Origin of the sequence: Pseudomonas sp. ANT_H12B (assembly GCF_008369325.1) — a bacterium.
In the GTDB taxonomy this organism is placed as follows: domain Bacteria; phylum Pseudomonadota; class Gammaproteobacteria; order Pseudomonadales; family Pseudomonadaceae; genus Aquipseudomonas.
This window is the reverse complement of record NZ_VOBI01000006.1, coordinates 1-57,671: the sequence shown is the minus strand read 5'-3', so window position 1 is coordinate 57,671 and position 57,671 is coordinate 1. Positions and strand designations below refer to the sequence as shown.

The following is a 57,671-nucleotide window of genomic DNA, read 5'->3' as shown; positions in this document are numbered from 1 at the left end:
GGCGCGCACGCCTGCTCTGATCAGAGAGTGGTCATCTACCAGAAGTAAGTTACAAGTCAATGCATAACCTTATTCGAACTGGCCCGTTCGAGCGCACGAGGTGCCCAGGGGAAAATAGCTTCGATTTGAGTGCCTTTGCCCGGCTCACTGGTAACGCACAGTGTGCCGCCCAGTTGATCGATCCGTTCGGACATCCCGGCCATTCCGCGTTGCCCCTCACGACCCGGATCTGTCGCGGGTGCGAACCCCAGGCCATCGTCACTGATCAGCAGCGAGAGACCCTGAGGCAGCCGTCGCACGCGGACCAACAGATTTTTCGCTTCGGCATGACGCAGTATATTGGTCACCGCTTCCTGGATGATTCTGAAGGCGGCTACTGCCGTTTCCTCTGGAATACCGGTCAAGCGCTGATGACATTCCAGGCTCCAGTGCACCGACGTATTGGCCAGCGTCTTGAGCAGATGCGCACGCAGGCTCGCTTCCAGCCCAAGGCTGGCCAGCTGGCGGGGGTTGAGAATGGCCGATACATCACGAACTCTGGCCAGGGTTTCTTCCAGCGTTTCGCAGAGCACCGTGCATTGCCCCTGAAGTTCTTCGGGCATTCGGCGTTTGAGCCAGTCGCTTTGAAGTTTTGCCGCTGTCAGCAACTGGCCGATATCGTCATGCAGTTCCCGACTGAGCCGGTGACGTTCATTTTCCTGAACCTCCAACAACCGGTCGGCCAGCTCTTGAGGTTGAAACTTTATCGATTTGCGTGACAGGCAATATTGCGCCCAGACGCAGGACATGGCCGCAATACTGAGCACCAGCAGACTCAGCGGCAGGCGAGTGGACAGGCAATAAATCAGAAGGCTGCCCAGCGCCGAGCAGGTGCACAGCAACAGCGTGAACCGGCGCGCATTTGTTGGGGAGGGTGGCCATCGGGTAATTGACTTGAGGCTGGCGTACATAGCGGATGGAGCCAATGGATGTTCGCTGCGGGAAGACCGGTCATAGTGAATGAAGGGTCTGAGTCTGGAGTTACTCTGCCATTAATTGACGTCAACTAATGGGCGGCATAGTACCACTTAAGATACCGTTGGTCGCGTTTGGTATATATGTCCACGGCGTCAGGAAACTAGAATCTCTGGAAGGTATTTTCCACAATGGAAAAAGTTCGGCGGCAGGAATGAATTATTTGTTTCGAGTTGTCGTTGGCAGGTATGAAAATATTCAATTGCGACCCGAATGCGCGCAAGTTGTCGTGTCGAACATGACAATGAAAATACCTGGCGCGGCTTGGTTGTGATGAATTTAAGCTGGCCGTCCTGAATAGGAAACGAGCGTGAACGGCTTGGAATTAGCAGGCAGCTGAAATTGACTTTGCCCGACCTGGAAGGCGAAGGCTTCGATCAGGGAAGTCTGTTCACTGTCATCAAGGCTGAGTTGGCCAGTCTTCTGGTCAATGAGTTCGAGTTGCCAGGCGATCAACGTCAGGCAGTCTTTCAGCGCACCCAATGCCTGGTCGTGCAGGTCCATGTGGTTTTGTGCATGGTTGAGCAAGCCATGAATGTGCAAGGTGAACTCGGAAACTGCTTCCAGGGCGAGGGCATCAGCCTTGCTGGCCAGTTTGAGGAGGGTGCTGAGCATGCAATCGATTGCGTCCTTGTCATTGCTGATCAGCTGCAAGTGACTGAGGCATTCCTCGGTTTTGGCCAAGAGTGTTTCCGCCTCGACGAGAAACTCCGAGAATCGCTGAGTCCACTCTTTACGTTCGTTCGGCATGCTTATCTCCACAACGTCATGTCAAATGAGGGAATGTCGTGTGTGTCGACGAGGACGATCAGAGTCCCGGCATTGCCGTGCCGTCGTGAGATCGCGCTCCGTCCTGCCTGACTGCCGGTTGGGGAACTCGATAGGGTGGATGGCCACTTACCTGCGATCGCACACAAAAGCCTGACTCCGTTCATGCAATGAGAATGGCGTCACATTAATGGCTATTGGATATTGCGAATATCAGGTTGGGCCTGATTGTTACTAGGGGAATCCCTTACACAGGGGAACCAAACGCACGAACCGAGGTCGCGTTGGCGAGAATGAAGCAGATGAAATCACCTAGCCAGTAAAGCATGATGTTAATGTGACATCAATGCTCGGGGGTGGCATTTTGTCGGGGGTCAAGGTCCGGCAAACGCAGCCGATAACCCTCTTTAAGTGAATTCATCAGAAAAAGCCCAGGAGTCATTGATGGCCGGCATTCTCGACACGGTAGACCAACGCACGCAACTGGTGGGTGAGAATCGCCTGGAACTTCTCATGTTCCGGCTGGCCGGGCGGCAATTGTTCGCGATCAACGTCTTCAAAGTGCAGGAAGTGCTGCAACTGCCGAAGCTGACCCTGATGCCCCAGCGCCATCCATTTGTGTGCGGTGTGGTCAATCTGCGCGGCCAGACCCTGCCGGTGATTGACCTGTCCCAGGCCATCGGCATGCGGCCGTTGGTGCCAAGCCCTACCAGCACAATCATCGTCACCGAGTACAACCGTTCGGTGCAGGCGTTCCTGGTCGGTGGCGTAGACCGCATCGTCAATATGAACTGGGAAGCCATCTTGCCGCCTCCTGCCAGCGCCGGTCGCCAGCATTATTTGACCGCCATCAGCAAGGTCGACGACCAGTTGGTGGAAATCATCGACGTCGAAAAAGTCTTGGCCGAAATCGTCCCCTACAACGCCAAGGTGTCTCGCGACAAACTCGACGATCCGGTGCTGGAGCGCGCTCGCGGCCGTGAAGTGCTGCTGGTGGACGACTCGAACGTGGCTTTGTCGCAATTGCGCGACACGCTCGGCCAGTTAGGGGTGAAGATGCACATCGCCAGCGATGGCTTGAAAGCATTGAACATGCTCAAGGCGTGGGCGGATACCGGTGTTTCCATGACCGACAAGCTGTTGATGGTCTTCACCGACGCGGAAATGCCGGAAATGGACGGCTATCGTCTCACCACCGAGATCCGTAACGACCCGCGTCTGCGTGGCCTTTACGTGGTGCTGCACACCTCGTTGTCCGGTAGCTTCAACGACTCGATGGTCAAGAAGGTCGGCTGCGACAACTTCCTGTCCAAATTCCAGCCGGACAAACTCGTCGACGTGGTGCGCCAGCGCCTGATGCTCGATGAAGTGCCTGCCTGACCAGGACGCAATCCTGTGGGAGCGAGCTTGCTCGCTCCCACAGGTTTTGGCCTTTGATTCGGCGATCAAGCTCGTATAGGGTGGCGTTTTTGCCCACCAGGGAGCTGGCCATGCTGCGTCTGAGCGCGCTTTATCGTTATCCATTGAAATCCGGCAAGGGCGAGCCCCTGCAACAGGTCAGCCTCGACAAACTGGGTCTGGATGGGGATCGACGCTGGATGCTGGTGGACGAGGCCAGCGGACGTTTCCTCACTCAGCGCGTAATGGGCCAGATGAGTCAGCTGTCGGCGTTATGGAATGCCGAAGGTGGCTTGACCCTTGGCGCTCCGGGCCGCTCATCAATTGATATCGCCTTGCCAGGCAGTGACGCTGAACTGCGCGGCGTGACCATCTTTCGAGACAGTCTGCGAGTTCCCGATGCCGGTGATGAGGCGGGTGCCTGGGTCAGCGAATTCATTGGCAAGCCGACTCGCCTTGTGCAAATACCACTTGATCGCGCGCGGATCACTCAGGCTGGCTATGGCAAGGATGACGATCGAGTGGCCTTCGCCGATGGCTTCCCGCTGTTGCTGATCGGGCAGGCCTCTCTGGAGGATCTTTCGCAGAAAGTCGGGCGCCCGCTGGAGATGTTGCGCTTTCGACCAAATCTGGTGATTGAGGGCACCCAAGCGTTTGCCGAAGATAACTGGAAGCGTATCCGTATCGGTGATGTGGAGTTTCGCGTGGTCAAGCCTTGCTCACGCTGCATTATGACCACCGTCGATCCGCAAACCGGTTTACGCAGCGATGATCGTGAGCCTCTGGCCACCTTGCAGAAATACCGTGCCCAGGAAGATGGCGCGATGTTCGGGCAGAACCTGGTCAATGACGGCGCTGGCCAGCTCGAAGTCGGTATGCCGGTAACGATCCTTGAATAAACACCTGGCCCTTGAATGAAAAATGCCCGTGTCCAAAGACGCGGGCATTTTTTTTCGCTGTGAAACCCCAGGGGTTTAGCCGTGGTATTCGCACAGGTAAGCGGTGTCGACGGCCACTTTCAGCTGGAACTTGCTGTTGGCGGGCACATTGAACTGGCTGCCGGCTTCGAAGGTTTCCCAGTCGCTGCTGTCCGGCAGTTTGACGGTCAGGGCGCCGGTCACCACGTGCATGATTTCACGCTGGCTGGTGCCGAATTCGTATTCGCCCGGTGCCATGACGCCGATGGTCGCAGGACCTTCAGCGGTGCCAAAGGCGATCGACTTGACGGTGCCGTCGAAGTACTCGTTGACTTTAAACATGGGCGGTTCCTCGAAAAGGGCTTAAAAGGGCCGGCCAGTATGCACAAGGCCCCCCGCGCCGTCACCTCTCCAAAGGAGGGAAAATATGCGGTAACAGACGCGCCGTATTGCGCGCGTCTTCCAGCGCCCGGTGTTGCTGGCCGTTGAATTGCAAGCCCGCCAGTTGCAGGGCGCCGTTGAGCCCCAACGGACGCTCCAGTCGATGGGCCTTGGCAAAGCGCTGTTTGAGATTCATGTGCGGCACGCGGCTCAGGGCGCTGTCGAGTTGCAGGCGCTGCCATTCCTGAAGCAGTTGTTTGCGATCGTAATCTCCCCAACTGGCCCAGCCTTCCATATGCGAATGATGTGGTCCGAGCCACTGCTCGAAGGACGGCCAGACCTCGCTCAACAGCTCGGCCGTATCGACGTTGGCCTGAGTAATGTGCGTCAGCTCCCGGCAGAACGGCGTCAGCAGGGGCCGCCGCAATGGCCGCACGAAGCGCTGGAAATGATCCACTTCACGCCCTTTGCGATCCACCAGAGTGGCTCCTATTTCGATGATTTCCATTTCCGTTACTGGCCAACCACCCTCATCGGTGGTGGCTTCCAGATCAATGACCAGCCAGTGAGGCATCGCAGGGTTCCTGGTATCCGCGTCCTGATAGGGCTTGAGCGTAGCCAAACACTGCGGATCCGCCTAGCGGCTTATTCGACCTCCAGCAAAATCTGCCGATTTTTAACCTGATCGCCGACCCTGACCTGCAAGCGTTTGAGCACGCCGTCGATGCCCGACTTCAACGGATGCTCCATTTTCATGGCCTCCAGCACCACCAGCAACTGACCTTTACTGACCGTGCTGCCCTCACTGACCAGCACGTCGACGATCGCGCCGTCCATCGGGGCTTTGAGGGTGCCGGTGCTGACGCTGGCCTGGCTGTTGACCGAAGCCTGGGTCCGATCCTCCAGCCGCGGGCTGCCGGGGCGGGTGAATAACCAGAGTTGTCCGGCTTCGAGACGATAGGCACGGCGCTGACGGATGCCGTCGATTTCCAGAGTGGCCCAGCGCCCGTCGCACTGGATGACCTTCAGTTCAACGGGCTGTGTGGCGACTTGAATCCGATACGGTTCGCCCGGTACGGCGTTCAATTCCACCGACCAATCCTGGTCATCCAGACCGATGCGATAGTGCAGCGGCACGCTTGCGTTGTTGCGCCAGCCGGCCAGGGGCGCGCGATGAACCTGCGCTGAGGCCTGATAGAACAGTGCGGTGGCGATGGCCAGCTCTTCTGCATTCGGGACATGGGCATGCAGGCAAGAATGCTCGGCGAAATGGGCCGGGATGAATCCGGTACTGAACTCGCCACTGATGAATTGCGGGTGTTCCAGCAGGCTGGCGAGCAGGCGCTGATTGCTCTGCACGCCCAGCAGCACACTGTCTTGTACCGCCCGCAGCAACTTGCGCCGGGCTTCTTCGCGGGTGGCGCCGTGGGCGATGATCTTGCCCAGCAGCGGATCATAGAAGGGACTGACATTCTGACCTTCGATCAGACCATGATCGATCCGCGCACCGTCCTGCAACGCTGGCTCCCAGGTCGCGATACGCCCGGTCTGCGGCAGAAAATCCTGAGCCGGGTCTTCGGCATACAGGCGCACTTCCATGGCATGCCCGTTCAGCTGCACTTGCTCTTGTCGCAGCGGCAGCGGTCGGCCTTCGGCGATGTTCAGCTGCCAGGCCACCAGGTCCAGCCCGGTGATCAGCTCCGTCACCGGGTGTTCCACTTGCAGTCGGGTGTTCATCTCCAGAAAGTAGAACTGTCCGCGCGTATCCAGCAGGAATTCAACCGTCCCCGCGCCAACGTAATTCACCGCGCGACCGGCCTTGAGCGCCGCCTCGCCCATGGCCAGGCGCAATTGGGCGGTCATCACCGGGCAGGGCGCTTCCTCGATGACTTTCTGGTGGCGGCGCTGGATCGAACAATCGCGCTCGCCAAGGTAGATCAGGTTGCCGTGCTGGTCGCCGAACAGCTGGATTTCGACATGACGTGGATCGATCAGTGCCTGTTCGAGGATCAGCTCGTCGCTGCCAAATCCGTGCACCGCTTCGGAGCGTGCGGTGCGGATCTGTTCGAGCAAATCACTGGCCCCATGCACCAGCCGCATGCCGCGCCCGCCACCGCCGGCACTGGCCTTGATCATCAGCGGGTAGCCGATGCGTTCGGCTTCGCGGCTCAGGGTTGCATCGTCCTGTTCGGCGCCTTGATAGCCATTGATGCACGGCACACCGGCTTTGAGCATGGCGATTTTCGACAGGCGTTTGCTGCCCATCAGCTCGATGGCTTCGGGGCTTGGGCCGATGAAGGTGATGCCTGCGTGTTGGCAGGCGAGGGCGAAACCGGTGTTTTCAGAGAGAAAACCGTAGCCGGGGTGGATCGCATCAGCAGCAGTGCGCCGAGCGGCGTCGATGATGGCCGCAATGTTCAGGTAGGACTGCTGCACCGCTGCCGGGCCGATGTTCACGGCTTCATCGGCCATGCGCACATGCAGCGCATCGGCGTCGGCATCGCTGAACACGGCGACCGTGCGATAGCCCAGCGCCTGGGCGGTGCGCTGGATGCGGCAGGCGATTTCACCGCGGTTGGCGATCAGGATTTTGCTGAATCCGGGCATGGGTTTTTCCCTTGGTTTTTGCGGTGAGTTTTCAGGGCCTCTTTGCGGGCAAGCCCGCTCCCACAGGATTTTGTGAACGACACAGAACCAATGTGGGAGCGAGCCTGCTCGCGAAGCTTTTAAGGCGCCCACCCCGGTTTACGCTTCTGCACAAAGGCCATGGTTCCCTCAATACCTTCAGCGCCAGTCACCGCTTCGCTGAACCACTCGGCCGCCTCATCCAGCAATGCGTCGGACGGCTGCCCGGCACTGGCCAGCAACAATTTTTTGGTCAGCGCATTCGCCTCAGGCGCACAGCACAGCACATGCGCCAATACCTCATCGAGGCGCTCGGCCAGCGCTTGCGCGTCGTGCTCGACAAAATGCACCAGGCCCATTCGCCGCGCGTGGGTGCCGTCGAATCGCGCTGCCGTCAGTGCCAGTCTTCGAGCCTGGGTCAGGCCGATGCGCTGGACCACGAACGGCGCGATTTGCGCTGGCAGCAGACCAAGACTGGTTTCCGGCAAACCGAACTGCGCCTGGTGATCGGCCAGCGCGACGTCGCTGACACAGGCCAGACCGAAACCACCGCCAAGCACCGCACCTTGCAACACCGTGATCACCACTTGCGGCGCATGTTGCACTTCTTGCAGCAGTGCACCGAACGCGCGGTTCAAGTCGCGATAGGCGCTCGGCCCCTGAGCGCGGGCAGTGGCCATGTCCTTGATGTCGCCGCCGGCGCAAAAGTGCCCGCCGGCACCGCCGATCACCAGGGCACGAATCCCTCGGTCATCGCGCACCGCCGCCAGTACGGCGCGCAGTTCAGCGACCATCTGCAAGCTCATTGCGTTGCGGCTTTCGGGGCGGTTGAGGGTGATGTGCAGAACGCCGTTATGCGGTTCGAGCAACAAGGTCTGGCAAACGGGCAGGGTACTCATTTCTTTTTCCCCGGCAGGATGCCCATGAGTTTGCAGATGATCCCCAGCATGATTTCGTCGGCACCGCCGCCGATCGACACCAAGCGCACATCGCGGTAGGCCCGGGCTACCGGGTTGTCCCACATGAAGCCCATGCCGCCCCAGTATTGCAGGCAGCTGTCGCTGACTTCGCGGCCCAGGCGCCCGGCCTTGAGTTTGGCCATCGACGCCAGACGGGTGACGTCCTGGCCTTTGATGTATTGCTCGGTGGCTTGATAGACCAGCGCCCGCAGGCATTCGATTTCGGTTTGCAGTTCAGCCAGGCGAAAGTGAATGACCTGGTTATCGATCAGCGCATTGCCGAAGGTTTTGCGCTCCTTGCAGTATTCGATGGTGCTGTCGACGCAGTACTCCAGGCCCTTGATCATGTTCGCCGCGCCGAACAAGCGCTCCTCCTGGAACTGCAGCATCTGCATCATGAACCCCGCGCCTTCATGGCCGATGCGGTTGCGTTGCGGAACGCGTACGTTGTCGAAAAACACCTGGGCGGTTTCCGAACTGCGCATGCCAAGCTTGTCCAGGTGCGAGCTGAGGCTGATGCCAGGTGTGTTCATTGGCACCATGATCAGCGATTTGTTGACGTGGGGTTTGTCGTCCGATGTGTTGGCCAGCAGGCAGATGAAATCAGCGCTCGGCGAGTTGGTGATCCACATCTTGCTGCCGTTGATCACGTAGTCATCGCCGTCCTTGCGCGCCATGGTTTTCAAGCCTGCCACATCGGAACCGGCGCCGACTTCCGAGACGCCGATGCAGCCGACCTGCTCACCCGTGATCGCCGGACGCAAAAATTCTTCGCGCAGCTCATCGGAGCCAAACCGTGCCAGTGCCGGGGTGCACATATCGGTCTGCACGCCGATGGACATCGGAATGCCGCCGCAATGAATGGTGCCGAACTCTTCGGCGGCGACGACGGAATAGCTGTAGTCGAGCCCCATGCCACCGAATTTTTCCGGTTTGGAAATCCCCAGCAGGCCAAGCTCGCCGGCCTTGCGGAAAATCTCGTGAATCGGAAAGCGCCCGGCCTTTTCCCATTCATCGACGTGAGGATTGATCTCGTGATCGACGAACTGGCGGACGGTGCGGCGCAGTGCTTCGTGTTCCTGGGTGAAGATCATTTTTATTGTTCTCCTTTGATCCATGATCGTTCCCACGCGGAGCGTGGGAACGATCAAAACCTCGCGATTCCGAAGCTGTTGGCTTGCAGCGGTCGCACTTGGGCTTCATGACAAATGTCCAGCAAATACCCGAGCAAGGTCCGGGTATCCCGCGGATCGATCAGCCCGTCGTCCCACAGGCTGGCGCTGCCATACAGCGCCGTGGACTGGCTGTCGAGTTTCTGCGCGGTGACCTGTTCCAGCATGTCGAGCATTTTCGGGTCGGGCACCAGACCGTCCTTGATCTGTTTGGCCTCGGTGACGATCCGCAGCACCTTGCCGGCCTGGGCGCCGCCCATCACTGCAGTGCGGCTGTTGGGCCAGGCGAAAATGAATCGCGGGTCGAGACCGCGTCCGCACATGGCGTAGTTGCCGGCGCCGTAGGAGCCGCCGACGACGATTGTCAGTTTAGGTACCCCGGCGTTGGCCACTGCTTGAATCATTTTCGCGCCGTGCTTGATCACGCCTTGCTGTTCCGATTCGGTGCCGACCATAAACCCGGTGGTGTTGTGGAAAAACAGCAGCGGCGTCTGGCTCTGGTCGCAGAGCTGAATGAACTGTGCGGCTTTGCTCGCACCCTTGGGCGTGATCGGGCCGTTGTTGCCGATGAACCCGCAAGCGCGGCCCTGAATCTGCAAGTGGCCGCAGACGGTTTGCTGGTCGAACTCGCCTTTGAATTCGAGAAAATTCGAAGCGTCGGCGATCCGCGCGATGATTTCACGCACGTCGTAAGGCTTTTTCGCGTCATCGGGAATCAGCCCGAGCAATTCGTCGATGGGGTAGAGCGGTTCTTCCCAGCGACGTTCGGGTACCCAAGGCAACTGATCATTCCATGGCAACAGGCTGACAATCTCGCGCACCTGCCGCACGCCGTCAGCATCGTTTTCGGCCAGGTATTCGGCGGTGCCGGCGGTTTGCGCGTGCATCTCGGCGCCGCCCAGTTCTTCATCGGTGGCGACTTCACCGGTCGCAGCCTTGAGCAGCGGCGGGCCGGCCAGAAACAGTTTGGCTTTGCCACGCACCACCACCACGTAATCCGACAACCCCGGCTGATAAGCCCCGCCCGCCGTGGCCGAACCATGGACCACGGTGATCTGCGGCAGACCCATTGCCGACATCCGCGCCTGATTGGCAAAACTGCGCGCGCCCTCGACGAAAATCTCCGCCGCGTAATTGAGGTTGGCGCCGCCGCTTTCGGCGAGGGTGATCACCGGCAGTTTGTTCTCCATGGCGATCTGTTGCAGGCGCAGGGACTTTTTCAAACCGCTGGGAGAAATGGTCCCGCCCTTGATCGCACTGTTATTCGCCACCACCAGCACCCGCACACCGGACACGTAACCGATCCCGGCAATCAAGCCGCCACCGGCCGAGCTGCCGTCCTTGTCGTCGTGCAGTTTGTAGCCGGCCAAACTCGCCAGTTCGAGGAACGGCGCACCGGGGTCCAGCAGCAGATTGAGGCGTTCGCGGGGCAGCAGTTGCCCGCGCTTGTCGAATTTCGGTTTGGCCTCGGCAGCTTTGTTCAGCAGGTTTTGCTCAAGCTGGCGGACCTGCTCGATGCCGACCAACATCGCCGCGCGATTACGGGCGAACTGTTCGCTGAACGGGTCCACGTGCGACTGAATCACCGGCATGACTTATTCCTTGTCCTTGAGCACATCCGGAAGATAGGCGCGGTGAAAACCGTTATACGACTCGCTGACCTGCGCCTTGTGAATCGGCCAGGCACGTCCGCCCAGACTGGCGGCGCCGTCGATGCGCAAGGTGCTGCCGCTGACAAACGCCGCCGCCGGGCTGAGCAGAAAAACGATTGCCGCGCTGACCTCCGATTCGGTGCCGATGCGTTTGAGCGGCACGTGCTCGCGCAAGGTTGGGATCACTGCTTTGAACGCGCCTTCGTAAGTGTCCATGCCGCTCGATGCGATCCAGCCCGGCGCCACGGCGTTGACCCGTACCCCGGCGTAACCCCATTCGAACGCGGCGGTCTTGGTGAGGTTGTCCATGCCCGAACGTGCCGCGCCCGAGTGACCCATGCCGGGCATGCCACCCCACATGTCGGCGAGCATGTTGACGATGGCGCCGCCGTGCTTGCTCATGGATTGGTTGAACACTTCCCGGGCCATCAGGAAACCGCCCATCAGATTGGTGCGCAACACCGTTTCGAAGCCTTTTTGATTGATCGACGCCAGCGGCGACGGGTATTGCCCGCCGGCATTGTTGACCAAACCGTGAATGGGGCCGTGCTTGCGGATCAACTCGCTGACCACATGCGTGACCGCTTCTTCTTCACGAATATCGCAGACCATCCAGTCAGCCTTGCCGCCGTCTTCGGCAATCTCGGCAACCACGCTTTTCAGCTTGTCGGCCTTGCGCCCGAGCAGCAGCACATGGGCGCCGAGAGCCGCCAGTTCGTGTGCGGTGCAACGGCCAATGCCGCTGCCGCCGCCAGTGACAATAATGTTTTGGCCGGCAAACAAATCGGCTTTGAAAATCGAATCGTAGGCCACGGCGGCAGTCCTCTAGTTGACCTGGTCGGCGATGCTTTGAGGCACCGGAATCTGAATGTCCAGCAGTTGCTGGGCGAAGGCTTTGCCTTGCGGATCGATGCGCAGGCTGGCGATGCCTCCGCCACCGAGCGCGTTTTCCAACAGAAAATTAAGGCTGTGGGTGGCGGGTAAATACCAGCGCTCGACACGTCCGTGGACGGGGTCGAGGACATGACTCATCCAGTCGACAATCACTGCCGGCGTCAAGGCTTCGGCGATCCACGGCAGGTACTCGGGCGCGCGAGCCATGACGCCGATGTTGCTGTGATTGCCTTTGTCGCCGGAGCGCGCCACCGCGAGTTTGACCAGGGCCACGCTGGCGTCGGCAAGGCCGGTGGGTTTGGGTGGCTCGAACGGCACCGGCAAGTCGGCGGTGTCGAGCACATCGACGGCGGGCAGGGCGCATGGATGGCGCAGACCTGCGAGATCGATATCCAGTGTGCAGGCGCTTTTGTCGATGAGGAACGAAAACAGCCGGATCAGCGGATACACCGTCGGCCGCCCACCGACAATCCCGGTCAGCCCCGGCGCCATACCGGTGGCAGCCTGGGCGATTTCCCGGGAGAACACGATCAAGGCCTGTTTGTCGGGATGGCGCACGGCAAGTTTGATCACCACTTCGCGGCTGTCCTGGCGCTGGCCGTGTGGGCCGTAAGTGGCTTCGCTGCCGAGCAGTTCGATGTCCACTTCGCTGTAGGGCGCCCAGCCGCGCTGGCTGAAAATCTGCGAGGTCTTGTTGATGATCGCTTCGCTGACGCGCCGTGCCTTGTCCACCGCATCGATCCCGGCGATCAGGCAACTGGCGGTGCAGCGGAAACCGTCCGGGTGGGTGGCGCTGACCTTGTATTGATCGCTGGGCGGCAAACCCTTTGCGCCATGCACCTGAACGGCGTTTTTGCCTTGCTGGTGGAGTTTGACCTGACTGAAATCGCAGATGACATCGGGCAGCAAATAGGCCCGCGGGTCACCTATTTCATAGAGCATCTGCTCGCCGACTGTCAGTGGCGTGATCAGGCCGCCCGAGCCTTCGGGTTTGCTGACAATGAACTGGCTGTCGGCGCTGACTTCGACGATGGGGAAACCAATGTGTTCGTAATCGGGCACATCGCGCCAGTCGGTGAAGTTGCCGCCAGTGCACTGGGCGCCACATTCGATGATGTGACCGGCCAGCGCCGCTTGGGCGAGTTTGTCGTAGTCGTGCCACGACCAGCCGAATTCATGCACCAGCGCCGCGCTGACGACGGCGGAGTCGACCACGCGGCCAGTGATCACAATGTCCGCGCCCAGGCGCAGTGCTTCGACGATGCCCGGCGCGCCGAGGTAGGCGTTGGTCGAGACGCACATTGGCGGCAGGGGGGCGCCGCTGAACATTTCATGCAGGCCAAGGCTGCTCAGCTGTTTGAATTGCGGTTGCAGATCATCACCCAGCAACACGGCGATCTTCAGTGACACCCCGGCTTTGTCGCAGGCCGCTTGCAACGCGGCAGCACAGGCTTGCGGGTTGACCCCGCCGGCGTTGCTGATAACACGGATTTTTTGCCCGGCGAGCTGAGCGAGCAGGGGACTGAGGACCTCGATGAAGTCGCTGGCATAACCGGCCTGGGGATCTTTCATCCGCGCGCCGGCCATGATCGACATCGTTATCTCAGCCAGATAGTCGAACACCAGATAGTCCAGTCGCCCGCCTTCCACCAGTTGCGCGGCGGCGGTCGAGGTGTCGCCCCAGAAGGCGCTGGCGCATCCGATGCGAATTGTTTTTGGCACAGTCAACTCCATAGCCACCTCCGACAGAAGTGAATCGAGACTACCAAGCAAGCGCTTGGTTTGTAAACGGCTTAAATATCATCTTCCCGAGCGCTTGCTTGGTCGCCCCGGCCAGCTTAAATTGCCCGGCAACCCCGCTGTTTTAGCGGCGAACGGCGCATTTGATTGATCGACTGTAGGAGAGAACGGGTGGACGAGCAAAAAGCCCTGAGGGTGATGCGCGAATTGGTCGACAACGGCCAATTGACCGATCCGGACAGCGCCCGCGGCAAACTGCTGCAAGTGGCGGCTCACCTGTTCCGCAACAAAGGTTATGAACGCACCACCGTACGCGATCTGGCCGGCGCGGTGGGCATTCAGTCGGGCAGCATTTTTCATCACTTCAAAAGCAAGGACGAGATCCTGCGGGCCGTGATGGAGGAAACCATTCGTTACAACACTGCCCTGATGCGTTCAGCCCTCGCCGAGGCAGGCAGTGTGCGCGAGCGGGTTCTGGCGCTGATCCGCTGCGAATTGCAGTCGATTATGGGCGGCAGCGGCGAGGCTATGGCGGTGTTGGTGTATGAATGGCGTTCACTGTCTGAAGGCGGGCAGGCGCAGGTGTTGGCGCTGCGCGACATTTATGAAGCCCTCTGGCTACAGGTGCTGGGAGAAGCGAAGGACGCCGGTTTCATCCGCGGGGATGTGTTTGTTACCCGCCGCTTTCTGACCGGAGCACTGTCCTGGACCACTACTTGGTTTCGCACGGGCGGCAGCATGAGCCTTGATCAATTGGCTGATGAGGCGTTGATTCTGGTGCTGGAAGAGAAACAATAGCTTTCCAAGTCAGAAGGAAACTGGCTAAGTGGCCGAATCCACCTAGCTTGAATGCATTGATGCGTATTTTCTCGGGGAGTAGGTTGTTTTGATGTCTTCGCCAATTCGGATGGCTTCGCAGCTTTTACTGGCGACGCTCGCGGCGTTATGGCTGGTGCCGTCCCAGGGTTCGCAACTGGTGCGGATCGGTGCCGCACACTTCCCGCCTTATACCGTGCGCCCGGAAACCGGTGCCGACACCGGCCTGTTGCCGCAACTGGTCGAGGCGCTCAATGCCCTGCAAAGCGACTATCGGTTTGTGCTGGTACCCACCTCCATTCCACGGCGCTTTGGTGACTTCAAACAAGGCCGGGTGGACATGGCGATTTTCGAGAATCCGAATTGGGGATGGAAGGACATCCCTCACACCACCGTCGACATGGGGCTGGAGGACGTCGAGATATTTGTCGCGCAACGCCAAACCGATGGCCAACCGGTTCGCCAGCAAAACTACTTTTCCGACCTCACCAACAAACGTCTGGCGCTGTTCAGCGGTTATCACTACGAATTCGCCAACTTCAATGCCGATCCAAAATATCTCGCGCAAAACTACAACGCCACGCTGACCTATTCCCATGACAGCAACCTGTTGATGGTGTTGCGCGGGCGTGCAGACGTTGCTCTGGTGACGCGCTCTTACCTGAGCGATTACCTGCTGCGTAACGAGAAAGTCGGCGAACAGTTGCTGGTGTCCCAGCGCATCGATCAGGTCTATCACCACTACGCCATCCTCCGTCCTGTCGCACCGATCAGCGGCGTGGCATTCGGCAAGTTGCTGCAAGGGTTGCGCGACAATGGCCAGATGCTGAAGATTTTCGACCCGTACAAAATCGCCGTGGTGCCGGTCCTGGGCAACTGAGATCGCGCCACAGGTCGCGTATTTACCGACTTCTCTTAAATTTCCCGCACGGGCTCACGTCACATCGTTGAACTGTCGACGATTAACGTGAGCCCGACCCATGTCCAATCTGAATGACCTGACTGCCCTGGCCTTGCCGACAGGAAACAGTCTTGTAGCTGATGAAACCGCAAGCCGACTGAGTCTCAGCCTAAAAGGGCTGCCGCTGATCCAGCTGCGCCTGACTCGCGAGCCGCAATTGCAGGTGCGGGTAGAGGCACGCTTCGGCCGCCCTGACGGTCAGGCATTCTGGGCGGCTTGTTATTGGTTGTTTGCCCGCGATCCCGCCTGCCACCACCTGACCTGGCAACTTGATGAAGTCCCTACTGAAGCACTGCTCAGTGGTTTGCTGATCTCCACCGAAATCGTCGGCCACTATCGTTGCGAGCGCACGCTGTTCTGGCAGTTGCCTCAGCCTTGGCTGGGCGCCTCACTGACACCGAGTTATCCGCAGCAAATGGTCATCAGTGGCGGCAAGCGTCATCCGCTGCGACCGGTGAAGCCGCAGGGTGAGGTCTATCGGCGTTTCGATGCGCGACTGGGTGCCTGGATTTCCCTGCGCACCGTTGACATCAATTTGGACCTGGCGCGTTTCAATCGCTGGCAAAACAGCCCGCGCGTGGCGAGTTTCTGGCAGGAGGAGGGCAGTCTTGATCAGCATCGAGAGTACCTGAGCAAACTCGACGTCGATCCTCACGCCCTGACGCTGATCGGTTGTTTCGACGATCAACCGTTTGCCTACTTTGAAGCCTACTGGGCCAAGGAAGATCGCATCGCACCGTTCTACGAGGCGGGCGATTACGACCGGGGTATTCACATGTTGGTGGGGGAAGAAAATCACCGCGGCCCGCACAAGGTGGCGAGCTGGTTATCGGCGCTGGTGCATTACCTGTTTCTGGACGATCCGCGCACCCAACGAGTGGTTGCCGAGCCTCGCGCCGACAACGCGAAGATGATCGGGCATATGCAGAGCCAGGGTTTTCACTGCGAGAAAGAATTCGACTTTCCGCACAAGCGCGCGGCGTTGATGGGGCTGGGGCGTGAGCGGTTTTTTGATCGGTGCAAGTTGGCTTGAGGTGTAAGGCTCAAGATCTGTTGCGGTCTTGAGTCAGCCTTCGCGAGCAGGCTCGCTCCCACAGTTGATCTCTGGTGCTCACAAATTGTGTGTTCACTGAAGATCCAATGTGGGAGTGAGCCTGCTCGCGAAAGGGGCGATGCAGATTTCAGATCTTAGCGGCGAGCATAGGTATCCACACGACTGCCCGACACCTTTCGGCAGTGCACCAGTGCATCGCGAATCATGAAGTTCACCAGAGTCGGCGATACACCAAGCTCCTTGGCGATGTCCTTTTGCGGCACGCCGTGCAGGCGGTACATCTCGAAGGCATATCGGGTGCGACTGGGTAGCTCGGTCAGCGCGTCGGCGATGTGTTCCAGCGTCGAGAAGTTGATGTGCGAGGTTTCCGGCGAGGCGCCTTGAATCACCACATTCAGGCCTTCTTCTTCAGGGCCCGAATACTTTTGCTCCAGCGCCTGTTTGCGGTAGTGATCGATCGCCAGGTTGCGCACGATCTGGAACAGGTAACTGAGCTGGGCCTTGAACGAGGACGTGATCTGCGGCGCTGATTGCAACCTGAAGAACGCATCCTGCACCACATCTTCAGCGCGCGAACGGCACCCGGTAATACGGGCTGCAATCTTGACCAGAATCAGTCGATTGTCGACGAATGCCTGAAGTAGCGGTGAATCGCACCTGCTCGTGGATACTTGTTCCGTCATGGAATCACCTTGCTGCAAATAGGTTAGCGGGACGACAAGCAACCTGCGCCGTCCTCCACTTCGAGCGACAAATTATGTTGAATGATAATTATTGTCAATTGAGAAATAGAATTAATGCTCCTCAAAGGTGCAGAGTGAGAACTGCGACACGCTGCCGCACCGCAGCCCCGTTGGCGATCACGCCCGCGGACTAATTATTTCAAGACGTCATCCGTTCTCATTGGTGAATGGTCCGGGCAGCAGTCCCGGTCGCAGCAGCACTCCCAATGCCTTGCGCGGTCGGCGAAGACCGCGTCCTGCATGCCCTCGACTGGGCGTGACGTAAGAAACCCGATTCCACTTGCAAGCCGAATTCAGGCAGGAAACCTCATGACCGACGCGTTCGAACTCCCCAGCACACTGGTCCAAGCCCTTCAGCGCCGCGCGGCCCTGACGCCGGACCGGGTGGCCTTGCGTTTTCTCGCCGAAACCCAGGATCAGGCTGTGGTGCTCAGCTATCGAGAGCTGGATCAGCGCGCACGCACCATTGCCGGCGCGTTGCAGGCAGAGGCTGAATTGGGTGATCGCGCGGTGTTGCTGTTTCCGAGCGGCCCGGATTATGTCGCGGCGTTTTTTGGCTGCCTGTACGCCGGTGTGATCGCGGTGCCTGCCTATCCACCGGAGTCGGCTAAACGTCATCACCAGGACCGTCTGCTGTCGATCATCAGCGATGCAGAGCCGCGTCTGTTGCTGACCAGCTCCGGACTGCGCGATGCGTTGCAACAAATTGAAGGCGCGCCGCCGCTGCTGTGTGTCGACACCCTCGACAGCGTTCTGGCCGAACGTTGGGTTGCGCCGGATCTGCAAGACGATCACATCGCCTTTTTGCAGTACACCTCCGGTTCCACCGCGTTGCCTAAAGGTGTGCAAGTCAGCCACGGCAACCTGGTGGCCAACGAACTGCTGATTCGTCACGGCTTCGGCATCGATCTGAACCCTGACGACGTGATCGTCAGCTGGCTGCCGCTGTACCACGACATGGGGTTGATCGGCGGTCTGTTACAGCCGATTTTCAGCGGCGTGCCGTGCGTGTTGATGTCGCCCGCTTACTTCCTCGGCCGGCCGTTGCGCTGGCTGGAAGCGATCAGCGAGTACGGTGGCACCATCAGCGGCGGGCCGGACTTTGCCTATCGCCTGTGCAGTGAGCGGGTCAGCGAGTCGGCTCTGGAGCGACTCGACCTGAGCGGTTGGCGCGTGGCGTATTCCGGCTCCGAACCGATCCGCCTCGATACGCTGGAACGTTTCGCCGAGAAGTTCGCAGTGTGCGGTTTCACCCCGGACAGTTTCATGGCCTCCTACGGTCTGGCCGAAGCGACACTGTTCGTGGCCGGCAGCCCTCGTGGTCAAGGCATTGGCAACCTGCGCGTGGATGATCAAGCCCTGGCGCAGAACCGTGCCGAGCCCGGCGAGGGCAGCGCGATCATGAGCTGCGGCATCAGCCAGCCGGATCACGCGGTGCTGATTGTCGATCCGTTAGCGCTCAACGAATTGGCCGACAACGCTGTCGGCGAAGTCTGGGCAAGCGGGCCGAGCATCGCCCACGGCTACTGGCGTAACCCTGAGGCCAGCGCCAAAACCTTCGTTCAGCACGCTGGCCGTACCTGGCTGCGCACCGGCGACCTGGGCTTTTTGCGCAAGGGTGAGTTGTTCATCACCGGGCGCCTGAAAGACATGCTGATTGTTCGCGGTCACAACCTCTATCCGCAGGACATCGAGCAGACCATCGAGCGTGAAGTGGAGGTGGTGCGCAAAGGTCGTGTCGCTGCGTTCGCCGTTAACATCGAGGGTCAGGAAGGCATCGGCATCGCGGCGGAAATCAGCCGCAGCATGCAAAAAATCCTCCCGCCCGACGCGTTGATCAAAGCCATCCGCCAAGCTGTCGCCGAGGCGTACCAGGAAGCGCCGAGTGTCGTGGTGCTGCTCAATCCGGGCGCACTGCCCAAGACCTCCAGCGGCAAACTGCAACGTTCGGCGTGCCGCAATCGCCTGGTGGACGGTAGCCTCGACAGCTATGCGCTGTTCCCTTCGGCGGTCGCCGAAAGCGAGGCAAACACTGAATCGGGATCTGAGCTGCACACCTTGATCGGCCAGATCTGGTGCGAGCAATTGCAGGTCAAGCAGATCAACGCCGACGATCACTTCTTCCTGCTCGGCGGCAACTCCATCGCCGCGACTCAAGTGGTTGCGCGGCTGCGCGAAGAACTCGCTCTGGAGCTGAACCTGCGCCTGTTGTTCGAAGCGCCAACCCTTGACGCGTTCACCGCCGCTGTTGCTCAGTTGCAACAAGATGGCGGCCTGGCGCAAGGCGCGATCACCCCGCTGTCGCGCAACGAACCGATGCCGCAATCCCTGGCACAAAACCGTTTGTGGATCACCTGGCAACTTGACCCGCAAAGCAGCGCCTACAACATTCCCGGTGCCTTGCGCCTGCGCGGTGAACTGGATGAAGACGCCTTGCGCAGCAGTTTCCAGCACCTGATCGAGCGGCACGAATCCCTACGAACGCGGTTCTTCGAGCGTGACGGCGTGGCGCTGCAACAGGTCGATGCCGCCGCCGAATTCAATCTGCAATTGATCGACATCAGCGATTTGCCTGTCGCCGAACGTGAACCGCGAGCGCTGCAAATCCGTGAGGACGAGGCGCGCACTCAATTCGATCTGGAAAAAGGCCCGCTGCTGTGGGTCACCCTGGTACGCCTCGACGATGAAGATCACCAACTGCTGGTGACGCTGCACCACATCATCGCCGACGGCTGGTCGCTGAATGTGCTGATCGACGAGTTCTCGCGCTTGTACGCCGCCGCTTCCCAAGGACAAAAAGCGACGCTCGCGGCATTGCCAACCCAGTACGCCGATTACGGCAGCTGGCAGCGCCAATGGCTGGCGCAAGGCGAGGGCGAGCGGCAGCTGGCTTACTGGAAAGCACAGCTGGGCGATGAACACCCGACCCTCAGTCTGACCACTGACCATCCGCGCTCGGCGCACCATGCTCACAGTGCCGCCCGCCATTCCATACAACTGGGCGCGACCCTGAGCGATGCCATTCGCCAGACTGCCCAGGCCCATGAATCCACATCGTTCATGCTGCTGCTCGCCGCATTCCAGAGCCTGCTGCACCGCTACAGCGGTCAGCGCGACATCCGCATCGGCGTACCGAACGCCAACCGTCCGTGCCTGGAAACCCAAGGGCTGATTGGCTTCTTCATCAACACCCAAGTGCTGCGCGCCGAGGTGGATCCACGGCTGCCATTTGTTGAACTGTTGGCGCAAACCCGTTCGGCCGCGTTGGGTGCGCAAGCCCATCAGGACCTGCCGTTCGAACAACTGCTCGAAGCCTTTCCGCAAGCTCGTGAACAAGGTCTGTTCCAGGTCATGCTCAACCACCAGCAACGGGATCTGAGCGCACTGCGCCGCTTGCCGGGGCTGTTGGTCGAAGAGTTGCCGTGGCACAGCCGTGAAGCCAAGTTCGACCTGCAACTGCACAGCGAAGAAGATCGTAACGGTCGCCTCAGTCTGTCCTTCGACTACGCCAGCAAACTGTTCGACACCGCGACCATCGAGCGTCTGGCCGAGCACTTCGCCAACCTGCTGCGGGCCATCTGCGAACAACCGGAAACCACGGTCGGCGACCTTCAATTGCTGACCCCGAGCGAACACGATCAGCAAGCGCTGTGGAGCGCCGCACCGTGCACACCCGCCAGCCAATGGTTGCCGGAACTGCTCAACGAGCAGGCGCGCCAGACCCCGGAACGCACCGCATTGATATGGGACGGCGGCAGCCTGGACTTCGCTGAACTGCACACCCATGCCAACCGCCTGGCCCATTACCTGCGCGACAAAGGCGTCGGCCCCGACGTGCGCGTGGCCATCGCGGCCGAGCGTTCGCCGCAGTTGCTGATCGGCCTGCTGGCGATCATCAAGGCCGGTGGCGCCTACGTGCCGCTGGACCCGGATTACCCGACCGAGCGTCTGGCCTACATGCTCAGTGACAGCGGCGTCGAGTTGTTGCTGACCCAAACTCAATTGCTTGACCGTTTACCGGCCACCGACGGCGTCAGCGTGATCGCCATGGACGCCCTGCATCTGGAGAGCTGGCCGAGCCAGGCGCCGGGCCTGCACCTGCACGGTGACAACCTCGCGTACGTGATTTACACCTCCGGCTCCACCGGCCAACCGAAGGGCGTCGGCAACACCCACGCAGCCCTCGTCGAGCGCTTGCAATGGATGCAGAGCACCTATCGCTTGAACGAAACCGACGTGCTGATGCAAAAGGCCCCGATCAGTTTCGACGTGTCGGTGTGGGAGTGCTTCTGGCCGCTGATCACAGGTAGCCGCTTGCTGCTCGCCGGCCCCGGCGAGCACCGCGATCCACACCGCATCGCGCAGCTGGTTCAGCAATACGGCGTGACCACGCTGCACTTCGTGCCGCCATTGCTGGCGTTGTTCATCGACGAGCCGCTATCCAGCGAATGCACCAGCCTGCGCCGTGTGTTCTCCGGTGGTGAAGCCTTGCCCGCTGAACTGCGAAACCGTGTGCTGGAACAATTGCCTGCCGTTCAATTGCACAACCGTTACGGCCCGACCGAAACCGCAATCAACGTCACCCATTGGCACTGCACGGCGGCCGATGGCGAACGCTCGCCGATTGGCCAGCCTTTGGGCAATGTGATCTGCCGCGTGCTCGACAGCGAACTGAATCCAGTGCCGGCCGGCGTGCCGGGTGAACTGTGCATCAGCGGCATCGGCCTGGCCCGAGGTTATCTCGGTCGTCCTTCGCTGACCGCGGAACGTTTTGTCGTCGATCCATTGGGTGAGCAGGGCGCGCGTCTGTACCGCACTGGCGACTGCGCGCGCTGGACCGCCGACGGCGTGATCGAATACCTCGGCCGGCTCGATCAGCAGGTCAAACTGCGGGGCTTTCGCGTCGAACCGGAAGAAATCGAAGCGCGATTGCTGGCCCAGGACGGCGTCGCTCAAGCCGTGGTGCTGGTGCGCGAAACAGCGGCCGGTGGACAGTTGATCGGCTACTACACCGCCACTGAAACCAGCGAAACCGAAGACGCTCAAACCACCCGCCTGAAAACCGCGCTGGCGGCAGAATTGCCGGAATACATGGTCCCGGCGCAGCTCATGCGACTGGACGAAATGCCCCTGAGCCCAAGCGGTAAACTCGATCGTCGTGCCTTGCCGGAACCGCAGTGGCAAGTGCGCGAGCACGTCGAACCGGTCACTGCACTGGAACAGCAAATCGCCGGCATCTGGCGCGAAGTATTGGGGCTGGCAACACTCGGCCTGAGTGACGATTTCTTCGCCCTCGGCGGCCATTCTTTGCTGGCCACGCAAATCATCTCCCGCACCCGTCAGGCCTGCGACGTCGAGTTACCGCTGCGAGCGTTGTTCGAGAACAGTGAACTGGGTGTGTTTGCCGAACAAGTGCGGCTGATTCAAGTCAGCGGCAAAACCAACAAACAGCCACCGATCGAAAAGGTCGACCGCAGCCAACCGGTGCCGCTGTCCTATTCCCAACAGCGCATGTGGTTCCTCTGGCAGATGGAGCCGGACAGTCCGGCCTACAACGTGGGCGGCATGGCGCGGCTGCGCGGGGGGCTCGATGTCGGGCGTTTCGAAGCGGCGCTGCAAGCGCTGATCATGCGCCACGAAACCCTGCGCACCACCTTCCCGAGCATTGACGGCGTGGCCCGGCAACAGGTTCACCCGCACACCGGGATGCGCATGGACTGGAAGGATTTCTCTGCGCTGGATGCCGACAGCCGTGAACAACGGGTTCAGCAACTGGCCGACAGCGAGGCCCACACGCAGTTCGATCTGGAAACGGGACCGCTGCTGCGCGCCTGCATGGTCAAGACCGCCGAGCAGGAACATTACCTGGTACTGACCCTGCACCACATCGTCACCGAAGGCTGGGCGATGGACATCTTCGCCCGGGAACTGAGCGCACTCTACGAAGCCTTCGTCGATGACCGCCAATCGCCGCTGGCACCGCTGCCGGTGCAATACCTGGATTACAGCGTCTGGCAGCGTCAGTGGCTGGAGTCCGGGGAGCGCCAACGCCAGCTCGATTACTGGACCGCGCAACTGGGCCGCGAACATCCGCTGCTGGAATTGCCGGGTGATCGCCCGCGTCCGCCGGTGCAAAGTCACCAGGGTGAATTGTTCCGTTTCGACCTCAGCGATGACCTCGCCGCACGGGTCCGCGCCTTCAACGCGCAACACGGTCTGACCCTGTTCATGACCATGACCGCCGCGCTGGCGGTGCTGCTTTACCGCTACAGCGGCCAGACCGACTTGCGCATCGGCGCGCCAGTGGCCAACCGGATTCGCCCGGAAAGCGAAGGCCTGATCGGCGCGTTCCTTAACACTCAAGTATTGCGTTGCCAGCTCGACGGGCAGATGTCCGTCGGTGAATTGTTCGAGCAGGTTCGCCACACGGTGATCGAAGGTCAGTCCCATCAGGACCTGCCGTTCGATCATCTGGTGGAAGCCTTGCAGCCACCGCGCAGCGCTGCGTACAACCCGCTGTTCCAGGTGATGTGCAACGTTCAGCGCTGGGAATTCCAACAGAGCCGCACCCTCGCCGGGATGACGGTCGAGTACCTGGCCAACGATGCCCGGGCGACCAAATTCGACCTCAACCTCGAAGTCACCGACCTTGACCAACGCCTCGGTTGCTGCCTGACGTACAGCACCGATCTGTTCGACGAGCCGCGCATTGCACGGATGGCCGGGCACTGGCGCAATCTGTTGGAAGCGCTGCTGACCGATCCGCAACAGCGCCTCAGTGAGCTGCCGTTGCTGGAAGCGAGCGAACAGAAAAACCTGCTCGACAGCCTTGGCGTCGAACCGGGCGAACATCGACTGGATCAGTGCATCCATCACCTGTTCAGTGAACAGGCGCTGGTGCGCAAGGATGCACCGGCGTTGACCTTCGCCGGGCAAACCCTGAGCTACGCCGAACTCGACAGCCGTGCCAATCGCCTGGCATGGATGCTCCGCGAGCGTGGCGTTGGCCCGCAGGTTCGCGTCGGTTTGGCGTTGGAGCGTTCGTTGGAGATGGTCGTCGGCTTGCTGGCGATTCTCAAGGCGGGTGGCGCTTATGTGCCGCTGGACCCGGAATACCCGCTGGATCGTCTGCATTACATGATCGAAGACAGCGGTATCGGCCTGCTGCTCAGCGATGCGGCAATGTTCGAAGCGCTCGGCGAACTGCCGCCCACCGTGGCCCGTTGGTGCCTGGAAGAAGACGCCGCAGAACTGGCCAACTACCCGGCCACTGAGCTGCCGTTTATCAGCCTGCCGCAGCATCAGGCGTACCTGATTTACACCTCGGGCTCCACCGGTAAACCGAAAGGTGTGGTGGTGTCCCACGGTGAAATCGCCATGCACTGCCAAGCAGTAATCGAACGTTTCGGCATGCGCCCGGACGACTGCGAACTGCATTTTTATTCGATCAACTTCGACGCCGCCACCGAGCGTCTGTTGGTGCCGCTATTGAGTGGTGCTCAGGTTGTGTTGCGTGCCCAGGGCCAATGGGACGCCGAAGAAATCTGCGGACTGATTCGTCGGCACAACATCAACATTCTCGGTTTCACCCCAAGCTATGGCAGCCAACTGGCGCAGTGGCTGGCGACCCAAGGCGAGGCCCTGCCGGTGCGCATGTGCATCACCGGCGGCGAGGCCCTGACCGGCGAACACTTGCAACGGATTCGCGCGGCGTTCAAACCGAGCCTGTTCTTCAACGCTTACGGCCCGACCGAAACCGTGGTCATGCCGCTGGCGAGCCTGGCGCCTGAGCAACTGGAAGAAGGCCTGGGCAGCGTGCCGATCGGCAGTGTGATTGGCGCTCGCGTGGCGTACATCCTCGATGCCGATCTGGCGTTGGTGCCGCAAGGCGCGACCGGCGAGTTGTACGTCGGTGGCGCCGGTCTGGCGCAGGGTTATCACGAACGTCCGGGCATGACGGCCGAGCGTTTTGTGGCTGATCCGTTTGCGGCCAATGGCGGGCGTCTGTATCGCACCGGCGACCTGGTGCGCCAGCGCGCCGATGGTCGGGTGGAGTACCTCGGACGCATCGACCATCAAGTGAAAATTCGTGGTTTCCGCATCGAGCTGGGCGAGATTGAAACTCGATTGCTGGAACATGAATCCGTGCGTGAGGCCGTGGTTTTGGCACTCGATGCACCGAGTGGAAAACAACTCGTCGGCTATCTGGTGACCGACGTTGTCGAGCAGGACGAAGCCCGGCAAGCCTCCCTGCGCGAAGCGCTGAAGAATCACCTCAAATCCCAGTTGCCGGATTACATGGTGCCCACGCACTTGATCCTGCTGGCAAGCATGCCACTGACCGCCAACGGTAAACTCGACCGCCGCGCACTGCCGGCGCCGGACCCGGAGCTGAACCGTCAGGATTATGTGGCGCCAAGCAACGAGCTTGAGCTGACGTTGGCCGGCATCTGGTGCGAAGTGCTGAACGTCGAACAAGTCGGCCTCAACGACAACTTCTTCGAACTGGGCGGCGATTCGATTCTGTCGATCCAGGTGGTCAGCCGCGCGCGGCAGCAGGGCATTCACTTCAGCCCTCGCGATCTGTTCCAGCACCAGACCGTGCAAACGCTGGCCGCCGTAGCGACCCGCAGCGAGCAGGTCACGGCCGAACAAGGTTTGTTGACCGGTGAATCGCGCCTGACGCCGATCCAGCACTGGTTCTTCGACACGGATATTCCTGAGCGTCAGCACTGGAACCAGGCGTTGTTGCTGGAGCCGACCGTAACGCTGGAACCTCATCGCCTGGAGCAAGCGCTGCTGGCGGTGATCGAGCAGCACGATGCCTTGCGTTTGCGCTTCAGCAAAATCGACGCTCAATGGCATGCCGAGCACCAGGTGACCTCCGATATCCCGGTGCTGTGGCAGGTGCGCGTCTCATCTATGGACAAGTGCACCGCGCTGTTCGCCGATGCCCAGCGCAGCCTCGATCTGGAACAAGGGCCGTTGATGCGTGCCTTGTTGGTCGATGGACCCGAAGGGCAACAACGGCTGTTCATCGCCATTCACCACTTGGTGGTGGACGGTGTTTCGTGGCGGGTGTTGCTGGACGATTTGCAAACGGTGTATCGCCAACTGGACGCGGGGCAGCCGGCAAAACTGCCAGCGAAAACCAGTGCCTTCAAGGACTGGGCTGCGCGTTTGCAAGCGTATGCCGGCAGCGAATCCCTGCGCGAAGAGCTGAGCTGGTGGCAGTCGCAACTGGCCGGTCAAAGCGTTGAATTGCCGTGTGATCGCCCCGAGGGTGGCGGGCAGAACGGTCATGCGCACACTGTCAGCGTGCGCCTCGACAGCGAGCGTACCCGTCAATTGCTGCAACAGGCGCCGAGCGCTTATCGCACTCAGGTCAATGACTTGTTGTTGACCGCATTGGCCCGCGTGCTGTGCCGCTGGTGCGGTCATGAATCGACACTGATTCAACTGGAAGGCCACGGTCGTGAAGCGCTTTTTGACGAGATCGATCTGACCCGCACCGTGGGCTGGTTCACCAGCGCGTATCCGCTGCGGCTGACACCAGAGAACGGGCAGGGCGCCTCGATCAAGGCGATCAAGGAACAACTGCGCGCGGTGCCGCACAAAGGGCTGGGTTATGGCGTGCTGCGTTATCTGGCCGATGACCTGAGTCGTCAAGCCATGGCCACATTGCCGGTGGCGCCGATCACCTTCAACTACCTCGGTCAGTTCGATCAGAGCTTCGGCAGCGACGCGTTGTTCCGTCCGCTGGACGAGCCGGTCGGCGCGGCCCACGATCCACACGCCCCGTTGCCCAACGATCTGAGCATCGACAGTCAGGTCTACGGCGGTGAACTGGTGCTGCGCTGGACCTTCAGCGCCGAACGCCACGACCCGCAGACCATCACCGACTTGGCGGATGCCTACCTCGGCGAGTTGCAGCGCCTGATCGAACATTGCCTGCACGACGATGCGGGCGGCCTGACACCGTCGGACTTCCCGCTGGCGAAACTGACTCAACCGCAACTCGATGCGCTGCCGATTCCGGCCGCCGTCATTGAAGATGTCTATCCGCTGACCCCGATGCAGGAAGGCATGTTGCTGCATACCTTGCTGGAACCAGGCACCGGTCTCTACTACATGCAGGATCGCTACCGCATCAACAGCGAGCTCGATCCGCAGCGTTTCGCCCAGGCCTGGCAAGCGGTCATTGCCCGTCACGAAGCCCTGCGCGCGTCGTTTTGCTGGAACGTCGGCGAAGACATGCTGCAAGTGATTCACAAACCGGGCAGCACGCCGATCGAGTCTCTGGACTGGACCGCAATCGCCGAAGCCGAGCAAGAGCCGAAGCTGCAAGCGCTGCTGAAAAGCGAGCGCGAAGCCGGTTTCGATTTGCTCAACCAGGCACCGTTTCACCTGCGCTTGATCAAGGTCGGCGCGGCGCGCTACTGGTTCATGATGAGCAACCACCACATCCTCATCGATGCCTGGTGCCGCTCACTGTTGATGAACGATTTCTTTGAAATCTACACCGCCCTCGGTGAAGGTCGCGAGGCGCAACTGGCTGTGCCGCCACGTTATCGCGACTACATTGGCTGGCTGCAACGCCAGAGCCTGACCGAAGCGCGGCAGTGGTGGAAAACCAACCTGCAAGGCTTCGAGCGCACCACGCCGATTCCGAGTGACCGGCCGTTCCTGCGTGAGCATGCCGGCGAAAGCGGCGGCATGATCGTCGGGGATCGCTACACGCGGCTTGATGCCTGCGACGGTGCGCAATTGCGCGAATTGGCCCAGGCCCATCAGCTGACCATCAACACCTTCGCCCAAGCAGCATGGGCCTTGGTATTGCGGCGCTTGAGCGGTGATCGCGACGTGTTGTTCGGTGTCACGGTGGCCGGACGTCCGGTGGACATGCCGGAGATGCAACGCACCGTCGGGCTGTTCATCAACAGCATCGCGCTGCGGGTGAAAATGCCCGAGGACGATCAGCGTTGCAGCGTTCGCCAGTGGCTCAGCGACTTGCTCGACAGCAACATGCAACTGCGCGAGTACGAATACCTGCCGCTGGTGAGCATTCAGGAAAACAGCGAGTTGCCCAAGGGCCAGCCGTTGTTCGACAGCTTGTTCGTGTTCGAAAACGCCCCGGTGGAAGTCTCGGTACTGGACCGTGCACAAAGCCTCAACGCCACCTCGGATTCGGGCCGCACCCACACCAACTTCCCGTTGACGGCGGTCTGCTATCCGGGCGATGACCTTGGCCTGCACCTGTCCTACGACCAGCGTTACTTCGATGAGTCCACGATCGAACGCATGCTCGGTGAGTTCAAGCGCTTGCTGCTGGCCTTGGTGGAAGGTTTCCACGGCGACATGGCTGATCTGCCGCTGCTGGGTGCCGAGGAGCAGGACTTCCTGATCCATGGTTGCAATCAGAGCGAGCACGATTACCCGCTGGAGCAAAGCTATGTCGAGTTGTTTGAGGCTCAGGTTGCTCAGCATCCGCAGCGGATTGCCGCCAGTTGCCTCGACCGGTTGCACAGCTACATCGAGCTGAATGAACGCAGCAACCGTCTCGGTCATGCGCTGATCGCCGCGGGCGTCGGGCTGGATCAACCGGTGGCGTTACTCGCTGAACGTAACCTCGATTTGCTCGGTATGATCATCGGCAGTTTCAAGGCTGGCGCGGGGTATCTGCCGCTGGACCCGGGCCTGCCGAGTCAGCGCCTGAGCCGGATCATCGACCTGAGCCGCACGCCGTTGCTGGTCTGCACCCAGGCCTGCCGTGAGCAAGCGATCGCGCTGCTGGATGAGTTCGGTTGTGCCCATCGACCTCGATTGCTGGTCTGGGAAGAGGTGCAAGCGAGCGATGCGTCGGTGCAAAACCCGGGCATCTACAGCGGCCCGGACAACCTCGCTTACGTGATCTACACCTCGGGCTCCACCGGTTTGCCCAAAGGTGTGATGGTCGAGCAGCGCGGCATGCTCAATAACCAATTGAGCAAGGTGCCGTACCTGAACCTGAGTACGACAGATGTGATCGCCCAAACCGCCTCGCAAAGCTTCGATATTTCGGTCTGGCAGTTCCTCGCCGCACCGTTGTTCGGCGCTCGGGTGGACATCGTGCCGAACACCATCGCCCATGATCCGCAAGGGTTGCTGGCCCATGTTCAGAGCCAGGGCATCACCGTGCTGGAAAGCGTGCCGTCGCTGATTCAGGGCATGCTCGCCCAGGAACGAATGAGCCTCGATGGCCTGCGCTGGATGTTGCCGACCGGTGAAGCGATGCCGCCAGAGTTGGCCAACCAGTGGCTGCTGCGTTACCCGCAGATTGGTCTGGTGAATGCTTACGGTCCGGCGGAATGCTCGGATGACGTGGCGTTCTTCCGCGTCGATCCGGCCTCGACCCGCGGCAGTTATTTGCCGATTGGTACGCCGACCGACAACAACCGTTTGTACCTGCTCGACGGTGCGCTGGAGCTGGTGCCGTTGGGTGCAGTGGGTGAATTGTGCGTCGCCGGTACAGGCGTCGGCCGTGGCTACGTCAGTGATCCGTTGCGCACCGCTCAGGTGTTTGTGCCGAACCCGTTTGGCGCGCCGGGAGATCGTTTGTATCGCACCGGCGACCTGGCTCGCCGTCGCAGTGACGGCGTGCTGGAGTACGTTGGTCGCATCGACCATCAAGTGAAAATCCGCGGTTACCGCATCGAACTGGGGGAAATCGAGGCACGTCTTCATGAGCAGCCGGAAGTCCGCGAAGCGGCGGTGGGTGTGCAGGAAGGGGTGAACGGCAAGCATCTGGTTGGGTACCTGGTTGCGGCGGATTCGACGCTCAATCCAACCGAGCGACTGGAACGCATCAAGCAACGTCTGCGCGCCGAATTGCCGGAATATATGGTGCCGCTGCACTGGCTATGGCTTGAGCGGATGCCGCTGAATGCCAACGGCAAGCTTGATCGCAAGGCTCTGCCGGCGCTGGAGATCGGCCAGCTGCAGAGCCAGGACTATCAGGCACCGCGCAATGAACTGGAGCAGACGTTGGCCGATATCTGGGCCGAAGTGCTGAAGGTCGAGAAGGTCGGTATTCGCGACAATTTCTTCGAGCTGGGTGGGCATTCGCTGCTGGCGACGCAAATCGCCTCGCGGGTGCAAAAAGCCCTGCAACGTGATGTGCCTCTGCGGGCGATGTTCGAGTGCAGCACGGTGGCGGAGTTGGCGGAATACATTGATGGATTGGCGGCGAGCGACATCACTGAGGAGAAGGTGGATCGTCTTAACGATTTGATGGCGGAGTTGGAGGGGTTGTAGTTCTCTAGCGTCTGTTAAGTCCTCATCGCGGGCTTGCCCGCGATGGCGTCATTGAAATTTGCGCGAATTTGCGCGTTGACTGTCGCTTCGGACCGGCTCAGGCTGCCTGTGCTTTTTTGGGTGGATCGCAATTCACAAAGGAGACAGTCAATGCCCTTCGTTACGGTTGATGGACAACCCCTTCACTACATTGATCAAGGCACCGGCCCTGCCGTTCTGCTGGCTGGAAGCTACCTCTGGGAGCAGGCCATGTGGGTGCCGCAAATTACCGCCCTGTCGCAGCAATACCGCGTGATAGCTCTGGACCTGTGGGGCCATGGTGAATCCGGGCAGATGCCCGAGTGCACACAGTCACTGGATGACATTGCGCGCCAGGCACTGGCACTGCTTGATCATCTGGATATCGATCGGGTCACGCTGGTCGGTCTTTCGGTCGGAGGCATGTGGGGCGTGCGTTTGGCATTGTCGTCACCGCAGCGGCTTAACGGTCTGGTGTTGATGGACACCTATGTCGGTGTCGAGCCGGAACCGACTCGCCAATACTATTTCTCGCTGTTCAAACAGATCGAAGACACCGGCGTGATCTCGCCGCAGTTGCTCGATATCGTGGTGCCGATTTTCTTCCGTCCCGGCATCGATCCGCAGTCGGCGCTGTATCAGGATTTCCGCGCCAGACTGGCCGCGCTGCCGCCTGAGCGTCTGCGCGAAAGCATCGTACCGATGGGGCGGATTACGTTTGGTCGTGATGATCTGTTGCCGCGACTGGGCGAGTTGAATCCTGAAACCACGCTGGTGATGTGTGGTGATCAAGACAAACCTCGACCACCGTCTGAAACGAAGGAAATGGCCGAGTTGATCGGTTGCCCGTATGTGCTGGTGCCGGAGGCGGGGCATATCTCCAATCTGGAAAACCCAACGTTCGTCACCGAGGCGTTGCTGAAGTTTCTGGCTGAACGCGGGTGAAGATCGTTCCCACGCAGAGCGTGGGAACGATCACTTGTACTACTTGGGCCCGAGAATTTTCGCTAGTTTGTCCGGCGACGGCGCGCCTTGCTGCTGTTGCAACTCACCCTTGTCGTCCATGTAGAAAATCGCCGGGGTCGCGGACAACTCGAGGTCTTCCATCAGTTGCATATTGGCGGCGAGCTTCGCCTGAATCGCGGGTGGTACGTCTTTCAGAGCCTTGAGCGAACTGCCTTTGCCGGACTTCTCATGTTCTTCCAGGGCTTTGCTCGGGTCCTTGGCGGCCAGCAGCGCGGCGGATTTGCCCGGGCTGTCTTCACGGATGATGCCGACCATGATGTGTCGCAGCTGCACTTTGCCGGCCTTCACCCACGGCCGGGCCTGTTCCCAGAACATGTTGCAGTAAGGGCAGTTCGGGTCGCTGAACATATAAACAACGCGCGGAGCGTCCTTTTTGCCGTCAGCGATCCAGTTGCTCGCCTCCATTTTGCCCCAGACTTCCTTGGCCATCGGCGCGTACACCAGTTTCTGCAAGGGGGCGGAGCTCAGGTCATTACCCTCGGCGTCATACAAATTGCCCAGCAGCACATGCTTGCCATCCGGGGTCAGGTACAGCGCCATGCCGCGGTTCTGGTATTGCGCGGCATAACCACGCAAGCCGTCGGGTGCATCGAACTGACCGACGATTTTCGCGCCTTTGGCTTCGATCTTCTTGATCGCTTCGGGCAGTTCTTCGGCCTGTACCGACGGCAGGTGCAGCAGGGCGGCGCCCAGTGTCAGCGTCAGCAAATGGCGGAGGCGGGGCATGGCAATTTCCTTGAAGAGGTGGCCGGTGCGGCAGGAGAAGGGCTGTCGAAGTTTTCCAGGGCGCGGGCCAGGCTGGCTTCCGACAACTCGCCCAGATGGCTGCCCAACAGACGACCGTCGGGGCTATAGAACAGCGTAGTCGGCAATGCCATGGAGCCGACGGCCTGGCCCAATCGACCGCTACCGTCGAACAGCACGTTGGACAGGCTCAGGCCCTGGGTTTCCAGAAAGGTGCTGACGCTTTGCATGCTTTCGGCCTGATTGACGAACAGAAAGGTCAGGTCCGGGCGGTGTTGCTGGGCGTTTTCCAGCACCGGCATTTCCCGGCGACACGGCGGACACCAGGTGGCCCAAAGATTGATGACCAAGGGACCGCCCTTATAGTCGGCCAGTTGCACGGTTTCACCGGCGGCATTGCGCAGGGTAATTTCCGGCAGGCGCGTGCCTTGCTCGTAAATCGTCAGGGAGAAAGTCGCCAATAGCCAGAACGCCAAACCGCTGCTCACCCCGAAGCCCAAGGGGCGGCGCAAACCCGGTCGACGCCAGCCTCGATACACGGTGGCGAGCAACAGCACGATCACGCCTGGCCAGGCAAGAAAACCGCCGTCGCGCAGGTCGATCATCTGCCACGGATCGTTGCGGTAATGGGCCCAGTAAACGGCCACGAAACCAACTCGCGCTGCCAGCATGCCGAGCAGGAACAGGCTGAACAGCGCCGACTCGGGATTCTCGCCACCGCGTTTGGCCACCCGCCAGCCGACGAAGGTCGCCAGCGCCAGCGCACTGATCAGCAGCAGGTGATTAAGCGCGATGGCAAAGGTGCCGAGGGTAAAGGTCAGCATTAACGGGCGTCTCGGGTGGTGGTCCAGCGTTGCAGGAAAGTGTCGGCATCGACCTCGCCGGTGATGCGCTGGCTGCGACGCTCGATGCCGTCGGTGCCGATCCACAGCAGGCTCGGTGGCCCCGGCACTTTATAACGGCCGAGCAGTTCGCGGCTGGCGGCATTGTCGGCGGTCACGTCCAGCCGTAGCAAGCGCACGTCGCTCAAGGCTTCGAGTACCCGGGGTTTGCCGAATACCTGTTTTTCCATGACCTTGCACGACACGCACCAGTCGGCGTAGTAGTCCAGCAGCACCCACTGGCCTTGAGCGCGTGCCGCGTCGAGTTCCCGTTGCAGGGCAGCGGGGTCCTTGATGGTGGTGAAGGCGTCGTGACCTACAGCGCTTGCGGCACGGCTGGAATTTGAGCCGCTGTAGACCTGCAACGGTTTGAACAAATCATCGCTGCCCCCGGCGGCACCGACCATCAACAGGCTGCCCCACACGCCCAGCAACAACGAACTGGCACCGAACAGATGGGCGACGCGACCGAAACCATCCGACTGCTTCCACGCGCTATATGCGGCAATCAACAGCAACCCACCGCACAAACCAACCCATAGCGATTCATCCAGCACTGGGCGCAACATCAGCAACGCGGTGGCGAGGAACAGGAAACCGAAGATGCCCTTGAGCAGATTCATCCAGGCGCCGGGTTTGGGCAGGAAGCGACTGCCGACGGTCACCAATAGCAACAGCGGTATACCGATGCCGATGCCCATGGCGAACAAAATCAGCCCACCGTGTAGCGCGTTGCCGGTTTGGGCGATGTAAAGCAATGCACCGGCCAATGGGGCAGTCATGCACGGCCCTACCAACAAACCGGACAATGCGCCCAACACGCCGGCGCCGATCAGGCTCCCGCCGCGCTGATTGCGTGAGACATTTTCCAGCCGATCACGCACGGCCACCGGCAGTTGCAGTTCGAAGAAGCCGAACATCGGCAACGCCAACAGTACAAACACCGCGGCGAAACTGCCCAGCAGCCAGGGATTTTGCAGCAGTGCCTGCAGGTTCGCACCGAGCAGCGCGGCCAGGACGCCCATCGCCGCATACACCAGCGCCATGCTCACCACATAACTGCCGGCCAGTGCGAAACCGCGTTTGGGCGTGGCACCACTGCCGACGATCAAACCGGCCAAAATGGGCAGCATCGGCAATGAGCAAGGGGTGAACGCCAACAGCAGTCCCAGGCCGAAAAACACCAACAGGCTCCAGCCCAGCGCCCGTTGCTGCAGGTCGCTGGCCAAGGCCTGATCGGGTGCTTCGTTTGTCGCAGACGTGGCTGAGTTGCCGCCCAGATCCACCACCTGAGTTTGCGGCGGATAACACAGCCCAGCATCAGCGCAACCCTGAAAACCTATTTTGATCTGGCCACTGGCACCCGCCGGAATCTTCAGTTCCAGGCCTTGGCGATAAACCTGCTGCTCACCGAAAAACTCGTCGCTGTGGGCTTCGCCTTCAGGCAATGCGGGCTTGTGCTCCGAGGGCAATCCATCGAACTTCAGGCGTTGCTGGTACAGGTAATAGCCGTCGGCAATCTGCCAATAGAGCTGGGTTTCACCGGACTCGAGACGTTCGGAGCTGAAGATGAACGCTTTGTCGACGGGGAGAAACTCAGGTTTGGTCTGGAACGGATTGCTCCCAGCCTGGGCCATACCCGAGATCAAGAGAACAAAAATTAAAAACAGTCGACGCATGGGTAAGCCTTATCCCTGTGCAGGTGAGGTGCACAATGGGCGGCGGCGATTAACCAATGATTAACCGCCCCCAGCAGCGTCTGTGAGCTGTCATTGCACGCAGCTGATCCGAAAACGCCGTCCCCGAGAAGCCTTCAGTCTCGTAACAGTCCTGGCCAAGAGCCGTCATCGATTTTTCGGGGGCCAGTCGCCACCCGATTGTTAGTGATGTCGTATTTTATGTATTCGTTATTGGTCAGAAAGATGTAGTAGTACTTGTCAAACAGTGGGTGGTCGTTTTGTGCGGCCGTTATGATTCGGTGCTTGTAGTTGTCCAGTCCACGCCAGGACTCCTGGGTGATCTGCTTACGGAATACCTTCTGCTTTGCAAGAAGATCCACGAACAAGTAGTGCCCGTCATCCATAAGGAATTTGAATAGTTTCGGCCTGCCGAAAACTTGCCACCAAGTACCGGCAACGATACGGTCAAAATAAGGAAGTATCAGCTGCCACACCGAGTCTTTAACGCGAAGGGTTTTGTTTACTTCGTCAAGATTCTGATCGTATCGACAGACCATGGGTGTATCACCTTCGTAATAAAACAGCCATAAAATATCGTGTCCAGCTACAGGAGCATTGCCACCCCAGGGATCAATGTTGGTCGTCGTGAACCCAAAGCGTAGATCTTTGACATGTTTGTCGAAACTGCCCCAGTTTCCATTGACGGTGGCGGGATATCCCTCAGGAACTTTGTTGTCACCAATATCAAAGCGTGTATAGGTGCCGGTGTCCTTGAAGAAAAAGTAAATGCGATCTGGCCCCGAGCGCCAATCGACAGCAACAAAATTTTTAAGTGTTGGCATGGTCTGAATCCTTTCAGATGAATAAGTTGTTCAATAATTGAAAAGCGTCAATTATGAAAGTTATTGGGCGGTGCGTTAAAGCCGGATTTAGATTACGCCAATGCGCTTTTGTTCTGTACGGTTTTGCGGGGTTGTTTGTTTCGGATTGAAACCGTGTGGTTCAATCTCAATCAAGGGAGGCTTGGTCAAATAATCATGAGATCATTCAATCCCCTTTGACAGGTGGCGACGACTGAACGAAAGCCCTGCTTCTCGTCAGGCAAAGCGCTTGCCATAATTGCCGCTTAATCTACATCTGTTTGACTCGCGTTTTTGCTCACGGAGCTCCCATGCACGTACTGGTTTGCGAAGACGATGAGCTGATCGCCAGCGGCATTGTCGCCGGGCTCACTGCCCAAGGCCTGACCGTGGAGCATGTCGCTACCGCTTCGGCTGCCCGGGCGATGCTCAAGGTGGCCGAATTCGACGTGATGGTGCTCGACCTCGGACTGCCGGACGAAGATGGACTCAAACTGCTTCAACAGTTACGCCACAACGGCCTTGAGTTGCCGGTGCTGATCCTCACGGCCCGGGACTCGGTTACCGACCGCGTCGACGGTCTGCAAGCCGGCGCCGACGACTATCTGCTCAAGCCTTTCGACCTGCGTGAACTGGCGGCGCGCCTGCATACCCTGTTGCGACGGGTAGCGGGGCGCAGCGTCAACCTGATCGAACACGGCGCGCTGACTTATGACCCGAGCAGTCGCGAGACCATGCTCGCCGGCCAGCCGGTGGACTTGTCGCGCCGTGAGCAGTCGCTGTTGCAGGCCTTGCTGCACAACCGTGGCCGGGTGCTGTCTACCGAGCAACTCAAAGACAGCGTCTACGGTTTCAACGACGAACTGGAAAGTAACGCCCTTAACGTGCATATCCATCACCTGCGGCGCAAACTCGGTAACGGGATTGTCGAGACTGTGCGCGGCCTGGGTTATCGCCTGGGGCCGGCCGATGGCGGAGAACAATCGAAGTGATGAGCCTGCGTTTGCGCCTGAGTCTGACACTCGGCGCCGCTTTTGCGCTGATCTGGGCCCTGGCTGCGGCCTGGATGCTCAGCGACCTGCGCAATCAAATGATGTTTTCCCTCGACCAGCGACTGGTGGCGTCGGCGCGCATGGTCGCCGGCCTCATGGAGCAATTGCCGGCGTTGCCGAGCAAAGGCGAGGGCACCCATTTCAGTGCTGAACAATTGAACATTCCGGGCGGAATGGCGTGTCAGGTCAGCTCGTTGCGAGGCGAAATCCTTGCCCGCAGTCACACCGACCCGCAACAAACCCTGGAGGCCGAGAAAATGGGCTTCCACGACCAGATGATCGACGGTGCGCCTTGGCGCAGTTTTACCCTGGCTCGCGGCGATCTGCGGATCACCACCGCCGACCGGCAGATCGAGCGCGAAGCCCTGAACATGTCCATCCTGTTGGCCGCTTCGGTGCCGGTGGGTGTGGCATTGCTTGGCTGTCTGTGCCTGCTCTGGCTGGGTATCGGCCAGGGGCTGGCGCCGCTCAACCGCATGCGTGACGCCTTGATGCGTCGCAGCGCCGACTCCCTTGAGCCCTTGCAGATCCAGCCGCTGCCCAGCGAGTTGCAACCATTGCTGGACACCCAGAATCAGTTGTTCCAACGGATCGGCAAAACCATCGAGCGTGAACGCCGCCTGACCGGTGACGCGGCCCATGAATTACGCAGCCCGTTGACGGCGATCAAGACCCATCTGCAAGTGGCGCGCATGACCGAGGGCACGGCGCGGGACCAGTCCCTGGCCAGAGCCGAAGAGGGCGCTGATCGTCTGCATCGCACGCTTGAGCAATTGCTGTTGCTCGCGCGAGTCGAGGGCAGTCTGTCGTTCGATGACGGCGTGCAATGCAGCGCCGAACAAGTGGCGAAACTGGCGATCCAGGACGCAGGCAGTGGCGATCGTCAGCGGATCAAGTTCAAGGTGCCGGCGAAGCTCTCTCACGCACCGGTGCAAATGCCCGCCGTGCTGTCGATTGCCGCGCTGCGCAATTTGTTGGACAACGCCCTGCGTCACACTCCGGACGACGGGGCCGTGGAGTTGAGTCTGGAAACCACCGGCAACCGCGTGCAGTTTGTGGTTCGCGACCACGGGCCTGGCATTGCCGAAGACGATCTGCAACACCTGACTCAACGCTTCTGGCGCAACGGCCAGAGCACCGGCTGCGGCCTCGGCCTGGCGATTGTCCAGGCCATCGTCCAGCGCTGCGGCTGTACCTTGCAGTTCGACAGCCGGCCGGATGGATTGCGGGTTGAGCTGAGCATGCCGTTGCAGCCGGTCTGACAAGCATCACCAATTCCCTGTGGGAGCGAGCAAGCTCCCACAGGGGTTCTACATCAAAAGTTACTTCTCTCCATTAGCCTCCCTCCACCCACAGCGCTATCGTCCACGGCAGCTTTGACTCAATGGACTGAGGTAACAGCGCTATGGATGCATCAATTCACATCAGCCCCGCAACGCCTGCCGATGCCGGCATTATCAGCCGGATTGTCGAGCGGTCCATCCGGGTAGGCTGCGCGCTCGACCACCGCAATGATGCGAAAATCGTCGCGGCCTGGACCCATAACAAAACCGCCGAACACATAGGCTCCTGGCTGACCGACCAGCGGTTGTATATGAACATCGCCCTGTTACAGGACAAACCGGTCGGTGTCGCCATGGCTGCAATCAGCGGCAAGGTCGCGTTCTGTTATGTGCAGCCGGAATGGTTTCGCCGGGGGGCCGGACAGGCGTTGGTGCATGACCTTGAAGGCTGGTTGATCGATCAGGGTTTGCATCAGGCACAGCTCAATAGCACCCGGACCAGCGAAGCGTTTTACCTTCATCTGGGTTATCAGCCCTGCGCCCAGACCTTTGTGATCGCGGGGCTTCATGCCATCCCCATGCACAAAGGACTTTCGCCACCTTCATAGAAAGCCGGTGGGGGGTCTAAATCCTTGAGGCTCTGATGCGTTTCCAGAACAGTAAAGCCTGCAAGTGCGCCCCGTGACCGGAACGCGCACCTGCCCGGTGTGCAGTTTTGGTCACTATCAACAGCGTATTGAGGGGTCGAGAGATGTCAGTCGCTACCAGCCTTATCGAAGATCAGCCAGCCCGGGTTGCCCCGACGCCTGCCGAGACGCTTTACCAGTTCAATGAGTCGCCGTTGCTGGCCCGTCAGAGCCAGCAGGAATCGAATGCCCGCAGCTATCCGCGACGCATTCCCCTGGCACTCAAGCGCGCCAAGGGCATTTATGTCGAAGACGTCGAAGGCCGCAGTTTCATCGACTGCCTGGCCGGCGCTGGCACCCTGGCCCTGGGGCATAACCACCCGGTGGTGATCGAAGCCATTCAGCAAGTGCTGATTGATGAACTGCCGCTGCACACGCTGGACCTGACGACCCCGGTCAAGGATCAATTCGTCCAGGATCTGTTCGGCCTGTTACCGCAGGCATTGGCCGCTGAAGCCAAGATTCAATTCTGCGGCCCTACCGGCACCGACGCGGTGGAAGCCGCGCTGAAACTGGTGCGCACCGCCACTGGGCGTAGCACCGTGTTGTCGTTCCAGGGCGGTTACCACGGCATGAGTCAGGGCGCACTGAGCCTGATGGGTAGTCTGGGGCCGAAAAAACCTTTGGGTGCCTTGCTCAGCAGTGGCGTGCAGTTCATGCCGTATCCTTACGATTACCGCTGCCCGTTCGGGCTTGGCGGTGCGCAAGGGGTGCAGGTCAACCTGAATTACCTGGAAAACCTGCTCAATGATCCCGAGGCCGGCGTGCAATTGCCAGCGGCGGTGATCGTTGAGGCGGTGCAGGGCGAGGGTGGGGTCATCCCGGCCGATCTCGACTGGTTGCGCGGCTTGCGACGCATCACCGAAAAGGCGGGCGTGGCGCTGATTGTCGATGAAATTCAGAGTGGCTTTGCGCGCACCGGCAAGATGTTCGCCTTCGAGCATGCCGGGATCATTCCGGATGTGGTGGTCATGTCCAAAGCCATCGGCGGCAGTCTGCCGCTGGCGGTGGTGGTCTACCGCGACTGGCTCGACACCTGGCTGCCCGGTGCCCATGCCGGGACTTTCCGTGGCAATCAGATGGCCATGGCCGCGGGGTCCGCAGTGATGCGTTACCTGATTGAACACAAGGTCTGCGAGCACGCCGCTGCCATGGGCGAACGCTTGAGCGAACACCTGCGCATCCTGCAGAGGGACTTCCCGCAACTGGGCGACATTCGTGGTCGCGGTTTGATACTCGGTGTTGAACTGGTCGATCCGGCGGGGGCGCTGGATGCTCTGGGCCACCCACCCATATTCGGGTGTCTGGCGCCGTTGGTTCAGCGCGAATGCCTCAAGCGTGGCTTGATCCTGGAGTTGGGTGGACGCCACGGTGGCGTGGTGCGTTTCCTGCCGCCGCTGGTGATTAGCTCTGCAGAAATCGATCGGGTGGCCGAGATTTTCGGCAGGGCCATGGCGGCTGCAACAGCCAGTCTCTAAATTTTTCGGCAACTCGAACGTTCTTTCTACATACCGGCTGCGCACGCAGTGCAGCCCACCCTACAGCGATGGAGAGACACTATGACGTCAGTATTCGACCGCGAGGACATCCTCTTTCAGGTCGTGGTCAACCACGAAGAGCAATACTCGATCTGGCCCGACTACAAAGCCGTGCCAAAAGGCTGGCGCACCGTCGGCAAAAGCGGCCTGAAAAAGGAATGCCTGGCTTACATCGAAGAAACCTGGACCGATATGCGCCCCCTGAGCCTGCGCCAGAAAATGGAAGAACAGGCGTCCGTGACTCACTGAATCATCGCCTGTACGACTCATCACAGGTCCTGCGTCTGAAAACGAAAAAGCCCTGCAAGCGTAAACTTGCAGGGCTTTTTGATTCAGGCGGCGAGAGGTTCAGCCTCGCCGTGAGTCATCAGAAGCGGTAGGTCGCGCCAACACCGAAACCATTCGCAGAGTTTTCATACTTGGCGTCGTAGGCCTGGCGGCCGTTGTTGTCGTTGACCTTGACCGACTCTTCATGCAGGTACGAATACGCCACGTCGATGGTCAGGTCGTCGGTCGGGCTCCAGCCGGCACCCAGGCTGAAGATCGTGCGATCGCCAGTCGGGATGCGTGGGGAGCGGTTTTCGTTGTTGGTCGGCGCCTGGTCAACGGACAGACCGGTACGCAGTACCCATTGCTTGTTCAACTGGTAGGACGCGCCAATAGCGTGAGCCCAGGTATCGTGCCAGTTCTGCTCTTCGGTGATGGTGCCGAAGCCGCGTGCGGCCAGAGGGGCAGGAACGCCTTCGTTCTCGACGGATATTTCTTTCAGGCGACTCCAGCGAGTCCAGGTGCTGCCTGCGTAGAGGGTCCACTGGTCGTCCAGTTTGTGGGTAACCGAGAAGTCGACCGATTCAGGGGTGGTGATGTCCAGCGAAGCGTCGAACTTCTGGTTCCCCAGTGGGCCGAGCAGGGCGTAGTTGACCTTGGTGTCACCCTCGAGCTTGTACTTCACTTTCGAGTGGTAGGTCAGGCCGACGCTGGTGCTGTCGGTGGCTTGAACCAGGATACCGACGTTGTAGCCCAGCGCAGTATCGTCACCCTTGATCTTGACTTCGCCATCCGGTGCGCGCGGGTCGAGCGACAGGTTCGATTCCAGCTTGCCGTCGATGCGGTTGATGGTCGGGCCGAAACCGATGGAAACCTTGTCGTTGAAGGCGTAGCTGACGGTTGGCTGGAGGGTGACGATCTTGACTTCGCTCTTGCTGCCGAAGTAACGGCCGGCAAAGCCGGTCTCATAATCGGTCACCAGGCCGAATGGAGCGTACACGCCGAAGCCGAATGCCCAGTGGTCATCGATTGGCTTTACGTAGTAGCCCATGGGCACGCCCATGAAAGGGACCATGTCACCTTTGTTGGTACCACTATTCGGGCGGGAGCTGGCATCACTGATGTCAGTGTGTGCATCGATAAATGCAACACCGCCGGTCACTTGTTCGCGCTTGAGGCGAGACATGCCGGCAGGGTTGCCAAAAATGGTGGATGCGTCATCGGCAGATGAGGATCGCCCGGCAAAACCTGTACCCATCCCGCTGATGCTTTGTTCGTTGAGGGCAAAGCCACTTGCGAAGATTTGGGTGGATGCCAAGGTAACGGCGAGGCTGAGGGTGGTTTTGAGCATTACTTTTTTCATTATTAGAACTCCTGATGATCACCGGGGCGAAAATTACCAACATTTTCGTCCCAGCGCTATAGGCTGTATGGCTTGATTTAGAGCGGTTTTGTAGGACAATCCAACCAGATTCGCGACCTGTTGTGCGATCTTCTGAAAATGGCGGATCAGCAGGCGACCTGATTCAGCGATGAAACACAGGTTTGCCATGCATAGGTGAAGTCTCTCAGGCGTCCTTGGGGCTGGAAGGTCTGACGCCAGATGCGTGCCATTCCGAGCAAGTCGTCTGCTTTGGGGAGGGGGGTGTTCTGTTCTTCTACCAGCAGCCAGGCGATGGCTGTGGCGTAACGCAGGTTTACGGTCAATTCGAGGTGCGGGCCACTCAGGAAAGCATGCTGGCTGGCAAGCCCGCGGACCAGGCTTGCGCGTTCCGGGTCAAGTGCCAGGTAATGGTCCCAGAGTGCCTGGTGACGGGGTTCGGCGATTCGGTACAGGCCGTGTCCACGGCGGTCATGCAGGGCGGTACCAAGGGCTGACTGGCTGGCGGCGATGCCTAGCAGCAGGGATTCGGCAGTAGCGCTATGGCACCCGAGATAGATCAATGTCGGACGGATCACATAACGGCACAGTTCGCTGGCAGCGATACCCATAAAACCCTCGAAACGTGAAATGGGCGGCGACACCTGAAGGGGCTTTGGCAGCAGTGGATCGACTCAGGCTCGCCGGAAGCGGATTAAGCCGCTTGAGTTGAAGTGTAGTGTCATATTCGCGACGTAAAGGCCTGTTTTTAAAATATTTCCGGCTGCGAGTTATAACCGTTATATCGGTTTGTGCTTAAGCGGACGAAGTGAAAAGTGAAATATCGGGCAATAAAAAGCCCCGCTTTTTGAGCAGGGCTTTTGAGGTTTTCAGTCTTCTGGCGTATCAGGCAACCAGTGCCTGACGGGTACGCTCGATCACGGCCTGCAGCGGCTCTGCGCTGGAGTATTGATCGGGGTACAGGCGTTCGCTGTGACGAGCGATGCCGTGTTCGTTGACCAGGGTGAAGCTGAAGCAGCCTTTGCGAGCGGCCATGATCAGGCAGTTCATTGGTGCAAAAGCGTTGGTTAGGGTGCGAATGGCATCCTGAGTGTGGATTTGAGTAGACATAGTCATTGGTGTTCCTACAAGCGACACGGATAAGAACCGTGCAAAGTTAAAACGTTCCAGTGACGTCGACCACCGTTGGTCGAACGAAGAACCCGACTGGAACAAAGCAGCCAGTTTGAAGCGCTGATAAATTGGCGCGCTTGGGCTGGCAGGTAGGTACTTAGGAGGGCAGGCAACACATCAAGGGCAAAGGTTCTGGGCCCGGGGTGAAGATCCTGATCAATCTGCAGGTTGGTTCGGTCAGAGTAAGTGATCCTGGCAACACCCTTTGCTTTCGATTCAAAGGCTGTGTTGGCGCAAGGTTTACCTGGAAACCATCGAGGTGGTCGATCCCGCTTTGTCGGTGGAGGCTTCCATTGGGAAGGCTGACCGGGGGGATTTGTTCGACCTGAATTGACTTTCAGCTTGGTACTAACGCTGCGGATACTAACGGATTGAATTGCAGAAGGGAAGTGTGTTAGCAAAAAAGATCGCTGAAGTGCCTGCCCATCGGCATCCTGGGTAAGGCTGCGCCCAACCGACCGCACTGTAATAGCACAAAATCCGACCGCTGGTAGTCGACGTTCATCTGCCCGGACAAGCCTGAATCACGGGTTTGCCAAGGTTTATCCCCAGACTCAGGCAAAAAATGCGCCGAAAAAGTGCATCGATATAACTGCCTCGAAGGTACTTGTGCACATAAGTTACGCAGCTTGTCACCCCACTGTCATCTTCCCTTCAAGCGCAGTGGGTGCCTGTAACCAAAATTTAAGTCAATGAAAAACATCGCTTTTTTTTACTGGTGAAAAAATCGTCAGTTTGACTGCGAGCCCCATTCCATAGGGCTTTTCGAGAGTTCAAGGGCGGTTGTCCACTGAGTTATCCACAGCTTCTGTGGATTGTCCCGAGCGCTTGCTCTAGGACGGGCGTGCAGGGTTTTTTTAGGCTTTACCTGTAAGAAAAAAAGAGTAGAGTGGCGCGCCTTCCGATCTGCCCCACAGTGCTTTATGAAGTTTCGCTCAGTATCAGTCTCTGCTACCTCGACATCCTCCAGTGTGACCCCACCCAAGCGCTTTTCAATGCGCGTGGCAGAGTGGTTGCTGGACAGCCCGCGCCTGGGTGAAAACACCAACGTCAAACACTTCGCCGGACGGCTGCTCAAGCAACCGGCCCGTGAAGGAGTCGTGGCCGCGCAAAGCCGTCTCGGCCAATTGATGTGCCGCGAATGCGGCAATGCGCGGGATCGCCGGATTGGCCAGGACCTTTTGCGTCAGGCCGCACGGGCCGGGGATCGGCGCGCCCAACAGGAACTGGGTCTGATCGAAGACTGAGCTGTCCAAGACCTGACGCCTTGGTTAACCTTCAAGCTTTATTTCATTGGCAGGAGTGGCTATGGCTATGGACTTGACCAGCGCATTGCTCGGTCTGGCGGGCGCTGCGTTGCCGTTACTGGTACTGGCCTGGCAACTTCAGCGCCGAACAAGCGCTACGCAGTCAGAGGCTGCGCTGCTGGAAGAGCGGCTGGCCACAGCCCATCTGGCTCAGGATGGATTGAATGTCCAACTCGAAGCTTGCCGCGATGAAATCGCTGATCTGGGCCAGGCCAACGCAGCCAGGCAAGCAGACCTGGCCGCCGTGCGCCGTGAAGTCGAATTGCTGCAGATCGAACGCGATGATGCCCGCGATGCCGCCCATGCCTGGAATCTCGAACGCGCCGGTAAAGAGGCTGAGTTGCGTCGCCTGGACGCCCAGGCTGCCTCGCTCAACGCCGAGCTGCGTGAGCAGCAGGAAAGCCATCAGCAGCGTCTCAGCGACCTGCAAGGCTCGCGAGACGAGCTGCGTGCGCAATTCGCGGAGCTGGCGGGCAAGATCTTTGATGAGCGTGAGCAGCGCTTTGCCGAAACCAGCCAACAACGCCTCGGTCAGTTGCTCGATCCGTTGAAAGAACGCATCCAGTCCTTTGAAAAACGTGTCGAGGAAAGCTATCAGGCTGAAGCCCGCGAACGTTTTTCCCTGGCCAAGGAACTGGAGCGGCTGCAACAGCTGAACCTGCGCCTGAGCGACGAAGCCACCAACCTGACGCGCGCCTTGAAAGGGCAGAAAACCCAGGGTAACTGGGGCGAGCTGATTCTTGAGCGAGTGCTTGAGCACGCAGGGCTGGAGAAGGGGCGCGAGTACCAGACCCAGGTCAATCTCAAAGGCCCGGACGGTGAGCGTTTCCAGCCGGACGTGATCATTTATCTACCGGGCGACAAGCAGGTGGTGGTCGATTCCAAAGTCAGCCTCACGGCCTATCAGCAATATGTGGCCGCTGAAGACGATGCCATCGGCCAGATCGCCATCAAGCAGCACGTACTGTCCCTGCGCAATCACGTCAAAGGCCTGGCCGGCAAGGATTACAAGCGTCTCGACGGTTTGCACAGCCTCGATTTCGTCTTGCTCTTCGTACCGATCGAAGCGGCTTTTTCTGCCGCGTTGCAGGCTGAACCGACGCTGTTCCAGGAGGCGTTCGACCGCAACATCGTGATCGTCAGCCCAACCACTTTGTTGGCAACTTTGCGAGTCATCGACAGCCTGTGGAAACAGGAGCGCCAGAGCCAGAACGCCCGGGAAATCGCTGAGCGCGCGGGATGGCTGTACGACAAGTTCGTGTTGTTCATTCAGGATCTGGATGAAGTCGGCAATCGCCTACAGCAGTTGGACAAAGCCTACAGCTCGGCGCGCAACAAGCTGACAGAAGGGCGTGGCAACCTGGTCAGCCGCAGTGAGCAGCTCAAGCTGCTCGGTGCGCGAGCGAGCAAGAGCCTGCCGGCGGATCTGCTGGAGCGGGCGATGACGGATGTGGACGGGTTGGCCGAGTTGCCGGAGTAACCCGAAAAACATCGCGGGCAAGCCCGCTTGTATGTTGTTCACTCAATTTGTGCAACCACACAGAAACCTGTGGGAGCGGGCTTGCCCGCGATGGTGGCGGTCACGCCACCGCAAGATTCAATCCTCGCGCATTACAACGGCAAATGCCGATTCAACAACGCTCTCAGTGCCGCCGGTTTCACCGGTTTGGCCAGGTAATCCAGGCCCGCCGCATGAACCTGGGCTACTGTCTCCGGCCGTCCATCGGCACTGATCACCACACCTGGGACAGGCTCACCTAATCGGGTTCGCAACCATGCCATCAGCGCGGTTCCGGTTTCGCCATCGTCGAGGTGGTAATCCACCAACGCGAGTTGCGGGCGGACTCCTTCGCTGAGCAGCGCCGCGCATTCATCGCGGTTACGCGCCGTCCAGACCTGACAACCCCAACGGGTCAGCAGGCTGTTCATGCCGATCAGGATGCTGTCTTCGTTGTCGATGCACAGCACCTGCGCACCGCTGAGTAGTTTGCCGTTGAGTTCGGCGACTTTCGCGGGTGTCGCGGTTTGCGCCTTGGCCAACGGCACACTGACACTGAATACGCTGCCTCGACCCGGCCAGGAACGTACCCGCAGCGTATGACCCAGCACGCGACACAATCCATCGGCAATCGCCAACCCCAGCCCCAGGCCTTTTTCGGCGCGCGTCTGATGGCTGTCGAGGCGTTTGAACTCTTCGAAAATCACCTGCTGTTTATCTAACGGAATGCCGGGGCCACGGTCCCAGACCTCCAGGCACAGCTCGCCCGACCGCCGGCGAACGCCAAGCAACACCGGCCCTTTGGCGTAGCGGAAGGCATTGGTGAGGAAGTTCTGCAAGATCCGCCGCAACAGCTTGATGTCGCTATCGACCCGCAAGGTACTGCCGCGGACGCGGAACTTCAGCCCTTGGTCCCGGGCCAGGGCCTTGAACTCGGCACCGAGGATATCGAACAACTCATTGAGCACGAACGGCTTGGGATCAGGGTTGATCTTGCCGTTTTCCAGGCGGGAAATGTCCAGCAAGTCACTGATCAGGTCCTCGGCCGAGCGCAGCGAAGTGTCGAGGTGATGCACCAGTTTCTGCGCTTCACCGGATAAGCCGTCGTCTTGATGGGTAAGGGCGGCTGAAAACAGTCGCGCGGCGTTCAATGGTTGCATCAAGTCATGGCTGACGGCAGCCAGGAAACGGGTTTTCGACTGGTTGGCCGACTCGGCGGTGCCCTTGGCTTCGGTCAGGGCAACGTTAAGTTGCGACAGCTCGTAGGTCCGCTCGGTGACCCGCCGTTCCAGGCCCTCGTTGGCCTCGGTCAGCGCCTGCTCGGCTTCGCGGAATGCAGTAATGTCGGTGAAACTCATGACGAAGCCGCCGCCCGGCATCGGGTTGCCGATCAGCTCGATCACCCGCCCATTGGGGAACAACCGCTCGGAGGTATGAGCGCGACCCTGACGCATCCAGTGCAGGCGGCGGGCGACGTGCACTTCAGCTTCGCCGGGGCCACACAATCCGCGTTCGGCGTTATAGCGAATGATGTCGGCAATCGGTCGGCCGACGCTGATCAAACCGTCCGGGTAGTTGAACAGCTCCAGGTAGCGCCGGTTCCAGGCCACCAGTTTCAGCGACTGGTCGACCACGCTGATGCCTTGGGTGATGTTCTCGATCGCTCCTTGCAACAGCGCCCGGTTGAATTGCAGCACCTCTGAGGCTTCGTCGGCGATTCGGACGACGTCCTCGAGTTGCATCTCCCGACCTTCGATAGCGGCTTTTACCACCGCCCGAGTCGAAGAGGCACCGAGCACACCGGCCAGCAAGCGTTCGGTGTGGGCGATCCATTCGCCGTCGGCGTTCTGGTTCGGGTTGAAGCCTTTGCCTTGGCGGTAAGCGAAACGGATGAAGCTCTGACGGGCGCGCTCTTCACCGACAAAGCGCGCGGCCAGTTGCAGCAAATCGTTGATCTGCACTGACAGCATCGAGCGGGCGCTGGGCCGGGCACTGATTTCCTGGCCGATGAAACGGCCGGCCTGCCAGTGTTCCGAAACCCTGGTGCGCGACAGGACCGAAACCCAGGCAAATAGCGTGAAGTTACCGGCAAGCGACAGCACCACGCCTTGGGTCAGCGGGGTGATCGGCAGGTTCAGCGGGTTGCCGTGCAGCCAGGCCAGGCCTGGGAAACTGTTCAGTGACAAACCGAGGCTATGCGCCGCAATCGGCAGAATCAATGTGTAGAACCAGAGGAACGTGCCGGCAGCGAGACCGGCGAACACGCCGCGGCGATTGGCCTGTTTCCAGTACAGCGCCCCGAGCATGGCCGGGGCCAATTGGGTCACGGCGGCGAAGGCAATCTGGCCGATGGTCGCCAGGCTCGCGGTCGAGCCCAGCAGGCGATAGCTGACATAGGCCAGCAACAGAATCACCACGATGCTCACTCGGCGTACCGACAACATCCACTGGCGGAACACTTCGAACGGCCGCTCGGCATTATTGCGACGCAGCAACCACGGCAGCAGCATGTCGTTGGAGACCATGGTCGACAGCGCCACGCTCGCGACAATGACCATGCCGGTCGCCGCCGATGCGCCACCGATGAACGCCAGCATCGCCAGGGCAGGGTGGGATTGGGCCAAGGGCAGGCTGATGACAAAAGAGTCCGGCAGCACGGAGCTGGGCAGCATCATCTGACCGGCAAGGGCGATAGGTACTACAAACAATGCAGCCAGCGCCAGATAGGCCGGGAACACCCATTTGGCCAAGCGCAAATCCTGGGGGTCGATGTTTTCCACCACGGTCACATGGAACTGCCGGGGCAGGCAGATGATCGCCATCATGGCCACGCCGGTCTGGACCACCATCGAGGGCCAGTTGATGGTTTCTTTCCAGTATTCTTCGAGACGCGGTGCGAGCATGGCTTGGTCGAACAGGTCTTCGAAACCGTCGTAGAGGCCGTAGGTGACGAACGCGCCGACGGCGAGAAACGCAAACAGCTTGACCAGCGACTCGAACGCAATCGCCAGCACCATGCCGCGGTGGTGTTCCGTGGCGTCGAGGTTGCGGGTACCGAAGACGATGGTGAACAGCGCCAGTACCAGCGATACGATCAACGCTGTGTCCTGGGCGCGAGTACCCATAGCGTCGGCACCGGCGCCGATCAACAGGTTCACCCCCAACACGATGCCTTTGAGTTGCAGCGCGATGTAGGGCAGCACGCCGACCAGGCAGATCAGCGCCACCACCACCGCCAGCGACTGGGATTTGCCGTAACGCGCAGCGATAAAGTCGGCAATTGAGGTGATGTTCTCCTGTTTACTGATCATCACCATTTTTTGCAGGACCCACGGCGCGCACACCAGCAGCAGGATCGGCCCGAGGTAGATCGGCAGGAAAGACCAGAGTTGTTCGGCGGCTTGGCCTACGGCGCCAAAAAAGGTCCAGCTGGTGCAATAGACCGCCAGCGACAGGCTGTACACCCACGCGCGCACCCGCGGTGGCAACGGTGTGCTGCGACGGTCACCGTAGAAGGCGATGGCGAACATGATGGCCATATAGGCCAGGGCGACGGCGGCGATCAGCCCGCTGGACAGCGACATGGGAACTCCAGACAAAAGACACCCGGGATTCGCGCCCGGTCAGACAGTCTCGCACGATGGCCCAAGTTAGTCAGTGTCGACCAAGGTCGCGGCGTGGCGGGGTGTCGCAGGCTTTGTATCAGTTGGATTTTCAGGGGACTCTCGGGCCTCTTCGCGGGCAAGCCCGCTCCCACAGGTTTCGTGTCGTACCCGAATCATCGGTCAACACGAAACCTGTGGGAGCTTGTTCGCGATGGCGGCATTACTGACTCAGCGCAGTCTCGATCAACCAATGCAGTTCCTCAACCTCCAGCGGCGCCGCTGAAAACAGGAGGCGAAACACCGTTGGCGCCGCCACCAGGTTGATCAGTCGATCAACGCTCGGCTTCGGCTGATCGGGGTAACGATCCAGAATCGTCTGCAACTGCCCGCCAATGATCGTCGCGCAAACGGCTGGTGTGGTGCTGCATTGCACATCGCGCAGCATGTTGCGACCGGGCTCTGAACTCATTTCGTCCAGATATTGCTCCGCCCAGGCGCGCACGTCACCGTGCAGGCTGCCGGTATTGGCCGGCTCGCTCTCCGGGCGCATACGGGCGAGGGCGACATCCGCCAATAACACCGACAGATCGCCCCAGCGGCGGTAGATGGTGGACGGTGTGACGCCAGCGCGCGCGGCGATTTGCGGGACGGTCACGGTGGCGCGGTCCTGTTCTTCGAGGAGATCACCGACTGCCGAATGAACCGACTCTTGCACCCGGGCACTGCGACCGCCAGGGCGTAAACCTTCTTTAATAGCCATGTATCGGACCTTAACACAAAGAATTTGCTTTAAGCGCAGGCCAGTAGCACACTCCGCAAAAGCAAAATGTTAGCTTTTGCGGAGGGTGTCGCATGTCCAGTTCTATTTCTAATCGGTCCCGCCTGGGGTTTCTGGCGATCACCTTACTCAGTTTTCTCGCCGCTTCCACGGCGCCCACACCGTTGTATCACTTGTATCAGGAACACCTGCAGTTCTCGGCGGCAATCCTGACCCTGATCTTCGGCGTATACGCCATCAGCCTGCTCGCGGCGCTGCTCACGGTCGGTTCGCTTTCCGATTACCTGGGGCGCAAACCGGTGATCTTTACCGCCGTGTTGCTGAACATGCTGGCAATGCTGATGTTTATCAATGCCGACAATGTTGCCTGGTTAGTCAGTGCGCGTGTGCTTCAGGGGTTTGCCACGGGGATGGCCTCCGCCGTATTGAGTGCGGCGCTGCTGGACACCGATCGCCAGCAAGGGCCACTGATCAACAGTGTTGCACCCTTGCTGGGCATGGCGGTCGGTGCCATGGGCTGCGGCTTGTTGGCCGAGTTCGCGCCGCTGCCGTTGCAGTTGACCTATTGGGTGCTGCTTGCCCTGTTTGTGATGCAGGCGTTGTATGTCTGGCGTCTGCCGGAAAGCGTCAGTCCGCAGCCGGGCGCCTGGGCCTCGCTACGTCCGACCCTGCATGTCCCGAATCAGGCGCGACGTGCGTTGTGGCTGGTGACGCCGATCAACATCGCGGTGTGGGCGTTGGGTGGTTTTTACGCTTCCCTGGCGCCGTCTCTGGTCCGGACGGCCACCGGATCGACCTCGAATCTGATTGGCGGCGCCACCGTCGCCGTATTGACGGTGACGGGCGCGTTGATGATCTACACCTTGCGCAATCAACCGGCCGACAAGGTCTTGCGGTTGGGCGCCAGCCTGTTGCCCGTGGGTGTTGCGCTGATTCTGATGGCGGTCCACAGCGCCAGCCTGTCGCTGTTTTTTATCGGGACGCTGGTGGCCGGTTGCGGTTTCGGCGCCGGTTTCCTCGGGGCCTTGCGCAGCGTCGTGCCGCTGGCCTTGCCGCACGAGCGAGCGGGGTTGATGTCGGCGTTTTTAGTGCTCAGCTATCTGGCGTTCTGTCTGCCGTCGTTGCTGGCCGGAAACCTGACGCGGAGCTTCGGGTTGGTGGCAACCACTGATGGTTATGGCGCGGTGTTGATCATGCTGTCTGTGGTGGCGCTGTTCGGGTTGATGCGTCAACGGTCTGTCAAAGTCTGTAGCGCGGATGCTGGATGATCGCTAGCCTTGGGGTCGCCATTTCTTTGGATGGCATATATCTGTAAAACAGATAACAGTTAGAGATATTACCCGTTATATAGATATTCGATTCGGCTCTACCATGAATTCCACCTCAACAGAGGACAGGAGTTCGCCATGCCATGCCCCACTAGCGCTACAACCGGATTTAAACCTTTCACTCATTTGCAGCACCCGCGCGAAGTCATTCGCCAGTTCACCCCGAACTGGTTCGCCGCCACCATGGGCACCGGCGTGCTGGCGTTGGCGCTGGCTCAGTTGCCTGTCGCGAGCCCCGGTCTGCACGCGATTGGTGAAGCGTTTTGGCTGTTCAATATCGTCCTGTTTGTCTTGTTCACCGCTGTCTATGCGGCGCGCTGGACGCTGTTTTTCGAAGAGGCGCGGCGGATTTTCGGCCACTCCACGGTTTCGATGTTTTTCGGCACCATCCCCATGGGCCTGGCGACCATCATCAATGGTCTTCTGGTGTTCGGTTTACCGCGTTGGGGCGAGGGCGTCATTCAGGTCGCCGAAGTGCTGTGGTGGTTGGATGTGGCGATGTCTGTAGCCTGCGGCGTGCTGATTCCCTACCTGATGTTTACCCGCCAGGAACACAGCATCGACCAGATGACTGCCGTTTGGCTGTTGCCCGTGGTGGCTGCGGAAGTGGCGGCCGCCAGCGGTGGTCTGTTGGCGCCACATCTGGCCGATGCCCATTCGCAACTGGTGATGCTGGTCACCAGCTACGTGCTTTGGGCATTTTCCCTACCGGTGGCGTTCAGCATTCTGACAATTCTGTTGCTGCGCATGGCACTGCATAAACTGCCCCACGAAAACATGGCTGCCTCCAGCTGGCTGGCACTCGGGCCGATCGGCACCGGGGCACTGGGCATGTTGCTGCTGGGCGCCGATGCGCCGGCAATCTTCGCCGCCAACGGGTTGCCGGGTATCGGTGAGATCGCTGCCGGGTTGGGGCTGGTGGCCGGGATTACGCTTTGGGGATTTGCGCTGTGGTGGATGCTGATAGCTGTGCTCATTACCCTGCGTTACCTGCGCGCCGGCATCCCTTTCAATCTCGGCTGGTGGGGCTTCACGTTCCCGTTGGGTGTCTATTCTTTGGCAACGTTGAAACTGGCCAGCACCTTGAGCCTGACGTTTTTTAGTGTCTTCGGTTGCGTATTGGTGGCGTTGCTGGCCGTGATGTGGTTGATCGTCGCCAAACGGACGGTGCAGGGCGCGTGGCGGGGCGAGTTGTTTGTCTCGCCGTGCATAGCAGGATTAAAGAAATAACCTGCAAAGATTAGGTAATGTGTGGCCTGGATCGACGTCTGACATTCCAATCACTGTATCCACGCCACTCTCCATGCCACTCTTCATGCAAATCAGGGACACACGGAAGATGAGTCACCCCTCACAGTTCACCTTGCTTCGCACCCGGCGCTTCCTGCCGTTTTTCGTGACACAGTCCCTCGGGGCCTTCAACGACAACATCTTCAAACAGTCGTTGATCCTCGCCATTTTGTACAAGTTGACCATCGACGGTGACCGTTCGATTTGGGTCAACCTGTGTGCGCTGCTGTTCATCCTGCCGTTCTTTCTGTTTTCCGCGCTGGCCGGACAGTTCGGGGAAAAGTTCGCCAAGGACGCGTTGATCCGTCTGATCAAGCTCGGGGAAATCGCCATCATGGCGGTCGGTGCTGTCGGCTTTATGTTCGATCACCTGTCACTGATGCTGGTGGCGCTGTTTGCCATGGGCACGCACTCGGCGCTGTTCGGACCGGTGAAGTATTCGATCCTGCCCCAGGCCTTACATGAGGAGGAGCTGGTGGGCGGCAACGGGTTGGTGGAGATGGGCACCTTCCTGGCAATCCTCGCCGGGACCATTGGTGCCGGGATCATGATGTCCTCCAGTCATTACGCGCCCATCGTCTCCACGGCGATCATCGCAATTGCAGTGCTCGGCTACCTGGCCAGCCGCAGCATTCCTCGCGCCGCAGCCGCATCGCCGGAGATGCGCCTGAACTGGAATATTTTCAGCCAGTCCTGGGCCACTTTGAAGCTGGGCCTGGGTCAGACCCCGGCGGTGTCGCGCTCGATTGTCGGCAACTCGTGGTTCTGGTTTGTCGGGGCGATTTATCTGACGCAGATCCCGGCCTATGCCAAGGAGTGGATGCACGGAGACGAAACCGTGGTGACGCTGATTCTTACGGTGTTCTCGGTCGGAATCGCACTCGGTTCGATGCTTTGCGAGAAACTCTCCGGACGTAAAGTCGAGATCGGTCTGGTGCCGTTCGGGTCGTTCGGTCTGACGGTGTTTGGTTTGCTGTTGTGGTGGCATTCCGGTGGTATTCCAGACAGCGCTGACGGCCATGGCTGGATTGAAATCCTTGGTTTTGGCCACACCTGGCTGGTGCTGATCGATATTCTGGGGCTTGGAATTTTCGGCGGTTTCTACATCGTGCCGCTGTACGCGCTGATCCAGTCGCGCACCCCCGAGAACGAGCGGGCGCGGGTGATTGCCGCCAACAATATTCTCAACGCGCTGTTCATGGTGGTCTCGGCGATTGTCTCTATCGTTTTGCTGAGCATGGTCAAGCTGTCGATCCCACAGTTGTTCCTGGTGGTGTCGCTGCTGAACATCGGCGTCAATGCCTACATCTTCAAAATCGTCCCCGAGTTCAGCATGCGCTTCATGATCTGGCTGCTCAGCCATTCCATGTACCGCGTGGAGCATCGCAATCTGCAGCTGATTCCCGATGAGGGTGCGGCGTTACTGGTTTGCAATCATGTGTCGTTCGTTGATGCCTTGCTGATTGGCGGCGCGGTGCGTCGGCCGATTCGCTTTGTGATGTACTACAAAATCTACAACCTGCCGGTACTGAACTTCATCTTTCGCACGGCCGGGACGATTCCGATAGCGGGGCGCCAGGAAGACATTCAGATTTATGAAAGAGCCTTCACGCGAATTGCCCAATATCTGAAGGACGGCGAATTGGTGTGTATTTTCCCTGAAGGTAAGTTGACGGCTGATGGCGAGATCAACGAGTTCAGGGGTGGATTGACGCGGATTCTCGAAGAGACGCCGGTGCCAGTGATTCCGCTGGCATTGCAGGGGTTATGGGGGAGTTTTTTCAGTCGCGATCCGGACAAGGGAATGTTTCGTCGGTTGTGGTCGCGGGTGACGCTGGTGGCGGGGCCGGCGGTAGCGGTTGAGGTGGCGGAGCCGGCGAAGTTGCAGGCGTTGGTGGGGGATTTGCGTGGGGCCGTTAGATAAGCGGTGACATTGTGCTGGCCTCATCGCGGGCAAGCCCGGCTCCCACAGGGATTGATGGTGTGTCCACAATGTGTGGTGCCACGCAAAACCTGTGGGGGCCGGGCTTGCCCGCGATAGCGTCAGTGGCCTAAGTGCTGACCTTGAGCCCAACCAATCCGGCAATAATCAACGCCACACTGGCAAGCCTGAACAGCGCCATGGACTCACCAAACAAAATGATTCCAGCGATCACCGTCCCGACTGCCCCCACCCCGGTCCAGATTGCATAGGCGGTGCCCAGCGGCAATTCCTTCATGGCAAGGCCCAGCAAACCAAGGCTGATGGCCATGGCGGCAACCGTCAATGCGGTGGGGAGAGGGCGGCTGAAGCCATCGGTGTATTTCAGGCCGACGGCCCAGCCAACTTCGAACAGACCGGCGAAAAACAGAATGATCCAGGACATGGGAGACCTCCATCGATTGACGGGGTCGTCCCCAGATTAATGACTCGATCGAGCCGCGAGGTCGTCCCCGCGTTGCGCAATAGAGTGCCCATCATTAACCCGGGGATCAAGTTTTCGGATCAGTCGGCGGCCTGCTGGGCCGCCGTTTCTCGATCTTCTTTTTCGCTCATCCGACGGAAATACGTCGAGAGCAGCGCGCCGGAGATGTTGTGCCAGACGCTGAACAACGCACTCGGCACTGCCGCCAGTGGCGAAAAATGCGCACTGGCCAGCGCGGCGCCCAACCCGGAGTTCTGCATGCCGACTTCCAGGGCCAGGGATTTGCGCTGGGCCAATGGCAACTTGAACAGACGCCCGGTGAAGTAACCCAGCAGATAGCCGAAACTGTTGTGCAGCATCACCACGGCCATGATCAGCAGGCCGGACTCGGCAATCTTCGCCTGGCTGGCGGCAACCACCGCCGTGACGATAATCACGATGCTCACCACCGAGATCAGCGGCAGTACTTCCACCGCGTGGCGAACTCGATCACCGAGCAAACGCTGGGCAACCACCCCGAGTACGATCGGCAAAAGCACCACTTGCAGGATCGACCAGAACAGCTCCATGAAAGACACCGGCAACCACGCCGAGGCCAGCAGCCAGATCAGCGCCGGAGTCAGCAGCGGGGCGAGGAGGGTGGTGACGGCGGCGATGGCCACCGACAGCGCCAGATCGCCGCGGGCCAGCCAGGTCATCACGTTCGACGAGGTGCCGCTTGGGCAGCAGCCGACCAGGATGACGCCGACAGCGATTTCCGGTGGCAAGTGGAACGCCTGGCAGAGCAACCACGCCACACCCGGCATGATCACGAAATGCGCAACCACGCCCAACGCCACGCGCCACGGATGACGAGCGACTTCGGCGAAGTCTTCGAGTTTGAGGGTCAGGCCCATGCCGAACATCACCAGACCCAGCAGTGGCACGATCGCGCCCTTCAGGCCGATGAACCAGGTCGGTTGCAGGAACGCCACGACGGCGAAAATCAGTACCCAGTAAGCGAAGGTGTTGCCGACAAAACGACTTAATGCAGCCAGTGCGCGCATGGCCTGATCCTTTTTATTAAGTAGCACCGCAAACCAATGTGGGAGCGAGCCTGCTCGCGAAAGCGTCATAACATTCAACATTGATGCCGACTGTCCGTCCGTCTCGCGAGCAGGCTCGCTCCCACAGTAGATGTCACCAGTATTTAGATCCCCTGCGGGGTCTCTTCGCCGCCCAACGCTTCAACCAGCGCCGGCAGGAAGTCGCCGAAGGTCAGCATCATCAGGGTGAAGCTGGCGTCCAGTTGGCCGAGGGCTTCTTCGCCACCGTCCTGTTCCGCCTGATCCTGCAACAGATCTTCGAACTTCAGGCGCTTGACGGTCATCTTGTCGTCGAGCATGAACGACAATTTGTCCTGCCAGGCCAGCGACAACTGAGTGACCACTTTGCCGGTGCTCAGGTGCAGCTGGATTTCTTCGCTGGTCAGGTCCTGGCGCTTGCAACGCACGATGCCGCCGTCTTCGTGGGTGTCGCGCAGTTCGCACTCGTCCAGCACAAAGAAGTCGTCCGCGGCTTTCTGGGTGGTGACCCATTCAGTCATGGTCGCAGTCGGGGACATTTTCACGGTCAGCGGACGTACCGGCAGCGTGCCGATGACTTCACGCAGGGTGGACAACAGGTCTTCGGCCCGTTTCGGGCTGGCCGAGTTGACCAGGATCAGGCCCTGTTTCGGCGCGATAGCAGCGAAAGTCGATGAACGACGAATAAAGGCGCGCGGCAGGAAGGCCTGGATGATTTCATCCTTGATCTGATCACGTTCCTTTTTGTAGACCTTGCGCATTTGCTCGGCTTCGATCTCTTCGACCTTTTCCTTCACGGCGTCGCGCACGACGCTGCCTGGCAGAATGCGTTCTTCTTTACGGGCGGCAATCAGCAGGAAATCCCCGCTGATGTGCACGAGCGGAGCGTCTTCGCCTTTGCCGAACGGCGCAACGAAACCGTAGGTGGTCAACTCCTGGCTTGCACATGAACGCGCCAGTTTGGTGGCCAGTGCAGTTTCCAACGCCTCGGCATCAAAAGGCAGATCTTGGGTCAGGCGATAGATAAGCAGGTTTTTGAACCACATGGGGTGAGTCTCTCCTTATATACAAAGGGGGGCATTATTCTCTTAGCGGTGCCATAGGCCAACCCTTCTCTAAGCCTTTGGAAGGCCTGAGAAAATTAATTTAAAAAGTGCTTGCCAGAGGTTGGGTCGCTCCGTAGAATGCGCGCCACACCGAACGTGAAGGGTGATTAGCTCAGCTGGGAGAGCGTCTGCCTTACAAGCAGAATGTCGGCGGTTCGATCCCGTCATCACCCACCATTCGCATTCAGTGTTACGCGCAGCGGTAGTTCAGTCGGTTAGAATACCGGCCTGTCACGCCGGGGGTCGCGGGTTCGAGTCCCGTCCGCTGCGCCATATTCGGTAACCTGGAACGCTGAACGCCAGGTCACCACGGAA

At 59.7% G+C, this 57,671-nt stretch carries 41 protein-coding genes and 2 tRNA genes (1 of these 43 running past the window's edge); 19 read left to right on the top strand and 24 right to left on the bottom strand.

Going from position 1 to position 57,671, the window contains the following annotated elements; translation table 11 throughout:
* The 3 genes from FQ185_RS11325 to FQ185_RS11315 form a co-directional block, all read right to left on the bottom strand.
* Positions 1 to 60, bottom strand: the 5' portion of a protein-coding gene (locus FQ185_RS11325; RefSeq protein WP_149417516.1) for a response regulator transcription factor. It extends 600 nt beyond the left edge of the window; 60 of the gene's 660 nt are visible here — the first part of the coding sequence; the start codon lies at positions 58 to 60; the stop codon falls past the left edge of the window.
* Positions 57 to 950, bottom strand: a complete 894-nt coding sequence (locus FQ185_RS11320) for a sensor histidine kinase (protein ID WP_149417700.1) — start codon at positions 948 to 950, stop codon at positions 57 to 59. The genes FQ185_RS11325 and FQ185_RS11320 overlap by 4 nt, the downstream gene beginning before the upstream one ends.
* 343 nt (positions 951 to 1,293) lie before the next feature.
* Complete coding sequence (locus FQ185_RS11315) at positions 1,294 to 1,764, bottom strand: hypothetical protein (protein WP_149417515.1); 471 nt, start codon at positions 1,762 to 1,764, stop codon at positions 1,294 to 1,296.
* Positions 1,765 to 2,226: 462 nt separating this feature from the next.
* Here FQ185_RS11315 and FQ185_RS11310 point away from each other — a divergent pair, with 462 nt between their 5' ends.
* Both FQ185_RS11310 and FQ185_RS11305 read left to right on the top strand, forming a co-directional pair.
* Entirely contained in the window at positions 2,227 to 3,162 is a 936-nt protein-coding gene (locus FQ185_RS11310; RefSeq protein WP_149417514.1) for a chemotaxis protein CheV, read from the top strand.
* Positions 3,163 to 3,272: 110 nt separating this feature from the next.
* Entirely contained in the window at positions 3,273 to 4,079 is an 807-nt protein-coding gene (locus FQ185_RS11305) for an MOSC domain-containing protein (RefSeq protein WP_149417513.1), read from the top strand.
* Between the two features lie 75 nt (positions 4,080 to 4,154).
* Here FQ185_RS11305 and FQ185_RS11300 read toward each other — a convergent pair whose 3' ends face one another.
* The 8 genes from FQ185_RS11300 to FQ185_RS11265 all read right to left on the bottom strand — a co-directional run bounded on the left by FQ185_RS11300 (position 4,155) and on the right by FQ185_RS11265 (position 13,502).
* The gene (locus FQ185_RS11300; RefSeq protein WP_149417512.1) at positions 4,155 to 4,439 is read right to left on the bottom strand and encodes a pyrimidine/purine nucleoside phosphorylase; all 285 of its coding nucleotides are present in this window, start codon (positions 4,437 to 4,439) and stop codon (positions 4,155 to 4,157) included.
* Positions 4,440 to 4,500: 61 nt separating this feature from the next.
* On the bottom strand, positions 4,501 to 5,052 hold the full coding sequence (locus FQ185_RS11295) for an exonuclease domain-containing protein (RefSeq protein WP_149417511.1): 552 nt from the start codon (positions 5,050 to 5,052) through the stop codon (positions 4,501 to 4,503).
* A gap of 71 nt (positions 5,053 to 5,123) precedes the next feature.
* On the bottom strand, positions 5,124 to 7,085 hold the full coding sequence (locus FQ185_RS11290; RefSeq protein WP_149417510.1) for an acetyl/propionyl/methylcrotonyl-CoA carboxylase subunit alpha: 1,962 nt from the start codon (positions 7,083 to 7,085) through the stop codon (positions 5,124 to 5,126).
* 119 nt (positions 7,086 to 7,204) lie between these two features.
* Entirely contained in the window at positions 7,205 to 8,002 is a 798-nt protein-coding gene (locus FQ185_RS11285; RefSeq protein WP_149417509.1) for an enoyl-CoA hydratase/isomerase family protein, read from the bottom strand.
* On the bottom strand, positions 7,999 to 9,156 hold the full coding sequence (gene atuD / locus FQ185_RS11280; RefSeq protein WP_149417508.1) for a citronellyl-CoA dehydrogenase: 1,158 nt from the start codon (positions 9,154 to 9,156) through the stop codon (positions 7,999 to 8,001). Before atuD ends, FQ185_RS11285 begins: the two co-directional genes overlap by 4 nt.
* 53 nt (positions 9,157 to 9,209) lie before the next feature.
* Complete coding sequence (gene atuC, locus FQ185_RS11275; RefSeq protein WP_149417507.1) at positions 9,210 to 10,826, bottom strand: geranyl-CoA carboxylase subunit beta; 1,617 nt, start codon at positions 10,824 to 10,826, stop codon at positions 9,210 to 9,212.
* Positions 10,827 to 10,829: 3 nt separating this feature from the next.
* Positions 10,830 to 11,699 carry an SDR family oxidoreductase gene (locus FQ185_RS11270; protein WP_149417506.1) on the bottom strand — a complete coding sequence of 290 codons (870 nt, stop codon included), beginning with the start codon at positions 11,697 to 11,699 and terminating at the stop codon, positions 10,830 to 10,832.
* Between the two features lie 12 nt (positions 11,700 to 11,711).
* A complete protein-coding gene (locus FQ185_RS11265; RefSeq protein ID WP_178113526.1) occupies positions 11,712 to 13,502 on the bottom strand; it encodes an acyclic terpene utilization AtuA family protein in 1,791 nt (596 codons plus the stop codon).
* Between the two features lie 189 nt (positions 13,503 to 13,691).
* Here FQ185_RS11265 and FQ185_RS11260 point away from each other — a divergent pair, with 189 nt between their 5' ends.
* The 3 genes from FQ185_RS11260 (at position 13,692) to FQ185_RS11250 (ending at position 16,330) form a co-directional block, all read left to right on the top strand.
* Positions 13,692 to 14,318, top strand: a complete 627-nt coding sequence (locus FQ185_RS11260; RefSeq protein ID WP_149417504.1) for a TetR/AcrR family transcriptional regulator — start codon at positions 13,692 to 13,694, stop codon at positions 14,316 to 14,318.
* Between the two features lie 91 nt (positions 14,319 to 14,409).
* Positions 14,410 to 15,216: an ABC transporter substrate-binding protein gene (locus FQ185_RS11255; RefSeq protein WP_178113525.1), complete on the top strand. Its 807-nt coding sequence runs from the start codon at positions 14,410 to 14,412 to the stop codon at positions 15,214 to 15,216.
* Between the two features lie 100 nt (positions 15,217 to 15,316).
* Positions 15,317 to 16,330 carry a GNAT family N-acetyltransferase gene (locus FQ185_RS11250; protein WP_149417502.1) on the top strand — a complete coding sequence of 338 codons (1,014 nt, stop codon included), beginning with the start codon at positions 15,317 to 15,319 and terminating at the stop codon, positions 16,328 to 16,330.
* Between the two features lie 155 nt (positions 16,331 to 16,485).
* Here the strand turns inward: FQ185_RS11250 and FQ185_RS11245 are convergent, their stop codons facing one another.
* Complete coding sequence (locus tag FQ185_RS11245) at positions 16,486 to 17,034, bottom strand: RNA polymerase factor sigma-70 (protein ID WP_149417501.1); 549 nt, start codon at positions 17,032 to 17,034, stop codon at positions 16,486 to 16,488.
* 369 nt (positions 17,035 to 17,403) lie between these two features.
* Between FQ185_RS11245 and FQ185_RS11240 the strand changes: the two genes are divergently transcribed.
* Positions 17,404 to 30,387, top strand: a complete 12,984-nt coding sequence (locus FQ185_RS11240) for a non-ribosomal peptide synthetase (RefSeq protein WP_149417500.1) — start codon at positions 17,404 to 17,406, stop codon at positions 30,385 to 30,387.
* Between the two features lie 150 nt (positions 30,388 to 30,537).
* The gene (locus FQ185_RS11235) at positions 30,538 to 31,350 is read left to right on the top strand and encodes an alpha/beta fold hydrolase (protein ID WP_149417499.1); all 813 of its coding nucleotides are present in this window, start codon (positions 30,538 to 30,540) and stop codon (positions 31,348 to 31,350) included.
* Positions 31,351 to 31,389: 39 nt separating this feature from the next.
* Here FQ185_RS11235 and dsbG read toward each other — a convergent pair whose 3' ends face one another.
* From dsbG to FQ185_RS11215, 4 genes are all read right to left on the bottom strand, one after another.
* Positions 31,390 to 32,157 carry a thiol:disulfide interchange protein DsbG gene (dsbG, locus tag FQ185_RS11230; RefSeq protein WP_149417498.1) on the bottom strand — a complete coding sequence of 256 codons (768 nt, stop codon included), beginning with the start codon at positions 32,155 to 32,157 and terminating at the stop codon, positions 31,390 to 31,392.
* Positions 32,133 to 32,999 (bottom strand): TlpA disulfide reductase family protein, encoded by an 867-nt coding sequence (locus tag FQ185_RS11225; protein ID WP_149417497.1) that lies wholly within the window; start codon positions 32,997 to 32,999, stop codon positions 32,133 to 32,135. The genes dsbG and FQ185_RS11225 overlap by 25 nt, the downstream gene beginning before the upstream one ends.
* Positions 32,999 to 34,735 (bottom strand): protein-disulfide reductase DsbD, encoded by a 1,737-nt coding sequence (gene dsbD, locus FQ185_RS11220; RefSeq protein ID WP_149417496.1) that lies wholly within the window; start codon positions 34,733 to 34,735, stop codon positions 32,999 to 33,001. The genes FQ185_RS11225 and dsbD overlap by 1 nt, the downstream gene beginning before the upstream one ends.
* 134 nt (positions 34,736 to 34,869) lie before the next feature.
* A complete protein-coding gene (locus FQ185_RS11215) occupies positions 34,870 to 35,577 on the bottom strand; it encodes a hypothetical protein (RefSeq protein ID WP_149417495.1) in 708 nt (235 codons plus the stop codon).
* Between the two features lie 329 nt (positions 35,578 to 35,906).
* On the opposite strand from FQ185_RS11215, the gene FQ185_RS11210 reads away from it, so the two are divergent.
* From FQ185_RS11210 to FQ185_RS11190, 5 genes are all read left to right on the top strand, one after another.
* A complete protein-coding gene (locus FQ185_RS11210) occupies positions 35,907 to 36,587 on the top strand; it encodes a response regulator (RefSeq protein ID WP_149417494.1) in 681 nt (226 codons plus the stop codon).
* Positions 36,584 to 37,909 (top strand): ATP-binding protein, encoded by a 1,326-nt coding sequence (locus FQ185_RS11205; protein WP_149417493.1) that lies wholly within the window; start codon positions 36,584 to 36,586, stop codon positions 37,907 to 37,909. The genes FQ185_RS11210 and FQ185_RS11205 overlap by 4 nt, the downstream gene beginning before the upstream one ends.
* 143 nt (positions 37,910 to 38,052) lie before the next feature.
* Positions 38,053 to 38,538, top strand: a complete 486-nt coding sequence (locus FQ185_RS11200; RefSeq protein WP_149417492.1) for a GNAT family N-acetyltransferase — start codon at positions 38,053 to 38,055, stop codon at positions 38,536 to 38,538.
* 143 nt (positions 38,539 to 38,681) lie between these two features.
* Positions 38,682 to 40,094: an aspartate aminotransferase family protein gene (locus FQ185_RS11195; protein ID WP_149417491.1), complete on the top strand. Its 1,413-nt coding sequence runs from the start codon at positions 38,682 to 38,684 to the stop codon at positions 40,092 to 40,094.
* Positions 40,095 to 40,175: 81 nt separating this feature from the next.
* Entirely contained in the window at positions 40,176 to 40,403 is a 228-nt protein-coding gene (locus tag FQ185_RS11190; RefSeq protein ID WP_149417490.1) for an MbtH family protein, read from the top strand.
* A gap of 118 nt (positions 40,404 to 40,521) precedes the next feature.
* Here the strand turns inward: FQ185_RS11190 and FQ185_RS11185 are convergent, their stop codons facing one another.
* The 3 genes from FQ185_RS11185 to FQ185_RS11175 all read right to left on the bottom strand — a co-directional run bounded on the left by FQ185_RS11185 (position 40,522) and on the right by FQ185_RS11175 (position 42,912).
* The gene (locus FQ185_RS11185; RefSeq protein ID WP_149417489.1) at positions 40,522 to 41,784 is read right to left on the bottom strand and encodes an OmpP1/FadL family transporter; all 1,263 of its coding nucleotides are present in this window, start codon (positions 41,782 to 41,784) and stop codon (positions 40,522 to 40,524) included.
* A 146-nt stretch (positions 41,785 to 41,930) separates the two neighbouring features.
* Positions 41,931 to 42,413 carry a hypothetical protein gene (locus tag FQ185_RS11180; RefSeq protein WP_149417488.1) on the bottom strand — a complete coding sequence of 161 codons (483 nt, stop codon included), beginning with the start codon at positions 42,411 to 42,413 and terminating at the stop codon, positions 41,931 to 41,933.
* A gap of 274 nt (positions 42,414 to 42,687) precedes the next feature.
* Positions 42,688 to 42,912, bottom strand: a complete 225-nt coding sequence (locus FQ185_RS11175; protein ID WP_007898912.1) for a hypothetical protein — start codon at positions 42,910 to 42,912, stop codon at positions 42,688 to 42,690.
* A 986-nt stretch (positions 42,913 to 43,898) separates the two neighbouring features.
* On the opposite strand from FQ185_RS11175, the gene FQ185_RS11165 reads away from it, so the two are divergent.
* Complete coding sequence (locus tag FQ185_RS11165; RefSeq protein ID WP_149417487.1) at positions 43,899 to 44,222, top strand: sel1 repeat family protein; 324 nt, start codon at positions 43,899 to 43,901, stop codon at positions 44,220 to 44,222.
* A 175-nt stretch (positions 44,223 to 44,397) separates the two neighbouring features.
* Positions 44,398 to 45,762, top strand: coding sequence for a DNA recombination protein RmuC (gene rmuC, locus FQ185_RS11160; protein WP_178113528.1), 1,365 nt, complete (start codon positions 44,398 to 44,400; stop codon positions 45,760 to 45,762).
* A 131-nt stretch (positions 45,763 to 45,893) separates the two neighbouring features.
* Here the strand turns inward: rmuC and FQ185_RS11155 are convergent, their stop codons facing one another.
* Both FQ185_RS11155 and FQ185_RS11150 read right to left on the bottom strand, forming a co-directional pair.
* Entirely contained in the window at positions 45,894 to 49,364 is a 3,471-nt protein-coding gene (locus FQ185_RS11155; protein ID WP_149417485.1) for a PAS domain-containing hybrid sensor histidine kinase/response regulator, read from the bottom strand.
* A 241-nt stretch (positions 49,365 to 49,605) separates the two neighbouring features.
* Complete coding sequence (locus tag FQ185_RS11150; RefSeq protein WP_149417484.1) at positions 49,606 to 50,145, bottom strand: TetR/AcrR family transcriptional regulator; 540 nt, start codon at positions 50,143 to 50,145, stop codon at positions 49,606 to 49,608.
* A 92-nt stretch (positions 50,146 to 50,237) separates the two neighbouring features.
* Between FQ185_RS11150 and FQ185_RS11145 the strand changes: the two genes are divergently transcribed.
* From FQ185_RS11145 to FQ185_RS11135, 3 genes are all read left to right on the top strand, one after another.
* Positions 50,238 to 51,431, top strand: a complete 1,194-nt coding sequence (locus FQ185_RS11145) for an MFS transporter (RefSeq protein ID WP_149417483.1) — start codon at positions 50,238 to 50,240, stop codon at positions 51,429 to 51,431.
* A gap of 138 nt (positions 51,432 to 51,569) precedes the next feature.
* Complete coding sequence (locus FQ185_RS11140; protein ID WP_149417482.1) at positions 51,570 to 52,721, top strand: TDT family transporter; 1,152 nt, start codon at positions 51,570 to 51,572, stop codon at positions 52,719 to 52,721.
* A gap of 109 nt (positions 52,722 to 52,830) precedes the next feature.
* Positions 52,831 to 54,705, top strand: coding sequence for an MFS transporter (locus tag FQ185_RS11135; protein ID WP_149417481.1), 1,875 nt, complete (start codon positions 52,831 to 52,833; stop codon positions 54,703 to 54,705).
* Between the two features lie 127 nt (positions 54,706 to 54,832).
* On the opposite strand, the gene sugE is transcribed toward FQ185_RS11135, so the two are convergent.
* The 3 genes from sugE to rdgC form a co-directional block, all read right to left on the bottom strand.
* Positions 54,833 to 55,147 (bottom strand): quaternary ammonium compound efflux SMR transporter SugE, encoded by a 315-nt coding sequence (gene sugE, locus FQ185_RS11130; RefSeq protein ID WP_149417480.1) that lies wholly within the window; start codon positions 55,145 to 55,147, stop codon positions 54,833 to 54,835.
* 119 nt (positions 55,148 to 55,266) lie between these two features.
* On the bottom strand, positions 55,267 to 56,232 hold the full coding sequence (locus tag FQ185_RS11125; protein WP_149417479.1) for a bile acid:sodium symporter family protein: 966 nt from the start codon (positions 56,230 to 56,232) through the stop codon (positions 55,267 to 55,269).
* A 143-nt stretch (positions 56,233 to 56,375) separates the two neighbouring features.
* On the bottom strand, positions 56,376 to 57,296 hold the full coding sequence (gene rdgC / locus FQ185_RS11120; RefSeq protein WP_149417478.1) for a recombination-associated protein RdgC: 921 nt from the start codon (positions 57,294 to 57,296) through the stop codon (positions 56,376 to 56,378).
* 161 nt (positions 57,297 to 57,457) lie between these two features.
* Here rdgC and FQ185_RS11115 point away from each other — a divergent pair.
* Positions 57,458 to 57,533 (top strand) — tRNA-Val (locus FQ185_RS11115).
* Between the two features lie 19 nt (positions 57,534 to 57,552).
* Positions 57,553 to 57,629: transfer RNA gene (locus tag FQ185_RS11110), tRNA-Asp, on the top strand.
* Positions 57,630 to 57,671: the final 42 nt, after the last annotated feature.

Excerpts from the sequence above, each read along its gene's own strand:
- FQ185_RS11320 (WP_149417700.1), bottom strand. The coding sequence starts at position 950 with ATGTACGCCAGCCTCAAGTCAATTACCCGATGGCCACCCTCCCCAACA.
- FQ185_RS11315 (WP_149417515.1), bottom strand. The coding sequence starts at position 1,764 with ATGCCGAACGAACGTAAAGAGTGGACTCAGCGATTCTCGGAGTTTCTC.
- FQ185_RS11310 (WP_149417514.1), top strand. The coding sequence starts at position 2,227 with ATGGCCGGCATTCTCGACACGGTAGACCAACGCACGCAACTGGTGGGT.
- FQ185_RS11305 (WP_149417513.1), top strand. The coding sequence starts at position 3,273 with ATGCTGCGTCTGAGCGCGCTTTATCGTTATCCATTGAAATCCGGCAAG.
- FQ185_RS11300 (WP_149417512.1), bottom strand. The coding sequence starts at position 4,439 with ATGTTTAAAGTCAACGAGTACTTCGACGGCACCGTCAAGTCGATCGCC.
- FQ185_RS11295 (WP_149417511.1), bottom strand. The coding sequence starts at position 5,052 with ATGCCTCACTGGCTGGTCATTGATCTGGAAGCCACCACCGATGAGGGT.
- FQ185_RS11290 (WP_149417510.1), bottom strand. The coding sequence starts at position 7,085 with ATGCCCGGATTCAGCAAAATCCTGATCGCCAACCGCGGTGAAATCGCC.
- FQ185_RS11285 (WP_149417509.1), bottom strand. The coding sequence starts at position 8,002 with ATGAGTACCCTGCCCGTTTGCCAGACCTTGTTGCTCGAACCGCATAAC.
- atuD (WP_149417508.1), bottom strand. The coding sequence starts at position 9,156 with ATGATCTTCACCCAGGAACACGAAGCACTGCGCCGCACCGTCCGCCAG.
- atuC (WP_149417507.1), bottom strand. The coding sequence starts at position 10,826 with ATGCCGGTGATTCAGTCGCACGTGGACCCGTTCAGCGAACAGTTCGCC.
- FQ185_RS11255 (WP_178113525.1), top strand. The coding sequence starts at position 14,410 with ATGTCTTCGCCAATTCGGATGGCTTCGCAGCTTTTACTGGCGACGCTC.
- FQ185_RS11250 (WP_149417502.1), top strand. The coding sequence starts at position 15,317 with ATGTCCAATCTGAATGACCTGACTGCCCTGGCCTTGCCGACAGGAAAC.
- FQ185_RS11245 (WP_149417501.1), bottom strand. The coding sequence starts at position 17,034 with ATGACGGAACAAGTATCCACGAGCAGGTGCGATTCACCGCTACTTCAG.
- FQ185_RS11240 (WP_149417500.1), top strand. The coding sequence starts at position 17,404 with ATGACCGACGCGTTCGAACTCCCCAGCACACTGGTCCAAGCCCTTCAG.
- FQ185_RS11235 (WP_149417499.1), top strand. The coding sequence starts at position 30,538 with ATGCCCTTCGTTACGGTTGATGGACAACCCCTTCACTACATTGATCAA.
- dsbG (WP_149417498.1), bottom strand. The coding sequence starts at position 32,157 with ATGCCCCGCCTCCGCCATTTGCTGACGCTGACACTGGGCGCCGCCCTG.
- FQ185_RS11225 (WP_149417497.1), bottom strand. The coding sequence starts at position 32,999 with ATGCTGACCTTTACCCTCGGCACCTTTGCCATCGCGCTTAATCACCTG.
- dsbD (WP_149417496.1), bottom strand. The coding sequence starts at position 34,735 with ATGCGTCGACTGTTTTTAATTTTTGTTCTCTTGATCTCGGGTATGGCC.
- FQ185_RS11215 (WP_149417495.1), bottom strand. The coding sequence starts at position 35,577 with ATGCCAACACTTAAAAATTTTGTTGCTGTCGATTGGCGCTCGGGGCCA.
- FQ185_RS11210 (WP_149417494.1), top strand. The coding sequence starts at position 35,907 with ATGCACGTACTGGTTTGCGAAGACGATGAGCTGATCGCCAGCGGCATT.
- FQ185_RS11200 (WP_149417492.1), top strand. The coding sequence starts at position 38,053 with ATGGATGCATCAATTCACATCAGCCCCGCAACGCCTGCCGATGCCGGC.
- FQ185_RS11195 (WP_149417491.1), top strand. The coding sequence starts at position 38,682 with ATGTCAGTCGCTACCAGCCTTATCGAAGATCAGCCAGCCCGGGTTGCC.
- FQ185_RS11190 (WP_149417490.1), top strand. The coding sequence starts at position 40,176 with ATGACGTCAGTATTCGACCGCGAGGACATCCTCTTTCAGGTCGTGGTC.
- FQ185_RS11185 (WP_149417489.1), bottom strand. The coding sequence starts at position 41,784 with ATGAAAAAAGTAATGCTCAAAACCACCCTCAGCCTCGCCGTTACCTTG.
- FQ185_RS11180 (WP_149417488.1), bottom strand. The coding sequence starts at position 42,413 with ATGGGTATCGCTGCCAGCGAACTGTGCCGTTATGTGATCCGTCCGACA.
- FQ185_RS11175 (WP_007898912.1), bottom strand. The coding sequence starts at position 42,912 with ATGTCTACTCAAATCCACACTCAGGATGCCATTCGCACCCTAACCAAC.
- FQ185_RS11165 (WP_149417487.1), top strand. The coding sequence starts at position 43,899 with ATGAAGTTTCGCTCAGTATCAGTCTCTGCTACCTCGACATCCTCCAGT.
- FQ185_RS11155 (WP_149417485.1), bottom strand. The coding sequence starts at position 49,364 with ATGTCGCTGTCCAGCGGGCTGATCGCCGCCGTCGCCCTGGCCTATATG.
- FQ185_RS11150 (WP_149417484.1), bottom strand. The coding sequence starts at position 50,145 with ATGGCTATTAAAGAAGGTTTACGCCCTGGCGGTCGCAGTGCCCGGGTG.
- FQ185_RS11145 (WP_149417483.1), top strand. The coding sequence starts at position 50,238 with ATGTCCAGTTCTATTTCTAATCGGTCCCGCCTGGGGTTTCTGGCGATC.
- FQ185_RS11140 (WP_149417482.1), top strand. The coding sequence starts at position 51,570 with ATGCCATGCCCCACTAGCGCTACAACCGGATTTAAACCTTTCACTCAT.
- FQ185_RS11135 (WP_149417481.1), top strand. The coding sequence starts at position 52,831 with ATGAGTCACCCCTCACAGTTCACCTTGCTTCGCACCCGGCGCTTCCTG.
- sugE (WP_149417480.1), bottom strand. The coding sequence starts at position 55,147 with ATGTCCTGGATCATTCTGTTTTTCGCCGGTCTGTTCGAAGTTGGCTGG.
- FQ185_RS11125 (WP_149417479.1), bottom strand. The coding sequence starts at position 56,232 with ATGCGCGCACTGGCTGCATTAAGTCGTTTTGTCGGCAACACCTTCGCT.
- rdgC (WP_149417478.1), bottom strand. The coding sequence starts at position 57,296 with ATGTGGTTCAAAAACCTGCTTATCTATCGCCTGACCCAAGATCTGCCT.